The following is a 55147-nucleotide window of genomic DNA, read 5'->3' as shown; positions in this document are numbered from 1 at the left end:
ATCTCGGCTGCCGACTGTCCGTCGTGGGTCTGTTCAACGACTTCGTACACCCGCTCGAATGGCGTCGTGTCGTCTTTCCAGTCCGCCTTGACCTGCTCGTTGATGTCGTCCCACGTCTCGGTCATACTGGGTGCTACGCGGGCTAGAAACAAATAGTTTCCTGAGAAAACTATCTCTTTTTTGTTGTGTTCGTGCAGGAGCGTTCTCAGGCTACCTGCTCTTTTAGTGTCTCGTAATGCGCCCGGACAGTCGTCGGCGTGACGTTCCCGGACTCGGCGACAGCACACTGCGTCACCCACCACCCCTGTTCTTGGCCGGCCGTGTAGAGACAGGCCGCGGCGAAGCCGGCCGGGTGGACGCCGGTCGTCACGCCCGCCTCCTCGGCTGCTTCGGCAAGTACTCGCGCCCGGCGTCGGATCCGCTCCGGGCAGTCGAGATCGGATGCCAGCCGCGGAATGTACATCGTCGGCCTCACGGGTTTGGCTGGGAGTCCCAGCTCCTGGTTGAGTGTCTTGTACGCGTTCGTGACCCGCGATTCTGCGACCGTCGCCACCGTCATAATGTCGTCGAGGAGCTGCGACCGGCCGTTGCACCGGCAGGCCCCGTGGACGCTGGCCGCGGCGATCGCCTCGATAGACCTGCCACAAAGCAGATCCTCGTTTTGCGCGCTCTTGAAGAGCTGGCACGCCTGATCGCGAATCGACTCGGAAAGCTCGAGGGCACTCGCCAACCGGTGCACTTCGCCCAGCCCGTGTGCGAGGTTCCGTTCCGCTTTCGACTGAAACCGCCCACGGGTCTGCTCACGGCGCATCCGCGCGAGTCGCCGTCGCTTCTGCACTGAGAGTTCGTTCCCGTTCGCGTCGGTGCCGTGACCGATTTCCGTCGACAGGCCGCGATCGTGGCGGGCCGCAGTGAGTGGGGCACCCGTCCGGTCGCGCTCGTCTTCGTCGAACCCTCGCCACTCTGGCCCGTGGTCGAGACGTTGCTCCTTAATGACCAGGCCACAGTCCTCGCAGACGGTTTCGACTGCGTTTGTGGTGACCCGGCCGTCGCACTCGGGACACTGATTCGACTCCGCGTCGGTCTGGACGTCTTCGTCGAACGCTGTCTCGTAGATGTCTCTGGTTGCCATAGATACACACGAGGGAATACACGCGCATCGCGTCTCTCGGAGTGCCCTCATCCATCAGGGGGCACATACACACCACAGGGGACGGTGGTGACACCAATGGACTGCGGTGGCGAAAGCCCGGCCGCGCAACGGCGCCTTGGCGCCGTGAGCTGCCCGGACCGTGGAGGTGGTGGGAGGTGGCGGTGACCGCGTACACACCAGCAAAAAAGGGGAGCGATGACCGGCTATTCCCACCACCGACCGCGCTCTGGGCAATGAATCGTAGTCCACCCGGTAACGGCTAGTGAGACGCGCCCATCGTACCAGTTCCGGGCCGCCTTGTGAATACGCACCTGCTCACCCTCTTCAATCCACGGCGCATCTGATTTCTCCCAAATCGTCACCTTCGTTTTCCCACTGTCGTCCGCGATCAGCCCGACTTGAGCGATGGCCGGCGAGTCCGCATCCCAGAGTACCTCGACCCGACCCTCAACGCTCACCTCTTTGCGATTGATGTCCTCGATCTTTCCGATGGGAATCACCGTCCCAGGTGCTGTCTGCAACTCCTCGAACACCTCGACGACTGCACTCGTCAGGTCTTTCCCACCGACGACGGCTTCACCCAGCCGCCGGCCAATCGCTGCTCGCGACCAGCCATCCAACTTCTCGGCCAACCGCATCGACTGTTTGTTCACCGCTGCCAACTGCTCCTGCGTGAGCTCTGCACGGGGATCGTCTCGCTCCGGGTCCGCTATCGGATTCACGCTCGCCGCCCGCTTCTGAAACTCCACACGCCGCTCAGCGCTCCGCTTCGCTGCGATGTCTCGCGTCCGCTTCGCGCGTCCCTCCTGCGTTCCCAGTTCGGCTTGGGCACTGATGCGCTCCAGTTCTGCTTCCCGCGCCTGAATGCGCTCCTCCTGTTCGAGGGTGACGCCGTGAATCCGGTCCTCGCTCGTGTCCGCGATTCCGTCCGGGTGGTTCGCATCCACCTTCGCCTGCGTCTCTTGCTCGACCGTCGCCTCGAACTCCGGCGTCTCGTCGACGACCGGGAAGCCGTCTTCATCGACCGCCTGCTCGCCCGCGTTCTCGAATGCCTGGTCATCCACCGTAACGACCTTGCTACTAGAGCTGTTACTTGACATTGGTCTCACCAAAGACCGAAGGCGCTCACGCGCCGACACCGCGATGCTATAACATCGCGGTTTTCCGACGACAACGACTGACAGAACCATCTGCGCGCTCTCGCTCGCGCCTTCGCGAGCGCCCTACCGGGCGCGAGCGAGAGCGCGCCTGCATGAGGTGGCCCCGACCAGCACCGCGCGCCGACCCGCCCGGAGCGAGCGGCCAGCGGAGAAAGCGTGGGGGGTGAGCAGCCACGCCGCGCAATCCCCCGCGCTTTCCCGCTGGCGTCGAGGGCACATTCATTTTAGCCCGGCAGTCCGCCCGCTACTGCAGGCAGACCGCCCGGAATGGTCGGTCGCGAGCGACGCGGAGGGCGGCAGCGGCGAGCGGGGCGGGCCGGTACGTACGCACCTGTCCAGCCGACCTCGTCGGCCGGGGGAGCCATCTACCGTCCTGGCGGACTCAGAAAGGGCGAGGCCGCCTCGGCCGTCCCCCGACCCCGCAAGCACCGCAGGTACGAGGCGCGCAGCGGCGTCCTCGTGAGCAAAGCGAACGAGGGCCAGCGAGACGCAGTCTCGCGCGGTCGCGGGATGCCGAGCGGCCGAGGGCTTTCGGGTGTCGTCGCCGGCGCTGGGTGTTCGGCATCGCTACTCGGAGACCGGTTACTCTCCGAGACGGTGGAGCAATTGTGTGACGTACGGACTGTTTTCCCAACTGCGATGCGGGCTAATCGTCGTGATCAGCGTCCGAGCCTCTTCGGGGCTCAGATGCCCGTTCCGAGCGTAGTCGACGATGAGCCGCGGCGTCGGGACGATCCGCGGCCCCTGCAGTACGGCGTGGATGAGTGGGAAGTTCGTCCCGCCGAACTCGTCGGTGAGAAACCCATCGACCCCGAGCGCGTTCGCAAGGACGATCCCGTCGGTTTCGCCGTCGTCGAGCCCGAACGTCGGTCGAGAGTCCGGTGTATCCTCACGCTTGTAGGGGTCGTCAACCGTGTAGTGGCTACGGGCCGCGAGGACGTTGTTCGCAGCCCCGGCGTGGATGTCTTGATACTGCGTGATGTCACGGAGTTCGGCGACCACTTCTGACGGCACGAACACCTCACACGAGGTGAGCAGATACTGGAACGGGTCCAGAGTGTTAGTGTCGACGGCCGCGTCGGCTCGGGGAACCGCGAGACTGATGAGCGCACTAGTGTCGGCGACGACCGTTCGCAGTCGCCGGCCGCTCATCGCTCGTCGTCGCCTGCGGGCTCGACCGCCGTCGCGTCGCCATCGTAGACGTCGATGTCGTCGGGGGCAGCGAGATCGAGTGGTTCATCCTCGAGATCCGCTTTGAGAAGCCGGAGGCGCTGGGCAGTCTCGGCGCCGACTAGCTGTTTGACCGTCTCGAACTCAAGCTGGTCATCGTAGTACTTCGTCGCGACGAGTTCCTGGAACGTCTCGCTGTCGGCTGTGTCTTCGATGTACTCGCGAATCGCCTCGACAAGCAGATCCGTCCGATCCTTGTCGAAGAGCTCCGCGATCGCATCCAGCCGGTCGACGAGATACTCCGGCGACTGGAAATGGACCCGTCGCGGATCGTCGCTTGCGCTCATTCTATGTGCACGTTCTGCACATAGAGTGATAACCGTTTCGGCGTATGCACAGAGCTTGCACATCGATCCCCTGACGGGATTGTCCCGCCAGTCTCAGTCGGAGTCCTGTGCGTTCAGTTCCTCGAGGAACCAGCCGGCTGCGGTCCCGATCCGAACGCCGTCGACGTTGCGCATCTCAAGGCCGTTCGTGGCGGTCCGGAACGGCTCGTCGTCGACGAGGATGCGGTGGAGGACTGTCCGGACCGACTCCGGTCCGTACCTGTCGACGAGAGCCGCGACCGCCGTATCGAAATGGGCATCCTCGTGCTCGGTTCGCGGGTTCTGCGCTCGGTGGATCACGAGGTCAACCACATCGTCGACCGATGCGTGCTCGGGATTCCCGGTTTGCTCACGGACGTTATAGTGGGGCTCAGCATCAGGCATTGCGAGTCACTCCGTCGCGTCGTCCGTATCGGTCCTCGCCGGGTTGGTTGCTCGTTGCCGGCGGATCGCAGCCAGCATCTCCGCAAGCGTGTCCACACTCCCGATCGACGCGAGCTCATCGGTAATCTCGTCGATGAGTGCGGCTCGCTCGACGGCAGTCTTGTCGCCTGTGGTTGTGTCGATCGATGCGACGCGAAGCGTCCGCGTTTCGTGCCAGCCACAGTCCCAGCAGTCTCGGGTCACCTCGATATGCTCGTCCTCTTCGGCTGCGAGGATGGCGTCGGACAGCGACGTCGAAAGCGGCCGGTCCGGTCCGACCTCGAGGGTGACTGGGGACCCGCACGCGGGGCAGTCCATAGTCGGCGTACGCGTCGTGGTGGCGTAAGGATATGGGAGCAACGAGACTGGCTCACACTCGCGTCCAGATCGGTTAGAGACGGAGACAGAGGGTATCCAGAGAACGGCAGGCGACAGCGTCGGTGTCAGGACTCCTCGAACAACGAGCGGGCACGTTGCACGTAGCTGTTCGCGTCCCAGCTACGGGCGTCGCTGATCGCATCGAGGAGCAGCCGCGCATCGTCAGCTGAGAGCTGTTCGGTTCGAACGAGCACTGAGAGAAGCGTCGGCGTCGTGACGAGCCGCGTATCAGCGAGCGACGCGTGGAGCAAGCCAAGCTGGGTAAACTCATCGCAGAGAAAGAGCTCGGCATCGAGGTCATTGGCGAGCGTGACGGCCGCGTTCTCGCCATCGTCAAGCGGAAACTCGGCATCAAGGGCAACTGACCGTGTCTCGAGCGCGTCGGTTCGATCAAGGACAATGGATGCAGCACGACCGTGTGAGTCATCGTAGGAGGCAATATCTCGGAGTTCCTCGACGACTGCCGTTGGGACGACGACCTCGTATCGAGCGAGGCAGAGCGCGAGCGGATTGGGGTCGTCGTCAGCGACGATTCCGAGACTCACGAGGGCGGAGGCATCGGCGACGAGTGTCGGCATCTATGCGTCGGCGACCTCGTCGATGAAGTCCTCGTCCAGCTGCTGTTTCAACACCCGGAGATTCGCCGCCTCCTCGGCACCGACGAGAGTTTTGAGTTGCTCGAAGGTGATCTCGTCGTCGTAGTAGGCGGCCGCGATCTCCTGAGTCAGCGCATCGTCATGCGTGGCCTCCTGGAGATACTCCCGGAGCGCGGTCACCAGGATGTTCGTCCGGTCTTCGCCCAGCACCTCCGCGAGGGCGTCGGTCCGGTCGATGAGCCGGTGTGGCGCCCGGAACTGGACGCGTTTCTTATCGCTACTCATTATGTGTACATTGTGAGCTAGCCAACTTAGCCGTTTTCATGTGTACAGTGTGAGCCACGCTCGGCCGAGCAGCAGTCTGACACGAGATGCTCCTCGAGATCGCGCGTCCAGTACGTCGCGAGCCCGCCCGGACTGCAGCGGGCGCACAGCTGCAACGGGCCTTCCAGATGCCCCAGTTCGACCCGGAACCGGGTCAGTGCTGCGAGCGTGTCGACGACCAGTCTACAGCCGTCACAGGCGACGACGATCTGCTCGTCTTCGTCAGCAGCAAGCAGTGCATCCCCCACTGATGCTGAGAGCGGGTGGGTTGGCCCCACTTCCATCGTGACAGGGCCGCCAAACGCAGGGCACTCCATATCGATACCGAATACCGCCGTCGCTTTCAATATATGGCGTCCGAGTCATACAATCACATGGTCGTCGAGGAGGCGCTGCCGTGGCGAGATTGGGCGCTGTCAGGGAACGTGTTCGATGGTGATTTCAGGGAGTGAGTGCGCTGCTGGCTCCAGCTCGGCGAAGGATCCGTCGTTTGTGAGAATCGTCGGTTTGCGGTCACGGTGCTCAAACGCCAGCACGAGGATTGGAACGTCCTTCGGCTGGATCTCACAGACGCGAGCGAGCGTCTGCACGGTCGGAGCTGATCGCTGTTCTCGCAGGAGTGCGTCGCTCACATCGCGACTCGACGGCGCCTCGATGAGCCCTGTCATTCGCGTAAGTCGCGTCAGAAACCTCGTTTTGACGGTATCACGGTCCGCCGCAGAGAGACTCTGTGTCCGGTCGAATGCGGCCAGCGCTTCTTGGACCATGTACGCGTTGATAGCAGACGTTGTCTCACCGCGATCGATTTCAGCAAGCAATTCAGCGGCCTGCTCGTTGGTTCGCAGTGTCCCGAAGACCCACAGATTCGTATCGAGGATCTTCACGCGTCAGATCCGTACACCTGCTCGGACGTCTCTTTCTGTGCCTCTTCGACGGCCTGTTCGAGGTCATCCGGATCGACTTTCTCCCCGAGTGCCGCGAGCTCTGCGTCGATATCGCTATCGGACTGGCGGCTCTGTTCGGCCTGCGCCAACAGTTGCTCTAGCCGAAGCGCGGCGATCGCCGTGTCGTCATTGAGCTCTCGGAGATGGGACCGACATGCTTCCTTGATGAACTCGCTCTTATTCGTGTAGATCCCCGTTTCATCGAGGAATCGCTCGATTTCGGTGTCGAGTTCGACCGGGAACTTGACGCTGACACTCGCGTATTTCATGGTAGTACCATCGTGCTACAAATATTTAAATGACGGGCTCAGGCCTTGTTCCGGGGGTGACGTACGGACATCGCCTCTCCTCTTTATTTGCTGACCTCTTGGACAAGATGCTCCTCGAGATCGCGCGTCCAGTACGTCGCGAGCCCACCCGGGCTACAGCGGGCGCACAACTGCAACGGACCTTCCAGATGCCCCAGTTCGACCCGGAATCGCGTGAGCGCTGCGAGCGTGTCAACGACTAGCCCACAGCCGTCACAGGCGACGTGATCGCACACGTCGGGATCCGACTCCGTCTGAATCGCGCAGTCGACACAGATCGGGTGGGTGACCCGCTCGTCCTGTCCCCCGGTGTGGGCCTCGCCAGTCTCGGTACCGGGCGGCGCGTCGCAGAACGCACAGCCGACGAGGGTTTGCTGCATCACTCGCCCTGCGCGTCGGCGTCGCGGCCGGCCGTCCAGCCACGGTGGAAGACGGCCAGCTGCGTCGATGAGTCGAACGCGGTACCGCTTGGCTCGTGAACCAGAACTTGGTCCTCGGGAACCGCAGTGACGATGTCCGCGTCGACGAGGTCGTTGACCAAGCGTTGGGCCGTCGTGTCGTCGATGTCCGCCGTGTCGACGCTGATGGCGTCGCGGTCCTGGGCGAGCTGTTCCTTCTCGAACCGTTCGTAGTCGCTACTCGTGTCGTCGTGCAGATCGGGACCCGGCATGGTGAGTCACGCAGTGCACACTGCCGCGCGCTGCACGCCTTCTGGCGCAAATAAACAGTCAGGAGTGACAGCGTCAGTCAGGCCGCGGATCGCGATAGCCGATGACGGCGACGTCGTCGATGAACAGGACGCCCTTCATGAAGTCGAGCTTGGTCAGACTGTGCTGGTAGAGGTTATGCCGACCGAGATAGTTCACCGGCACCACCAGACAGCCGAACTCGATCTTCGGTCGGCCGTCCTTCTGGGTGCGATACCCCTTCTGGAACTTGAGGAGGTCGTCGCTGACGTTCTTCCGCTCGCTCTTCTCGACCTCGATGGCGATGCGGGCGTCGGCGTCGTAGAGGTCGACGCTGTAATTAAACCCCTGATGCGACCAGAGCTTACAGTTCGGGTTGTAGCCGCCCGCGGCGTCCCCCTCGTACTCGTACTGCGAGAGGCGGTCGGCGATCGCGGCATCGAACCCCCCGACCTCCCTGTGTTTCGTCGAGCCGTCGAAGACGCTTGCTGGGACGGCCTCGACGGCCGACTGAATCGACGCCAGCGTATCGTCCGGAAATGCCTCTGACGAGGTTTGGGCACGCCGCTCGCTCAGTTTGGTGACCTCTTCGACGACGACCATACTCGCTCTCGAGGAGTAGAGGCCCGATAAAACCCGTCGCGACCGCCGTTCGAGCCGACCGGTCGCCAGGATTCATTCACTCGAGGAGTCGGCGGTGGGTGGGTGCGAGGGTGTGGATCCAGCCCCAGTGTTAACCAACAGTGTGCCGGTATCGATTCGAAATGTTGGTTATGGCTCGCTGCTACGGCGTTCGGAGCTCTCGAACTGGCTTCACGACGAAGGTGTCTGCCTCGCTGGCTGCTCTCTCACCTGACCGCTCCGCCGGTGTCGAAGGCGACCGGGTGAGCTGGGTGATGAGCTCGTCGCGAACGGTTCGTCGAGGGACGGTGGTCTCGTGCCAGCCCAGCCGGTCGTCGAAGCGCCGTTTCTGGAACTGCTCGCCGACGTCGTCGCCGGCAACGTACTGCGTTCGCGACGACCGTCCGACCTGCCGGGAGACGAAGACGGCGCCCACGGCCTCGTGCGTGAGCTCGACGAGAGCACACTCCACGAGCGCGACGACCGACGCGTGATCCCGGTCGGTCGGAACCGTCATCTCGAGGTCCGCCCACGGCGCCTCACCATCAGGGGTAGTTTCTGCGTAATGCGCTGCTCGTGTTTCGCTGCGTCGTTCCGAAGCCATCGTCTATCGGGGGCACGTGATGTGCCCCGCCACCCCCTCGTGGGGGCGACAGACACCACCGAAACGCACCCGCCCAACCTATGCGCTAAATCTGACACGTCTGTGATTCCACTACCCCCGTTATGGCCCCTTGGCCTGAGAGAGCCGGCGGCCTTCGCACACTGCATATCGCCTCTTTCTTTGGACAAAACCGCGATATGCAAGCCGAAATAACGAACTCAAATTGCAGAAGAGTCCCGTCGGGCCGATTTGAGGGCGTAGAAAGTACCTCGACGAGTTCCGTGATAATACTGTAGTTTCAGAAATTGCTCGACGGCGGGGTAATGAAGGAGATATCGGCCGTGTCTGGATTCCTTAGGGTCGCTGCTTCACTTATTCTGAGTCCCTCGAGGTCCTCCGCCTCGGAACTTCGGGTCGTGGAATACCTCCGATTCTCTCGATTCTGGCTGTGTTAGGTGCTGAAAATTGCCCGACGCGGATTCAGAAGGGGTTGGTTTTGGTCTACAAAACAACTCTCGAAAATCTGAGGGAAGACTATGATTTAGAATTTCTTAGCGGGACCGGCGGACTGCTCGTCCACTTGCTCGTACATCTCATCGGGAAACGGGAGACTCCCCCAGATCGAGTAGGGACACTGGTCCTGGCCGATACAGTAGCGCTGTAGATCGTCGTTATCGCAGTTCATCGGCAACGGCGTGTCGCCGTCGATCGTGTTCGAGAACTCGTAGCGAACCTGGTACTCAGTCTCCTGCTCGTCGTACCACGGCCACCGGAAGAAGACGTCCTTGAGGTCCGCAACGATCTCGTCGAGGCTGCTGTCCTGATACTGCGGCAACCACATCACCATCCGCGCGAAGTTGTAGAGGTCCTTCCGCACCGGCTTCTTCTCGTGGAGCCGTTCCTCCATATTCGCCATACAGGGGAGTTCGAAGAGGTCTTCGATCTCTCGCACCTCGATCTGTTCGGCGCCGGTTCCGGCTCGCCCGATTCGGTACGTATTGACGCGCCCGTCGCGGTCGATCGTGACGGCCGAGTGGGACTCGTGGTCAGCCAGCGTCTTCGCGAGACTGCTCGGATTCGAGATCCAGTCCGTCACCGAGGATTCCCAGTCATCTTCAGCGTCGTACGCCGTAACCGCTCGATAGAGCTCTTTCGCCGTGTGGAACTCACCCGTTTGCGCCACGTCGTCGGGGGCGTCACTCAGGGCCCGTCGAAGGACGCGGATCGTCCGTTCCCCACGGTCCCAGTTCCGCCAGATCCGCTCGTGATGGCCGGTCTTGAGGAAGCGGTCAATCCGCTCCGTAATCGCCGACTCGTTCGTGGTCAGCCACGATAGCTGGTCGTCGGAGAGCCCGTCTTCTTGCACACGCAGGAGCTTCTTGAACGCCCGCTCAGCGTAGTCCCGATACTTGCTGTCGAAATCACCGACCGGGACGTACAGGTTGTTGTCCTTCACTCGCGTCAGTATCTCCCCGCCGTCACTCCCCGTCGACGACTCGCCCTCCGCTCGAACGAGGCATTTGCGTGACGCCGCCGCCATCGGTATTTCGAGGTACAGGCCATCCCCGAACTCCGGCATCTCCGTGATGCCCGTACAGACCCGACCCGGATGTGGGCCATCCTCCCCGGGTTCCTTGCTGTACAGCACGTCGGCGATGTCCTGCTGGAGTGACCCATCGCCGTGGGCGCGGATGAGAGAAGCAAGATTGTTGACGTACAGCTCCCGGATATCGTAGAGCACCTGGATGTTCCGTGGCGACGCGTGCTCGAACTTCGGGTGTTCTTTCACACAGATTGCACTCAGCGTCGCGAGCACGGCAAGCGTTCCTGGCTCGTCGACGAACGGTTCCTCGGCGGCGTCGGCACGAACCTGCTCTTTGAACGCCGCCGTCCCGAACCGCTCGACGTCGTTCACGAGGTCCTCGGGCTGGTCCTCGCCGTCGACGACGTATCGATTGTACCCACGCGTAAACAGCTGGTTGATGCGGGTCTCACCGTATTCCAGCGGGAGTGCCGCAACCCGATACGCCATGTCCTCGTCGTCGGTGGGGGTACCCGGACTCATTCGTCGATCACCTCGGGTGTCGCCGACCGAACGTCGAACGCCGAGCTCTCGATTGGTTGAACGATGCTACAGACGTCGGCGTGCAGCGAGTAGGGCAGGCGGGCGACACGCCGGCGGTCGGCCGTCACGACGGGGTCGATCGGGATGTCGTAGGTCTCGAGAAGGAGGTCGTTCAGCACCTCGCGACTCTGCTCGTCGTATCGGTGCGCCGGGTCGGTATCCAGTAGGTAGACGTGGATGCCTTGCCCGCTGTACACGACCATCGTCTCCTCGGCGTCGAAATCGTCCTCGAAGATATCGCGCACCTCGAACCCGTACTCGATGGCGCGGTCGATATCTTCGAAGGCGTACGGATATCCCTTGGGAGCGGCGTCGAGGATACCCGCAGCGTCGAGAAGCGCATCGCCGTCCCGGTCGTCGACGTCCGCCGACACCATCCCGTCCGCTCGGTCGCGGGCAATCTCTTTCGCGTCGATGTCGACGAGGAGGACCCACGGTCGTTCCCAGTGATCCAGCGCGTAGTAGACGGCGTCGGGCCGTGGGTCCGGTTTCTCCAGCACCTCCGGATCTGCCAGTGCGAACTCGCTCCGCCCCAATGGGTCGTTGCGAGCTGAGTGCCGAATGAACTCGACGACGTCCTCGAAGTCGTCGAACTCGGGCGTCGTTCGGTCTCCCGACGCATCTGTTTGCCACGTATCCCGCCGGATGAAGTCCTTCTCCGGCACCTCGTCTTTGCGAACCGGGTGGGACTCTCGGAAGGCGATGGCGTACTGTTTCGGGCCGGTCGCCGTGATGAATTCCGGCAGATCGTCCAGATAGCGGGGGAACTCCTCGGCGTAGTAGGCGTAAATCTCCTCGCGGGTCGCCTGTCGCCACGTCATTGATTGACCTCCTGATCGAGATTTGTGAACCCGCGAACGGTAGTCATTCCCGCAGCATCGAACTCGTCGACGGCGTCTCTGATGGTCGCGAACGACCGTGCCGCCCGCCCGCTGACCCGCTCGTCGATCCGATCCACGTCGGCAAGGCTATCCAGAACGTTGAGCGACGTCTCGCGATTGTTGAAGGCCCAGATCGCGTCGGCGTCCACCGCGCTGAGTTTGTCGTAATCCTCGACCGGGGCGTGCCGGTTGTTACTCGCGAGCTCTGCTTCGCCGGCCCAGACGAGATCGCCGTCCCCGTCGATGCCGGCCACGTCCAGTACCGTGCCGTCGTCAGTTTCGTAGTACGGTTCCACGCGACCGACGTCATCCCGCTGGTGGAGCCACAGCTCGAGGAGCCGGACGCCAACCTTGTGTGGCGTTTTCTCGCCGAGATCGCCCGCTCCTGGTCCCGCCTTCAATTCCTTCCGGAGGAGGTCTCGACCGTCCGGGAGGACGGTGTAGTACTTTCGCCCCGCCGCGGAGTCCGCTTCCAGTAGCTCCTGCTCCGTGAGCCGCTCCATATGGAGGTCATCGTATTCGTCTCGGAGCTGGCTCATCCTGTCCAGTAACGTGTACTCGTCGTCCTCTCGGTTCATCACGTTGAGGACCCGATTCAGGAACCGGACGTCGTCACGGCTGAGCCCGCGTTGTCGGAGCTCGTCATCGGGGACGGGCACGCTGCTTTCCTGGACGGGCGTTGCTCCGTTCTCCGGCTGCGCTGCTTGGTCATCTGCTGATTCCTCGTCGGTCTCGGTGGCCTGCCCGAACAGGGGGCTCATCTCTGCCCCGTCTGAACCTGGGTCGCTGTCCGTCTCGGGCTGGGTGGTCGACCCGTCCTCGGTCATCGATTCGCTGATGAACACGGATTGCGTCGGGTCGGTCGCTGCATCGCCGTCGGCAGCCGAGCCCATCCTCTCAGCCCCCGAACTCCCCCAGCTAGTCTCTTCCGGAGCAGTGGTCGACCCAGTCGGCTCTGTCAGCCCGTACTGGGCCTGTGTTTGCTCGACCATCCGTGGCCGGGACACGGACTCGAAATGGTCTTCCTGGGGCTCTGTGAGCGGCTGGTCGCTTTCTGGATGCCCCGCCGCAATCGGGAGCGGCTTCAGCGAAAACGGCGGCGGACCAGTCTCCCCGAACGACGGACTCGGGAGTTGGACGATCCACTCGCCACTTGGGAGCGTGTTGATTCGGTTACGGAGTTCGGTCGGGCTGAGATCCTCGTGGGCAAGCGACTCCGCGAGATCGCGCTCGATTGAGATGTTGCCGATGAGCTTCGTCTTGATGTTGTTCAGCACCTCGTCGTAGGCCCGCTCGTTCCGGTTCCGAACCTGTTCGGGGAACTGCATCACGAGCCCCATACTCAGGCCGAACGACCGGCCCTGCGGCAGAAGCTGCTCGGAGACCAGTTTTGTCGACGCGACCGGCGCCGCCTCTTCGATGATGAGGTTCGTGAGCTTCTCGTAGTCGGCTTGGCCGTCGCGCCGGCGCACCTGCACGGCGTCCCAGAGGTTGCTCAGCAGTAGGAGCGTGATAGCACGCTGAGCCTCTGGACGGAGGTCGCCGAGGTCGAAGATGATGGTGGCGTCTTCATCGAGGAACTCGCGGAAGTCGAAGCGGTTGTCGACGTATTCGCCGGTTTCGTTCTGTTCGGGGACATGGCTGAAGATTCGCCGGAGATGCGCGTCCTCTTTGAGCTTGTCGAGGCGGTTCCCGACGGCGTCCATCGACACCTGGAACTGGTGGTTGTCCTTCGCGAAGTGACGCGACAGCGATCCCTCGATGTTCTGGTTGTCCGCAGAGACCGGGGGAATCGTCTGGTCGCGCTGCATCCGGAGCGCGGCGGCGAAGAGGTCGTCCAAGCCGAACACGTCGCTCCCGTACTCCTCGTCGAACAGCGCCTTGATCAGATAGCTCAGAATCTCGTTCGCGACGAACGCCTGCCCGTACTGCTCGCGACCCATAATCATCCGAAGGATGTCGTGGAAGTGGTCGACCTTGTCTTGAATCGCGTCCTCACGGTTGCGGCCCGCTTCGAGCGCGGGGCGGATGTCGAAGAACGAGAACGCGGGGATGGTCTCCGGGACGCGGAAGTGGTAGACGTCGTCGAGGCCACCGAACCGCTCATAGTGGCAGCGCAGGTAGTTCTCACACATTCCGTCCCCCTTCGGGTCGACGAGGACGACGGGGCCACCCGTCGACTCGCGAAGCGAAAGGGCGTCGTTGATGATGGCCTTCGACTTCCCGCCGCCCGTCGAGGCGAACCGGCCGTAATGCGTCGGCAACAGGTCCGGCGGAATCCGGATGGGGTCCGGCCGTGGCTCACCGTTTTCGTCGAGCGCGTAGCCGATGGCCATCCCGTCCTGGAACTGCTGGATCAGATCCGGATTGGGCAACGGGAGCGGATTCCGACTCTGCTGTTCGGCCCTCGTTCCCCGCGTCCCTTCGACGGTCAACTGTTCGGAGGAGGGGACGAGGACGAAGTTCGCGAGCTCCGTCCCGCTGAGGACCAGCTCGGGGCGGGTCTTCCCTCGTCCCGTCGTCAACTCGCGATTGAGGAGGCGCTGGAGAGCGGCCCGTGCCTTCGTCTCCTTCGTTTTCTCACGGAAGCCGCTGTCCCGGAGGCGTTGCCCCTCGACCTCGTAGAACGGTCCATCAAGCGGGTCGAACACGGGGAGGAGCGAGTCCATCCGGCCATCGAGGTCGTCGTGGGTGTCGTCGGTGGGGACACCGACGGCCCGGATGTTGACCGTAAACGACCGTTTGGCGTTCTTCGCGTCGATGTACTCGATCCGCTTCTCGACGGCCTCGCTGAGCTTCCGGTCGTCCTGGTCGCTCCGCTGCTCCTCGACCTCGAGTAACGACCCGACGACCTCTTGGAAGAACGTATCCCGACCGTCGACAAGGTCCTCTTTCCGCACCTCCGCGTCGGACTGCCAGCTGGCACGCCGTTGGAAGACCACTTGGAACGCGGTCGGCGCTGTCGCCTCCATCAGGTGGTCGATCAGCGACGCCAGCGCGGCGCCCGGCTCGTCGACGGACGAGAGGCCGCCGTCAGTTTCCTCTGCTGTGAACGGCGTCAGCGAAGTCATCCAGTCCTGCTTCCGCGACGCGGAGCCACACCACCGAACACCGAGCGGCGAGACAGCGTCTTGGACCGGGCGGGCCAGGATCGTTCCTGCCGGTGTCATCGTTGGCTTCTCGATAGTCCGTCGCTCTTCCTCCTCGTCTGGAAGTGCATCGGGCGGCGCTAATTCAAGGGCTGAGTCCCCGACAGTAACGTAATGGTCGGGGATACTCGTGGCTGCCGTACCGCCGTCGACGACGGGGTCTGCTTCGGCTGACTCGGAGTCCCCTGATTCCTCGTCGACGATGTCGTACTGTTCTCCCGGGCCAAACTCGTACTGCAGCCGCCCGCCCTCGTAGTGGTCGACGAATTCCTGCGGTGTGAACTCGACTGGCTGAATGAGCCGAGCGGCGACGTCGACGTCGACGCGTTCGATGTCGAACGTGGCTGGATAGATGGATCGGAGGCGCTTCTCGAGCGTATCGAGGTGTGCATCGGCCCCGTAGAAGAACTCCACCGGGTCGTCCGGGCCATCACTGATTGCGAGGAACTCGAATCGGGGTGGTGTCTCACTGTGGAGCGGGTTCAGCTTCGCCCTGAGGCCCGACGAGCCGGGCGTGGTCAGTTTGTGGAGACTGTCGAGGACTCGGGGGATGCTCTCCGGGTCAAGTCGCTCGGATGTCGGCGTGACGCGCAGGTACTCAGCCATCGTTGGTCCCCTCCGTCGACCCACCGTCTGGCTCAGCTTCGACGGCGTCTGATCCCTCGTTCGGTTCGATCGTTTCGTTCGTTCCGTTCGTTTCTCGGTGTTTGAGCTCTTCCTGGAACTCCTTCATCTCGGTATCGACGGCCTCATCGCCGGCACCGGGCAGCGAAGACCGAACTTGGGAGGTCGGGTCGAAGTCGATGACCTGCTTCTCCTTGGGCATCGCTTTGACCTGGATGCCGCGCCACTTGCCGTCGACGCCTACCAGCGCCTCGGAGAAGCCGGCGTCCTCGTTGCCAGGCACAGCGTCCTGAACGAACCGCATCTGTGCGTAGTTCAGCCCGAACTCGTCGGCCCACTCCTCGTCCATCCCGTCGAGGCGGTGGAACTGCTTTACCGCACACTGGTCGAGGATCGCCTCGCTTTCGGCGTGCTCGAAGAACTCGTCGACGGTCTGTGTGACCAGCCGGATCGAGAGGTCGTGGTGGCGGTGATGACGGAAGACAGTCTCGAGGAACGCCAGACTGGCGGCGTCCTGCATGATGTAGCGAGCCTCGTCGATGTAGAACACGACCTCTTTCTCCGAGACTTTCGCCCGCTCGTACACCAGCGAGATGAGCAGCTGCATAGTCAGCGCCGTGCTGCTGTCAACGCTGCCCTCCTGCTGGGCGAGGTCGAGGTAGATGACTTTCTCGTCCCGGATGTCGAAGTCTGATTCTTGGCCGAGGTTGGCGTGCCGTCCTCCTTCCTCGAAGGGGCGTAGCTGGTCGAGGAGCCACGTCGCGTCCTCCTTGATCTTCCCCGCCTCCTCGTCGGACCGGACGACGAACTCCTCAGGGTCGTCAACCATGTCCTCGAAGACGTCCATCATATCCTGAATCGTCGGGCTCGGGTTGTCGTGCGTCGAGATGTCGTCGGTGACCCCGTTGCGCTTGTACGCCCGCTTGAGCCCGAGTTCGAGCGTCGTCCGGCGGTCGCCAAGCGAGATACCGCGGAGCGCGAAGAAGTTCGTCAGGAAGCTCATCGCGTCGTCGAGCTTCTCGTTAAACGGGCTGGCGTCCTCGCCCATCGCCCGCTGGACGTGCTTGGGCGTCTCCCGAATCTCCAAGGGGTTCAGTCCGAGCGTCCCACCGACCGTGATGCGTTTGGCATCGAGCGCTTCCGCGACGCCAGCCCAGTTGTTCAGCGGTTCGAGGATGATGCCGATACGGTCCTTGCTCTGCTCGATTGACCGGATGAAGTTCTGCTTCGAACTGAACGATTTCCCCGAACCGGTGTCGCCGACGGTGAACATCGCGTACCCGTTATCCCTTGCGAACGGGTCGATGACGACCGGGCTCTGGTTGTCCTTGTGAATCCCGAACTCCACGCCACCTTCCTCGAGAATCGTCGCGTTGTGCGGCGAGGACAGCAACGCGCCGACCGCGCCGCCGAGCGCAATCGACGTCCGCCCGAACTCGTTGTCGCCGATAGGCGCGGCGGACTGGAGGGCAAGATCCTGCCGACAGATTGCGCTCTTCGGCGTGAGGTTCGCCGGGTCGTCACGGAGCGCACTCTTGACTTTCTGGACGGCATCCCGGAGTGCCTCCTTCTCGTCGGCTCTGGCCGTGATCAACATCCCCTGGTCGAAGACGTTCGCGCCGTTCTCGACGGCTGTGTACGTCGCAGCGGCCTCGTTGGCACGCTCCTGCAGGTAGGCACTCCGCACGCTCTGTTCAAGATCAGCGTCCACCTGGAGGTCGTCAGCGATATCCTGTAGTTCGTTCCGGGCCCGCTCCTGGTTCTTCGGCGTGATGTGGGCCGTCAAATCGAACTGCACGTCGGTCATCTCGAAGAGGTCAGAAAGGTAGCCGTCGTTGGGGTAGTCCGGGTAGTCAGCGATGTACAGCGTCGTCGTCCACTGCTCGCCGACCCGTGCCGCGCGCGTCTCCCACTCGATTGCTGCCGGCGCCGTCACCGTCTTGTGTGACTCGGCGATGTCGTCGAGGAGTTGGCGTTCGGCCGCGCCCTGTTCGATGGTCTCCTTGTCGAGGAGGTCCGAGAACTCGACCTCTTCCTCGTTGTCGTCGGTGTACCAGTCCCAGAGGGATTTCCCGCCGATCCCGACCAGTACCGCGAGCAGAATGTAGAGAGCCGCACCTTCAGCTGAGGTCGGGTTCGTGAGCCACTCCGTGAGCTGGCCAACGGCTCCGCTGCCCGTCTGGAGGACGAGGTTACGCATCATGGGCATCCTCCCGGCGTGAGTGGCCGATGATGGGTTGGTCGCGAACGACGCGCTCTGCGTCCTCGTACTCGTGTTCGCGGCCGTTCCAGAAGTCCATATTCAACACGAAGAGCTCGACCGTGCTGAGCCGGCGTGCGGACCAGCCCGACGCCTGCTGGATGAACTCCGACCGCACGTCGTTGACCCGGCTGTCCAACTTCTCGAACATCTGTGCGCGGCGCTCGACGTCGGTGAGGTCCTCACGGCGGGTTACGAACGGGTTGAACAGGAACCCGATGACGGGGAACTGGGTCAGCTTCTCTGCCGGCGTCCCTTCGTCGCGGAAGCGGTCGTAGACTTCCAGCGGGGTGACCTCGACGCCGATGTAGTACCGCACCTGCTGGATGCCCCGTTCGCGCATCTCCTTCGGCCGCGTCTCCCGATACTCCTCAAGGAGTTTCCGGAAGATCGGGTTTGCTTTGACGTCCTCGTCGTTCAGGCGGTCTTCGATGTTCTCCGTAATCTGTTCGACTGGGAACGAGCGGGTGGTCGCGTGGAGTTTGAGCTTCGAGTCCAGTTCCTTGTTGGCGAACTCTTCACCGGCGTCCTGGAGCTGTGCCCAGTCGTCGGACATCGCGAAGTCCATGTTGCCGGGGTCGATCTCGATGAACGCCTCCATCGTGCCGTCGGCACGCTGGATCGCGCCAGCCCCCGGCCACGCCCGTTCGATGTTCGTGAGGTCCTGCGTCCGATCGTCGGGCTTGAACGGTGTGTAGTTCGCGAGCCCGCCCTCGTTCCGCTCAGTCTCGTTGGTACTACTGTCGGCTTCCTCCGGGGAGCTGAAGGTGATTTGGGGGCGCTTGACGTAGCGATAGACGTCCTTCGTCCACATCCACGCATTGAGGTGGTCGGGTGAGACGTAGACGATCGCGACGCCGAATCCGAAGCCACCCGCGACGAACGGCAGGGCGAGTGATTCGATGCCGGTGAAGCCGGCGATGAACAGGCCGAAGATTGGGAAGGCGATGAGGACGCCCACGTCGCCTTCCTCGATGTTGAGGTAGGGAATGCGACTCTCCTCACCGAATTGGTCCATGATGCGCCGTGCGGCTGCGTCTTTGTCGATCGACATCGTCAGTGGATCCCCCTATCAAAGTCCATTCCGCGTTCCTCACCCGCTGTATCCGACGTAGTACCCCCGGGGTCGTTCTCGGTGCGTCGGTATGAGGGCGTACTATCTCCACCCTCTCCATGACCGCCCCGAGCAGCAGCTTTTTGTGCGACAGCATGGCCGGCTGCGGCTTTCGGCCCCCACCGAGCAGCGGTCGTCGCGACGCCGGCGCCGCCGACGTAAGCTCCAGCAGCCACGCCGCCGATGAGGGCTGCCCCCTTTGTCGCACCGCCGAGGACTTTCGCCGTGAGTGGCGTCGCGTACTTGAACGTCTTCCAGGTCAGGTAGAGTGCGATTAGCGGGAGCGATGCCGCGACTAGATACCGCAAAAACGGACTACTCGGAGCGATGGCGTTCTGAGAGTACAGTAAGTCGTATCCTTTGAACACCACTGCTGCAGGCAGAGGCAGGACAGCTAACGGGACGAATTTCTTACTGAACCCCATCGCGATATCCGAAAGGACGGGGACGTTTCCGTAGGCCAACGCGAACGCAATCGGCATTCCATACACGTAGACGTAGAGCAAGACTTCGCGAATGTAGTAGAGTGCCTCTAAAGCCCACATTGAGACTCCTCCAATGAGCGCGAATATGAGTGAAAGTCCAGGATTTGTGATTGAGACTTCGAGCAAGTTGAGCATCGCATCGCCCAGAGAACCCAGACTCGGAATCAGAGCGATAGTGAACCCGTCCACGATGTAGAGTCCAAGAATACTGAGCCAGTACCAGCTGATGATCAGAAACGCACCGACCCACGCAGTTTTTTTGCTGCGCCTGGCCTCGTATGCACTTCCAATATTGAATATACGGATCGTGTGACGCCCCTGAACGCACATCACGAGGAGTAGCAGTGAGATCAACATGATCTCTCCACCTACAAGCGCGTCCTGAATTGACGGCCACGGGGCATTACTGGGCTCTCCGAAGACGAATGCACCGTCCGTCTCCGGTGTTGGTGTCCCGAACATCTCCTCGGTGAGGGTCTCATAGCCGGAACGCAGACCTTCCATGAAGAGGCCGACAATCCAATCGACGACCTCTTTGAATCCCTCAAGGACGACGTCGATTAGATCAACCATGGTCAACCCTCACTGATGGATATTTCGCAGTTATCGGTTTCTTGGGAGCCTGAATACTGGATACTGTACGTTTTGGTGACTCGGTCCCCGTCAACTCGCGTTTCAAGTATTAATTCAAACTCACCGGTTTTCGACTCCTCCGAACAGGACGTGCCTGCTCCAGGAACGAAAGCAAACGGCGAGCGTGAACTGTAGAGCGTAATTTGCTCCCCGGGCGCGATAATGATCTGCTCAACCTCGGAGTCGGATTCCGGGTCGTAAATCCCGCTTACGTCTTCATGATCGATATAGTTCGTCCCCTCTTCGTCGGACGGATAGGGGACATCACCGATGAAGAGTAATTTTGTAACCGCATCGGGGCCAGTCCCCTGGTTTTCGATAGTGACGAACGCTTCCTCTTCGATGTTGCTTTCTAATCCATCCCACATCTCTTCAGGCTGGTTTCTACCGACATCCATCTCGACAACCCCGAGGCTTGGCTGGACAGAAAGCGAGCTTTCACCAACCGTTTCTTCACCGCTGAGGGCTACTATTTCGTACTCGCCAGGAGCGTACGTTGTGCCGAGATCAAATGAGATTTGCTGGGAACCTGCAGCAACCTCCCGCTGTCCGAACAGTTCGCCGTTCGGTTGGATGAGGTTGATCTGGTCGAATTCCGAATCCGAATCGAACTGGACTATGAGTGCTGTCTCTTCAACAGTTACCTGCCGGAACACACTGGATCCGCCTTCTGGAGTTGCACTACCGTTAGGACCGGTGCTTCCGTTGCCATCCATACAACCGGCCACGCTCACGAGAGCGGCGCCGGAGACTGTTCGGAGGGCGGTTCGCCTACTGATGGGTGGGGTATCTCGTGTCATGAATTGCGTTGGAAGATGTCTTCTGGGCCGAGCATCCGCAGGAGGCGCTTGCCAGCGTAGAACATCACGAAAAACGGTAGAAGCTGCCAGCCGATCTCGAACACCAGCGCAAACCAGCCGTCGATCGTTCCAAGCGGATGCCACCGGACCGTCGCGGTATCGCTCACGTACGCAGGATCGTGACCGAGCCACGAACCCGGGTGGTAACGACCTTTGTAGATGCCCGGTTCGTTGATTGTCACAATCGCCACCCCCGAGGCGTTGGTCTCGAGGCGCTGGTCTGCGACCGTGATATACCCGTTTCGGGTGGTGCCGCCGATTGGATATTGACGGCTATCGTTGAGCCCGATCGGTGCGCCGGTCTGATTATCCAGGAGTTCAACCCTGAGCGTCGTTTGCGACTGATTCTGCTGGATAACTTCGACAGTGAGATTGCTGCGGCGGAGCTGCCGTTCGGACCCGGCGTCCGGCTCGACGATTGACGCATTCACGTCTCGGACGATTCCCGCAATATGGAGCGCCTCTCGATTGACGTTCTCTGCTCGAACGGCGACGCCGTACGTCGTCGTGTACGACTGGTTGACGATGTCTATATTGATGTTCTCACCAATGATCCCGACCGGAGACGGGCGGTCAGTCCCCCAGGTTTCGATGAGTTCCGGCCCGTTTCGAACTGGCTCGGCACGCGGCCCGATCCGCGAGGGATACGCGTTAACGTAGACCGGAATCGCGTCTGACTCGACTGTGGCGGTGTCCGTTCGATTCGACCGAACGAGCGTATCCCAGTTGGTGTTCCGAGCGGTGTAGAACCGCCAGATTCCACGGACACGTGCCTCACCGTCCTCCGTGAGCGTGTACCCCTGCCATGGCCGCGACTGGAAGATGGCCACGCCGGCGTCGCCATTCGGATACTCGGCGTAATACGGGTACGCTGAGAGGTCGTAAATCTCGACGGCGATCGAATCGGAGGCGTTCCGTGATTCCGTCCGATAGGTAACGTCGACGTCCGTCCGGTTACCCTGGTCGGTCCTGACGGTCTTCTTCAGTCGGACGCTAATTTCCGCTTCCAGCGTGAGATTCGCACTCCAGTCATCCTCGATCTGATAGTCGAGGGCAGGCGTATGGGACCCGTCACGCTCGGCGATGGTGTCGCCGTTCTTTTTCAACCGGACTTCTTCGATCTCGTGCTTCGTGAGCGACCATGAAATAGTCGTGTTGCCGGAGGAGCTCCCGTTGGGTACGCGAACGCGGTAATCAACGAACCCGCGCATCGTCCCATTCGGCGCGATGTAGAGTGGGGTTTCACCGGACTCAAGGTGTCCACGAGTAGAAGGCTGGACGGCGAAGATCGTTGCGTGAGCATCTTCGATGAAGACGCCGTCCTCGAGGTCCGCGTGTGGCGGATGCACGGACGTATCTGGGCCGCCGGCGTCGAGATTTTCGAAGTCGTTCCGCGTCCACGTCGCCGCAGTCGCGGGCGGCCGTTTGAACGTAATATCCGTCCCGTTGGCGACTTGATGGAAAGCGGAACGGTTCTCGCCGTAGCGCTGGCGGTACTCCTCTTGCGTGATGTAGTTGTCCGCATCCCGGGACCACAGCGTTGCCGACTCGTTCTCGGTGAGCCCGTTCCCCTCCGTACCCGGTCGCGGTGTGTCTGCGGCGACGATACCCGTGACTAGGCTCGTCGCGAGCAAGCCGGCGATAAGCACGGAGAGCTCTCGTTGTGTCATAGGGGCTCGCGACGTGGGCGGTTGTCGCCTACCAGGGGGCGAGATCGACGCACTCCGCCAGCGGGAGGCTCATCATCGACCCAGCTACGGTATAGAGTGGCCCGAGAGCGACGAGGACGACCGCGGATTTCATCGCGGAGCGTTTGTGACGCTTGAGCCCTTTCTTTTGCTCAGGGTTCAGGGTAAACATCTCGATGAGGGAATCAGCCTGCCAGACGATGGCGAGACCGACGATTCCCAGCGCTGTGGTCAGCTGGAAGAACCCCTCAATCATACTCGGGAGGTTGTCCGCGCTACAGACCGCGTTACTCTGTGCGGCGGCCGGCTGGACAGCGAACAGGCTCAGGATAATGACGGTGAACGCTGCCTGCCGAAGGAGTTTCCCGGTCAGCAATGACTCGTTTTTAATGCTACGCTCAGGGTCGGAAGGAGTCTGGTCCTGTGACATAACGAGTTAATCATCTACATCATCTCCAGCCGTTCGCTGGCTCTGCTGGGTTTCTACAAGCGACTGGAGATCAGCGAAGTGGTTGGTGTGTTCAGCGATCTCTTCGAGTGTGTAGCCCTGCTCGCGGGCCCGTTCGAGGAGCTCACGGAGTTCATTAGGGTCGACGCCGCGAACATCCATCTCCTCACGGAGGGCACGGCGATAGAGGGCAGAGGCGTTGATATGGTCGTTCCACATCAGGTACAAATCATCGATGTCCTCGATGGTGACTGACCTTGTAATCATGCGTGCATGTATTGGTAAGCACCGGCTTAGTCCGGGTACATGTTTACTAAACATCTTGATGGCTAATAAATATTTCCTGGTAACTAATTGATGATGCAGCCATTCTATACTATCAGCCATTCAGTATTCGGTGCGTCTGCTAAATTCAGAACAGAACCCTCAAAGGGACCCTTCGGGTGACGAGAAGCTCGTGATATCCAAACCCACACGCTGCGAGGTTGTACCATCTTCTGGTCGTTGACTTCCGCACAGCGGTGGAGTGTTTGAGTAATTCGTTAACTCCCCGGAGTGAGCGATCATTGATATTCATGGAGGCGTGGTGTATGACTGCATAGACGCCCCAACTACGGTGACACCTTGTGGAAGGTATTCCGTCAAGAGCTCTCGTGCCAATTGCTCAACGCGCTCCTCCAAACTATAGTCGCGAAGAAAGCTTACTGTCCCCGGTCAATATAAAATAGCTAACCCGACTGACCTGATCCCGGCATAGAGTCTAACTCTATCGCTGAGATCTTTTTTGTGGGATCAATTCATCAATGAATGTCGTGAGTAGGTCGTCTGGTTCATATTCAAAATCATCTGCTGGTGGTTCCCAGAGTTCGACAGTAAACGCCGTCGCGTTTGTGGCATGTCCTTCAGTGGCCCTCACAATGAGAACTGCGCTTCGATAGATTACGACCGTCTTATCATCATCGACATTGAGAAATTCGATTGCGGCTTCCTCAAGTGCCGCTCGGAGGTCTCCCGGTTCATTCAATGTACAGCGCTGGACCGGCTCATCCTCGCTCGTCATACCAACTACTACCGGGTGTTTGTACAAGTACCTCAGGATACCATGACCGACTGGTGGTCGATCACACCACCCTACAAGTGTTATCCATGACCACCTCGTTACCCCAAGAAGGCTTGAGCTGACCTTAGATAGTAGTAACCCGAGTTGCGTCGTTGTCAATCGCCTGTGGATCTTCAGGCAGTAAGGCAACCACGAGATACTCAGCGTGGTATTCAAAGTAATTGACAAGTTGGGCGATTCGGTCTGAGTCAATCGCTTCCAGTGAATCCAACAGCATGAATGGCACAGTCTCGTGAAGGTCGTGGACAAGATAGCCTGCCAGTGCGAAGATCAGTCCCGTCACCTCACGCTCACTCTCGCTCAGATGTTCAATCGTATCCTCGAACAATGTCTTCTCGACTTTCCGTCGCCCCTAACGCACTGTCTGCTCGACACGTTCGATCCAGATCCGGTCGAGGTTTTTGTAGTCCAGAATCTCCAGCATCGCCTCCATATGCTCGTTGAATTCTTCGATCGCCTCGGCTTCAATCTGGTCAATCTTTGTCCGTTCATCGGTCAACTGGTCAGCCAACTCCTCGCGTTCTTCTTGGAGGTCGTCGGCACGGTCCAGCATTTCCTCGAGTTCTTCGATATCCTCCTCTGTGTGGCTTACTATCCTGTGTGGCCGACCTGTCGCACTGGCGGAGTTCGTCGACGGGGACACGGAACGTTATGAGGTCCTCGGCTCGGCGTATGGCCGTCGTCAGCTCCTGCCGGCGCTGACGGTTGCCGGCCAAGACGTTGAGGCGCTGGATGGTCTCCTCGGCCAGGTCGGCCAGCAGGACGCCAGTGACCCCGTCGCCGGCTTCGTCGACGGCGGTGACGAGCAGGTGTGGCTCACTGTCGAGTCCGGTCAGGATGACAACGTCGCCGACGCTGGGGACGATTATGCCGACACACCCCTCGTGGCTGGGCGGCCACGGGTCTGAATACGCAAGCATTTTTAGAAACCGTCCCGCAGCGGTCGGATTGGTTCCGAACCCTGTCATCGAAGCACCACACACGCTCTTCGATTCCCCAATTAACCCCTCCGCGGGTCCGGACCCCCAATATTCGGGGTGCTGTGCGCTGTATTCCGCTCGAAACGGGAGACGAAAATTACAATTATAGTGACTAACTACACCAGTAGTACCAGAACAAAGTATTTCACTTTGTCCTGGGAAACTGTCAGAGGCACGCGATACAGTCCCCCGCCGGTTTCGGCGGGCGACTGTACTGTGAGCGACACCGAATTGAACGCCCCGACAGCAACGGTTATTTACAAGTTCTGTGTCTATTCCCGCAGGGTACCAGTCGGTCATCACCTGCCCAGTGATTACGTGCCTCTGACAGCATCGGCCGACTGTGTCCCCGTTTTTGCCCCCTGAGCGACGGTACTGCGTGGGTTGCTGGGGTATTACTGTGCACCTCCAGCGACGGGTTGGGGCAGACCACACAGGCCCGCAAGTGATTCCGCGTGGCGCTGGAGTAGCTGTCTGCCAGCGTCAGTCAGCGTATACACGTTAGCGCGGGCGTCGAGGTCGTCCCGGTTGATGTGGTCCTGGTCGGTGAGCTGGTTGAGGTTCTGGAAGAGGCGACTGTGGTTGATTGGGTCGGCGTAGCGTTCGTCAATTCCGTCCTTCGACGCCACACTCATCAGGGCGATGGAACCGAACGCCCCGCCACCGATGGCTCGCTGGCAGGCGTTAGACGAGCTGCAACAGGCCATTGTGTCGGTGTTCGTCTCGATGTCGCCCACATACCCGACGATGGGCGAAGACGACTTTAACGAGCTACTCAGCTACTTCAGAGCGCTCGGTGAGGTCGTCGTCTTCCACGAACCAATCAATCCCCACGGTGCGAATTTCCAGCAGTGTCTCACCGCCGTCAAGCAAGCCGGCTACGATGATGTCGTTGAGGAACTCGAGCAGGTGCAGGACAGTCACCAGTACTGGGTCGAGTACGCCCTCGAACAACTGAACATGGTCCAGCAAGTCGCATCGCGCTTCGACAGGCTCGAAGTCCATTCCTGGCCAGACGATGACCTGGTCCGCTCGATGAGTGGCCAACTTCGGTCTAAGCTCTAGGCGATTCAACAGGTCGTCTCATCGGAATCGTTTTCCGGGAAGCAACCAAGCACGTCACCAGAGCAGTCAAAGCTGGCTCTCTCGGACATCTCATCTAACGCACTCATTAGGGTACTGCGAGAGGGTTCACCAAATCGGGTACAAGTAACGCCACCGCAAATGGGTGTCAGCACGTCACGGCGACAGAGGGCCGTAGAACGCTAACCAACAAACGAGGGGTCTTGCCCACCACTGTTGGTTAGCCAACTCCCCTTTTGATTTTTGAGCATCGTTTGTTGCTCGAGTACCTGTATGAAACCACCGCTCAGTAAGCGTGCGAATTGACTAGTGAGATTTCTAGCAGCTTTGAGAGGTGTTCTGATAGCCGTGCAAGATAAAGGGCGCATAGATATCAACGGGCACTACGAGCAGTAATAGCTCACGACAAGAGACGAGGTGCGTTGCTTATCGGGAGCACACTTAACACTACTCTCTATAGAGTTTCGCTATGACCAAGCATTCGCTCATCGAATACCTGGAGGATCGAGCTGGTGAAAACTATCGTGCCACGGTTCGATACAATGGGGACGAGACAGAGATCCTGTACGTCCGAGAGGATTTAGAAGAGACACGTCTCACAAGTCAGACTGATCGAATTGTGCGCCGTCTTCGACCCGAGACTTCATCAAAAGAGGAGGCCTCCTTTCCGTTTGGGGACCTCGCTGCCACGGTGCGGGTTTTTCACGACGCAATTCTGCTCCACTTTCCACGTGGAAAGAATCGTGGAATCTTCGTCTCGCTTGAGCCGGAGACCGCCCGTAGCCTCACCACGTTTATCAGCGAATGTGAGAAGCGCCTCCAGAACTAAGCGACGCCCTTACTCTGTCTTCCCTTTTTTGACTAACATACATTGATTGTGTATACCCACTCTAATAGCCGATTCACGAGAACAGACCCAGAATAATCGGGCTTCCGCCCTGAATCCACCATCTGGATTCTGCACGCGATTCCTAACAGGAAAATGATGGTTCTCAGTAGGGGACCTCTTAGTGGGAGAATCGAAGGCTCATTGAGATATTGCCAGCAGTAGCGGTAACAGTGAGTGATGCATCAGATGTCTCGGGAACAGGGATTTCGATTCCACAGGCTTCACATCGGATGAGTGTCAGGGTCTCGCCCTTCCCAATTATCGAATACCCGTGTCGTGCCCCCGACTTATCGCGGGTAAATTGTTCCTGACACTGCGGACATTCTTCGGAAGGGTAGGACGACAGGTTAGGCACGAAGTTGTGATATCGTGTCATTGAGCTCTTCTATCGGACCACTCGTCCATGCGTCCCAATTGTCTTCAGCGACCCATTTCCAGCGGATACGGTGTTCCTCGTCGATGAGGAACATCGACCGTTGTGGGACACGTCGGAGTCCATCTTTCTCCTCGTGGATGACACCGAGTTCCTCAATTACTTCCTCTGCAGTGTCACACAATAACGGGTAGCTGATCCGATTGTCCTCAATAAATTGCTGGTGTGAGTAGGGTCCATCACCGGAGAGACCGACCACATTCACGTCGTCATTGATTGACAGCCATTCTAATTCACTGATATCACAAACCTGGTCCGTACACACGGGAGAATAATCGTACACGTACACGTTCAGGACTGCAACGGCACCGTCAGTCAGTTCTGACAGCGTATATGTACGTATCTCGCTATCTTCATCGACACCCTCAAGCTTGAAATCGGAGAGAGTATCGTTAGTACTTGGCATTATACTGGATACAGAGTTTGGCACTAATAAACTACATGGGCAATTGAATGATTTCTTCCATTAGGGGCAAAATGATTTTAGAATTTCCAACTATGTGTTAATTTATCAATAACTATTAACCGATATGTTCAGTGTTCACTCACACTGAGCAGATGCTTCAGTAGGATATCTCTGGAAGAAACGACGCTCCCTGTGCTGACTACACTCTCTATCTTGCACGACGTTTCTGATAGACTTCTGAGGAGTGTTCGCTGGGCATGGTAGGTGTGTTACCTGTACTGACCGCTTCAGTATCTGGGTGGTCGGTCAACGAAGTGGGTAATTGAATGCTGTGGCTGGTCCGCAGTGCGGCTCAACGAATCACTGGTCGACCAGGCTGTCCGGGTGCTGAACCAATGAGCGAGGTGTCGGTTGCTGACGCGAAGGGCTTCGTGTACGATACCTTCCAGAGTTCCAAGCAGAAATCGAGTTCGAATCTCGGAGTGGGAGCGGCTTTGAACGGGTTGAAGCCGTTTGGAACGGCAGTCAGTGACGGGACTGGGTGGGAAGTTGTGACGACGATACGACGGATTTGAGCACCGGCGTGAATTTTTCACCGAGAAAGGTCAGGAACGACTGCCCGTACGATTGTGGATTCAGCACTGCCAATTAATTCATGGCTGGTACGGAACTGAACGAGAAAATGCTAGCCAAGGAAGTATCGGGTCCACGGATACCGTTCAACAAGCGGTCGCCCTCCGATTTCGTATTGTTCGATATACTGGTCGAGACCGAGAATACGGCCAGCACCGAAGGCGGCGACTGAGAGGAAGACAAGCATATACGCAAAATCTCCGTTGATGTAGCCGTGGGCAATGTCCCAGTTCCCCAGATAGAACATTAGCATCATAAATGCGCCCCAGAAAGCAGCGAGGCGTGTCAGTACACCGAAGATGAGGCCGAGGCCGATAAGTACCTCTCCCCATGGTACGGCAACGTTAACGAAATCTACGAACCATGGCGTGCTTCCCATTGAAACGAAGAGGTCAGCCACGGGACTCCCATTCGACGGGGGTGCATTCTGTAGATACCCTGCTGCGCTGAAACTCCCTGACAACACTTTATCGAACCCACTCTGGAAGAACGCTATCCCCATCATCAGCCGTAACGCGACAATGAACCAAACGCTCAGTGTGTGGAGTTTCCCTTCCGCTGTGAATCCTGCGACTGTGCTCCGAAGTTGGACTTCCTGAGACGACATGATTTCATATCCTCTCAGATCAGCCATAACCGTTGGTGACTTTTCTCAAGTAGTTGGAATGAAACGGTACTATATCAGTGAAAAGTCTATAATTTGAACTCAGATTTGCTATTGGTTGGTCGCCGAATACGTTGTCAATGCAGGGGAGACAGCGACCAGCTATCTGTTTGCGAAATGCCGATATTCGCAGAATCAAAAAGCGCCATCAAATAGCCTGCCAATCAGGAAGATAACGACGAATGCACTGAACAAAATCAACACCGCCAGAAGGAAATCGATGGTACTTCCCGACCCCTTAAGACCAATTTGTAAGGCGGGATACATCGTGTTAGGAAAATCTGTTTAGAAGAGTAAATAGCCAGTGGGTGACGTTCTTAATACCCATAGCAGATTGAACAAAGTGTTTGCATAGGATTAGTCTGTAACTCCGTTATTAAAAAAATCAAAAACAGAGGGCCTGAAGTCGGTGCCCTTTCTTGAATAACCATGGTACAATTCGAACTCTTTGAATCTGAACCTCCGTCTGCAACTGAAGAAGTTGCGCGACTACGCCTGCGTATGAGACATCAATCACTTCGTGAATTGCAGAGGAAAGAGATAGTCACGTGGGACAAGGACAGAGACGTTGTACAAAAGGGAAACCTGTTTGATGAGACGTGGAAGAGAATCCGCTGAAGAGAGTAAATCGGTGACTTGAACTTCTATATCTACCGATTAGAATGGTCGGTCGAGATTGCGAGCAAGGCAGGCGATAGTGAGTTCTCGAAGCTGTTTCCACCAGTGCCGTGACCGGACGAACGCACCATACCTGCGTTTGAGTCGTGAGTTCACCGTCTCGTTTTGACTACGCTGACCATGGAGATCAGTATCCAGTCGAACATTCCACGCCTTGTGGAGCGACGAAAACTCGCGGTGCTTGATGAACGGTCGAACACCTGTCTCACGGGCTAATGCGCGAACCTTCTGGTCGTCATATCCCTTGTCGCCAAGGAGAACCGCTACTTCTCTGGTATTCCTGATGTTCGCCATCACAAACATAGAACCGCTCTGTGAGCCGCTCTAACTGTGACTCAGTATCTATTCAACAGAGCACTTATTACACGCCTGAATCACCTAGTCAATCCAGTGATTCGAGGATTGTTTTGAGTGCGTCGTGAGAGTGACCAGAATCGTGGAGCCTCTTCGCTTTATCTCTTACCTCAACAGGTATTCCATCCGAAGTAATGAGGTCCTCAACGAGATTGGCAATTTCTTGTTCATCGGAAGTCCATCCCTGTTCTGGCGTGTTGTCACCTGAAACCCGATTTCCAATCATGCTATCGGCTCATAGATGTCTGTCACTCATATCATGATAAATCCCCTCCATGATATGTATTCTAGCCGGTTCAACAGGCTGTGTGACTTCAATTGGTTCCGCATTCATTTCTAGCCCGAGTGTGAGTTTATCCAGAGACACAGCGGCCAGCGCCGGTCGCCCCACATAGCAATGCCACGAGCCATATCACCGGAATCATTCGGTTGCTACACTGGGCAGGGCAGTCAACAATCTCTGTAGTCCTCAGTAGACCGTCAGATGTGAGTGTCCCCGCAGAGCTTATTCAAGCAATGTCTCATTGACGTTAGCAGTTACTTCGGTTTCACTTTTGGAGATTTGGAGCGCTTCCCGGATGTGATACAGTGTCTCATCGTACTCGGCATGTTCATAGGCAGCGGTCAAGTGATTGAGGACTGGGTCCGGAATCGGGTGTTTTCGTTCAGACGAGGGGAAACCGAGAGTGCGTATTGAGTATGGGGGAACACTTTTTTGCAAGAGGTATGTCAGACTAGTGAATGGAAAACGTGTCTACTGAACGAGTGCTCGCCGATCTTGAACTCACTCGTGGGCTTACGATTCAGATGCTGGCCATCGGCACGCTGGGAATGCTTGTCGGGTGGACACTGTTCAGTGGCCTCTACCAGTTTGCAACCGGGAACGCGGTAACATTTCAATTCGCACCGAAGTCAGTCGGGTGGCTAGCAACCCCGGTGAACATACTCGTGCTCGTCTTTCTCGGAACTGCGATTCTCGTTCCCCATGAGTGGCTCCACGGGCTTGCAATCCGCTACTACGGTGGTGAGCCTCGCTACGGTGTCGGCGTCGCTCATTTCGTTCTCCCATATGCATATGCGACGACCGACCACGAATTCACGCGCAATCAGTTCATCGTGGTACTCTTGACGCCGCTCGTCGTGATGACGCTCGTCGGTGTTCCCCTAATGCTCCTCCTTGAGTGGGGGTGGCTGGCCATTCCACTGACGTTGAACGCCGCTGGTGCAGTCGCGGACATCTGGATGACACTCATGGTGGTGAGCTACCCGGCACACATTCGCATCGTTGATCATGAAAGCGGGGTCAGAATCCTCGGGCGAGACAGTGATCGACCGCGTTCGCTGTCGATTACGTCGCTCGTCTGGGATGCACTCTCCGGAGCAGCGGTAGCGTTGTTCGCCGTGGGAATTCTCCTAGCACTCGCCGGTCCGATACTCCTCTCGGCCCTCGGTATCGAGTCATTAACAGTCGGGAAGCCCGGAACTCTCACGTATCTCTTCGCGTTCGTCAACACCCCAGAGGAGATTTCGATCAGCCTCGGCCCGGGCGTCCTAAGTGTGGGTGGCCTGCTTGGATTGCTGTATGCGTTCGTCCGGAGCTATCGCCGAAACAAACTAGCACCCACAGATGCCGCATAGGTCTCCCTCCTTTGACATACACCGCCTCGCAGAACGAAGAAGATTTGATTGCTGCAGACACAGTGTATGCCTGTCTCAGTCGTCTCTCGACGTTCGGCAAGCCCAGTACTGAATAGCATTACTCGCGTATCACCGATTTATGGAAAAGGCACCACTGTTCCGTGAAGTACAGCGGTTTCGCCAGCCGTGGATCTGGGCACTCTTCGGTGGCGTTGCGCTCCTCATGCTCGTGTTGGGACCCATCTCGTGGGGTGGACTCGTTGTCGTCGGTGCGGTCGCTTGGCTCGTATACAGTCTTCGTCTCCGAACCGAAGTGAGAGCCGACGGCATCTACCTCAAAATGTGGCCGCTTCATCGCTCGTTCCGTCGAATACCGTGGTCAGAAATCGAATAGTACGAAGCCAGACAGTACAGGCCACTCCGAGAGTTCGGTGGCTGGGGGATTCGTTGGGCACCCGGGAAGATTGCCTACAACGTACGTGGCAATCAAGGAGTCTGGATCGAACAGACGAACGAGCGTGGCGTGCTTGTCGGGTCTCAACATCCCGAAAAGTTCGTCAATGCCATCGACAAGGCAGTACAGTAGCAACCTCGTTACCTCTCAACCGCCGACGAAACTGGGGCAATAAACCGTCATCCAAAACCGATGCTGTATCCATCCTCTGTTTCGGTTACGCCGGGACCGAGAGGCGAAGGGGAGTCCAAAAGGCTCTGCGGCAGACAGGGCGCATATCAGTCATATTGAGATTCGCTGATCACAAGTAGAAGCGTAACACGCGATACAGGTGCGATGGGCTGGGCTAAGGAGCAACAGGCTGGGTGCAGGTGGGAACTACTCTGTGCGATGTGCATCGAGTAATTCGAGTTCAGTGACGGAGCGATAGGCGAGACTCTATTGTAGCGCTATGAGTCTATCCCTGTACGCAGACCACCGGAGCTACCTTCAGAGGGACCCTCAAGCGAAGGATTTTCTATACTTGGCTGAGCAAATGGGTTATGGCCCTCCAAATTGGCCGTGCGATTAGCAACGGCATTCGCCGGAGTGTCTCTCCGGTTGGCATCGCCCTGATGGTACTGACTTTCCTTTATGTGGGGATATTCACCAGTTCGGTGAACACGATTGTCGCTGGAGCGCTCCCACCAGAGATTCGACAAGAAGCACAGATTGGGTTGACGCTACCCCTCTCCAGTGTCGTCGCGGCAGGACTCACGCTCGCTTCCCTGCTGTTTGGTATGGCGATCTATATCGCCGCTGCGCGGGCGCTCACTCGGCAGGGGTCAGACAGCGGAACCGTCACCGGCTCGCTATTCACCCGGCGGATCGGTCGGGCGCTACTGACAGCCGTTGGCGCGAACATCGTCATCGGGATTGCCACGTTCATCGGGTTCGTTCTGCTGGTGATCCCCGGCATTTTCCTCATGGTGAGCTTTGCGTTCGTCGTGTTCGCCATCGCAGTCGAAGACCGTCGTCTCATTGACTCGCTGCGACGCAGTTGGGCTCTTTCACGTGGGAATCGCTGGCGGCTTGCGGGGCTTCTGTTGCTCGTTGGGGTCGTGACTGGTCTCGTTAGCAGTATCGGGTCGCTTGCATCCTTCGTCAGCCCGGGTATAGGCCAACTCGTCACGTTCCTGGTGACTGCCCCGCTTACGATACTTGGGTATGGCATCATCGCCGATGCCTATCTCCAGATACGAGACGAGCAGTCGGGCGGGATTGAGGTGTGAGTCAGTCGGCGACGTAGGAGATATCGAGATCTCACACGGTAGTGGGTTCCAGTACCCTCCCTGTATAGAGGGTCGGATCCATAACCAGTTCGGAAATTGACCTGAGCGATTGAGATTGGTCAGGCTCTGTTGAACCCCTTGAGCCAGAGACAACCAGTGGGCTGCATACAGACAATGCCCTCCGTAGTTTGTCCTGTTTCAGTCTATGAGGAGCGAACCGAACGATTGAACTGGAGCGTACGGCGCATGAGTTCCAGTTCCTCCCTCAGAGACCGAATCCGTCCGAGAGCGTTGTTGTTTATGCTAGTATTTGTTGCGGGCGCTACATACGTTGAGTTCGCATATTCTGGGCCACCAACTCTGTGTTCAGTTGCTTTCTGGATTATTGTCGTTCCGCTGTTGTTCTCCACGACAGTGAACGGTGTTCGAAGTCAGCCTCTCTACCAACCACTCGTCTTTGGCGGATTCATTGCAATTGGTGTCCTCCAGTATCTTGACGGTGACTGGTTCCTTCTCGCGGGAGTTGTTCATTCTTACAGGGATTGTCGGACCGGTTTCTGAACTTCGCAATCAGTATCCCCTCACAGTTTCCAGACAGCAGCAATAGGTTCGTCCTTTGAATAAGGCAGCACAGTCGATCAGGTACTGAATCGTCCAAAAATGCCAAACCAGTCGAATTCGACCGTGGGTCACTGCTGAGCGAGACAATCGTCCAGTGCCGTTACAGCAGCATTGACGTCGTCAATGTCCGCTCGATCACATCGATGCGCCGGATGCCACCATTCGGCCGGTTGGAGAACGAGCGCCTCGTCGGTAAGTTCGTAGCTGGTGTAGCTGAGCCATGGTCGGAATTGCCGCTGGAGTGGGTGCTCTATTACGAGTCCAGCATCCGTCACACGGAACGTCCGCGGATTCAGTACGTTCATTAGAACGACACCGACGAACAACAGATTGTACAGCCACCATCCCCACTCGGAGTTGAACACGAACGCAAAGATGATTCCGAGTGTACTGGCGGTGAAAGCCACCAGAGAGATACCGCCAGCCACACGCCGCCAGTGCCGTGGCCAACGAGCCTCCCACTCAGCTAAATCAACGGCACCCGCTACCCCCGCGTTCGCATGCCGGGTCCGACTCATCGCCACTAGCATTATGCCGAGCAGCATCCCGCCAGCCGTCCCGATCACTGCTAATGGTACAGCGAGGTTGGGTGGTTCGAGGCCGACGGCCACAGCACCGAACACGCCGCCGAACCAGCAGAACGGAAGCACAGCGAGGAGCCAAACAGAGTCGTGGCGGCCGAGACTGACCGCGAGGCCAGGCGTCCGAGTGACGATCGAGCTGGCGACAGCAGCGACACCTGCCACAGCGACAAGGAAGCCGACGTAGAGAACGGCCGCGTCAGTGACGACCCGTGACAGTCCGAGGACGAGCGCCGGAGCCAGAAATGCTGCGACGTACAGACCGGCGACTAACACGTACAGACCGTCCGGCCGCTCGGCGCTCGACTGACCCAGTGTACGACGAGTGTGGGTCGCCATAGTAGACATTACAGCCCGGCCTGGAAAAGACTGACCTCCTGCCCAATTATCCCAACACGTAGATTGCGAGTAGACCGACACTCGTGAGATTGACGACCATGTGTACGACGGTACTCGCGGTCGTCCCCCAGCGGTGACGCACGATTCCAAGAACGAGCGCCAAGACGAGTATTGTCGGAACGCGGGCGAGGGAGACGTCCAAGAGCGCGTGTTTTGCCGTGAAAAGGACAGCAGTGATAACGATACCCGTCGTGAGTCCCTCCGCACGGACGAGCGCTGATTGAACGATGCCACGCCAAGCTAGTTCCTCGGTTACCGGTGCGACGAGACCATGCGCAAGCGCGAAGAGGACAGCGACCCAGAGACCAGCTTCGAGATCGGAGAGGAGAAATCCGAAGGCAGCAACCGAAGTCTCTGTCCCCCCAAGCGACGCGTTCACGAACCCGATGCCGTACACGATGAGTACCGTAAGGGCACCACCGAGGAATCCGAGTGAAATCGTCCGGCCGTCCGTCATATACCCCCAGTCTGAACAATCAATACCGACACGCTGGCCGTATCGAACTGTGAACAACGCGGCGACGGGAAAGCCAACGAGTGTCGCCACGAGGACGCCCACGAATGTGTTGCCGAGGAAGATTCCGACTGACGAACTTATTCCCAGTCCGAACAGGAGTTCAATCACTGTCCACCCACTGGCGATAATCAATCCTGCACGTGTGAGAGGAGACAATTCTGACGGTGAGAGACGGGATGAAACCGCTAATCGATTCCCGAGCCATCCACCACCAAGCATGAATACAACCGCGGCAGCCGTCCCGGGAAGTCCAAAGAGAAGCGGATACGAAATCGGGGTTCCTTCAGCAAGGAACAGTTGCCCTCGGAGGAACAGAAAAATGCCGGTCAGGCCACCGGCAATGAGCGTGGGGGTCAGCCACTGTGCCCGATATCGAATACCGATTCCCAGACCGATGAGAAGTGCAACGATAGCCACAGCGAGGAGAGTGCCGATGTCTTCGAGAGCGTCAGAGAGGATATTCACCGTGCTTGCGGCGACTAGAATCGTACACACGATGCTGAGAATCCCTGCTACAATCCCGGCACCTGTTCGGCTGACGAGGTCTGACCGCCGGTTGATATGAGAAATCATAGTTTGACCGTTCGAATGGTGTTATAGAGATTTTCGAGTTGAAGATTCTAGTACTATTCGGGCATCAATTCTGATAGGTCTCCTTGTGAGGCGCTGTCTAGTTCTGGATGACCTCAGCTGGCGTTTTGCCGTCGAGTGCTTGGTTTGGGCGTTCGTGGTTGTAGTGGTGTCTGAAGCGTCGTAACCACTCTTTCGCGCTGGATTGACTGCCCCTCCAGAAGGAGTGAAAGCGGTCGATTCGCATGGTCACAGTCTGGAACCACTTTTCGATGTGGTTCCGGATTCGGTAGTCGAGCCGACCGCTCAAATCCTGACGTGAGAGGGCAGTCAGGTAGCCGCCACCATCGACGAGAAACACTGTATCGGCGACATCGTGTTTCTGAGTGAGCCGGTGCAAGAACGCCGCCGCGGGGTCAGTCCCGCAGCGGCTGAACACGTCAACTTCGAGAAGCAGCTTTGATTCAGTGTCGACAGCGGCGTACAACCACTTCTTTTCTCCATCGATCTCGATTTGTTTCTCATCGACTGCGACCCGCGACGGCTCCGCCGTCGGCGGGTCGCTCTGTGTTTCAGACAGTGTATGCACCCAATTCCAGACTGCTCCGTGAGATCGGTCGACACCCAGCAAATCTAAGATAGCAACCGTCTCCCTAATCGACAGCCCCGCAGTATGGAGACGCACCCCAAACCGCCGGACGGGTGTCGGGGTGCGCTCATTCTCCCAAACGTCTTGACTGTCCGTTTCTAACGTTTCGCTGAGCAGGTCTGCGAGTGTCATGAACACCTCTCGCTACGGCCTGCTCACTTCTCAATCTATCAACTAGACAGTGCCCCTTGTGACCTATAGTTTTGAAAGTGAGAGGTGTGGTCGTTCCGATCGGAACCGACATTTGGCACAAGTATCGAGTTCTATTAATTAACCTGGAGATAGATAATGTGTTCAAATTATTTGGTTTGGATAACCAGCGTGCTCAATTCTTCCGTTGTATTCAGCAGGTAATCTGTGTCTCCTTCTGACAGATTCAACAGAGCCTTTACTCTGGGTCCAAGTAGTTAGCAGGCGATATCGCAGGAAAGCAGTGATATCGGGATGCAAGCCCGGCACTATGCCAAGCAACCAGGTATGGTGGCTCGGATAGGTCCCTAACGGGACGATTGTACAGATATGTGGTAGCGTAGTATGTTTTGTGATTATCCAACGACGAACTCCGGAGCGGCGAGAAGACACAGCAATACGGTGACCGCTGTCGGCCGAAGGATACCGGCCGTGAGTTGGTGTTCTTTCGGCAGCGATTCAGCAATTGCTGACAAGGCAGATCCGACCATCATTACAAGTAACCAACTGCTGGAGTCGCGGTTACCACCATTCCAAGCGTATAGGTACATCCCCAAGAAAACGAGTGGGGCTGTAAACTGGATTACTGAATTGGGCCGACCGGCGGGTTCACTGAACACAATCTGGTTGATGAAGGAGGGCACCAAATGCAATTCCTCCCAAGATGTGAAAAAAGCCCATCGAACCTATCTTGAGCAGTATGGTTGTAAATGGCTGTGGTGAATCGCCATAGGTTGGTGGGATACACGCTTTACCGCACACTTGGTGTTATAGATGACCTACATCCGTGTGATTTCTCGGAACTCACGGAACCAGGAACGCGTTCGGACGACGAAGTCGAGTGAGCGCTTTCGAGACAGGAAGAAGACCGATCGTCGCTCACCGGTCCCACCCCGGCGCTGCGTTATCGAAATTCGTCGGCTGTAATCGTCTCGAGATACTCAACACTGACGTACCGGAATTCGATACGGTCGTTGAACCCGTGTTGCGGGAGGAGCGTCTCGGCCGCCCGTCCCGCGGGTTTGTCGGTTGTAAGGAGAACAACGTGGTCTGCCTTTCCAGTATGAAGTACTTGAGCAGCAAGCCCCACGAGTGCCGTGTCTCCTTCTCGGTGATATCCTCATCGCGGTCGGTCTCGTTGGCTATAAACCGACGTGCTTCGTCCATTACCGTCGAGACAAGCGGATTGGTGTAGTCGAGTTCATCGGCGACGATGATCCACCCCTCGTTGAATCCATCGGGATTGGGAATATCTCTCGAAGGATACTCGTCCGCTGCCGGATCGCCACCGAGTTCTTCGTAGACGCGCTGGGGGATACACAACGAGAGATTTGCCTGTCGAAGTGCCCGACGAAGCCGTTGAAATTTGCCCTTGTCCGGCCCACCACACCGGACGAAAACGCCGGTATCGGCGATATAAGCCGTCGTCATGCAACCGCGTCGGCGTACTCGGTAGCAACCGGTTCCAGCGCCTGGAGAATAATCTCGGCTTCAAGCGGTGAAAGGTCAAGTTCCCGGGCCGCAATCCGATGGTTGACCACCCCGTCGACGTTCTCGTAGGCGTACTCGAGGGCGATAGCAAGACCGTCGAGGCCATGGCGCTCGATGTAGACGTCGATGTCCTCGTCCTGGTCGCGACGCGCCACAGCGGCGATAAGTGCCGGCGTGATTGTTTGGGTCTCACCATCCGTCGAGAGGGTGAGTCTAATCCACTCAGCGTCGTATCCATACGGGCGTTGATCACGGGTCTTTTCCACTAAGCCAGCCGTTTCGAGATTCTGCACATAGTCGTAAGCGGTCCCCTGTGGAATATCGAGTTCATCGACGATTTCGGACACGGAGACAGGACCGTGTTGCAAGATATGGGCGTACAGCCGAGCGAGTGCCGGCGTGTCGAGAAGGTTGGCCACCGTCTGAAGTTGCTGAATTGGTGGTCGGCCTGACCGGGAAGGTGATTGCGCCATCTCGATTACGAATTATATATAATTCGTGATAAGACTTCCGCCGAAGGATCGGAACTCGCAACTGTTCCCATACTCGCCGAGAGCTAGCCGCTGCCAGCGGCTTTCCCTCGAAGAAGCGGCTCTGTGAGGCAGTTGTAGCATTCGTGCTTACCCGACGACTTGGGTGTGGAAAAGTGGTCGTGATTATATAATCACTCCCAAGGTATGGATGCTCTGCTAATCTCTATGATTACTCGCTACCAAAGGCAGTGCTCAGTTTTTCTCGCATGAACTCGCGGCGGAGCTCTCGCTTTCGCTCGTCGGTCCAATAGTTGAGACTGAGCACCTCAATGCATAGAGCGCGAGCCAGTTGTCGATCTGACATCAAGCCGTATGATACTCAGGACAACCCGTACACGACTCCAGAAGTTACACTGAAGAGAAGTACGACTGACCGAAGCGAAGCAGGTCTCGGTCAAATTCATCCGGATCGTCGACTCGAAAGTGAAAGAGTTGATTTCGCATATCCCCGATTTCAAGCACTAGCTCGCGAATCACGTCCTGTTGATCATCGAAGAGCGATTCGAATTCCTCCCAGTGTATAGAGATGAACTGGGCATAGTGTCCGTAACTGCAATGCTCGATGGATGCCGGTGTTGGTAGTGGGTGTTCCTCGTCAAACGTTTCGGCCAACTGCTCCGATAGCGAATCCCCAAACACTCGCGTGAAAATATCACGCAACTGCATTTCGATCGACTCGATCAACAGAAACGGCTCGAGCAACCGTTTCAGCTGCGTGAGGAGATCGTAGTCGGTCAGAATCCGCCACTCGTCATCTCGATCCACTGCGATGTACGTGTACTCTGCGAGTGCATCGAATACGGCCAGAAGGTTCTCGTCCTCGCTGATGGTGTGTGCATCTTCGACTGCTGCGCCGACCGATATCTTATCGAGCGTTTTGTGTCCGCCCTCCAGTGGATGGAATGCAAGGAGTGTCCGGACGACTTTGACAGACGAGGGACCCTCTCATCAGCTTCCGGTGGTTCGTAAGAATATTTCTCTTGGCGTTCAATTCTGTATGGCGGACGAAGCGCAAACCAATACCATCCAGCGTGGAAATTCGATGATCGACTGAAACGAGACGATCGGTGCTTACTGACGGAGCCACCACCACCCGCTTACAATCACGACTGCCGCGAGTACGGCCACGCCGACGACGAGGGCAGTGTCGCCGCCCGGACCCGACGGTTCTGCGATGGTTACTGCTACGAGCGACGGTTCCATCCGGATCATGTCACCGTTGGTCGTCTCGGCGGTCGCGTTGAGCGCGACGGCGTGGGTGCTCTCGACCGCGTCCTCCGAGACCGTGAGTTCGAAGCCGAGCGTCGCAGTCTCGCCGGGGTCGAGCGCGCTGACGAACGCGCTGGGGGATTCGCTGGTGAACGGCGGGGCCGTCGCGAGGCTGACTCGCACGTCTACGAGGCGCGCGTCGCCGACGTTCGTGACGCGGACGCTGAGCCTGTTGCTCGTGTCGATGCCGTAGCTGGCGTTCACCCCCTCGAACGCGAGGCGGTCGGGCTGGGGCGCGACATCACCGCGGACGCGGAGCGGCGCGCTCTCTCTGGCATCGCCACTCGGTCCCTCGTAGCGGACGGTCACGTCGAGCGGCCGGGGACCGGCCTCAGCCGTCGGGGCGACTGCTGCGTCGAACGTGAAGTCGGCCGTGGCGCCCATCTCGATATCGCCGAGGGCGTACGTCGTCTCCGTGAACCGGACATTCGGCGATGGAGAGGAGATGACGACCACGGCATTGCGTGCCGGTGTGGGGCCACGGTTGACGACCGTCCCGCGCACCTGCCCCTCCTCACCGACAGCCAGCGAGACGTCGGGATTTCGGACGGCGAAGTCGGACTCGGGCGCGACGGCCACCCCGATGCTTGCGGGCCTGGCCGACGCATCGGCACCCCGGTCGGTCCGGTAGTCGACGGCCGCGTCAAGCGTGTAGGTCCCGCCATCCGTGCTGGGCGGCGCGGTCACGTCGAAGGTGAACGTCCGTTCGGCCTCAGACGGCCAGTCCCCGACGAACCGGGTGCTCGCATCCCCTCCGTCAACGGCGAGTGCCCAGCCAGCCGACCGGAGGGTGAGCGTGGCTTCATTCGTCCGCGCCCCGTCGTTCCGGAGCGTGACGCCGAGCGTTCCCGACCCGCCGGCTGCCACGTCGCTGTCCACGTCGGTGACGACGAACTGGCGGTCGGTCCGTGGCTCAACGCCGACGACGCTGGACTCATCGGTCTGCCGGACGCCGCGGTCGTCGTCAAACGCAGTGGTCACCCGAAATGGGTACGTCGCGTTCGTCGCTGTCTCGGTCGCTGCAACCACGTAGGTCAGCGTCCGTCGTTGCCCGGGATCCCACGCGCCGGCGTAGTGGCTCGACGTTCCTGACGACCCGACGCGGACATCGGGATCCAGCGAACCCAGTGAGACGGCCGTCTCGTTCGCCGCCTCGCTGCCGACGTTTTCGAGGGTCACAGAGACCGTGCCGACACTCGCCGGTCCCACGTCGGCCTCGGTGTCGACGACGGCGAACTGGGCTTGCTCAACGACCCGGACTGTCACGGACAGCGTCCTCTCGACTGTCCGCGATCGAGAGAAGCCGCCGCCCTCGTCGATTTCCGACGTGTGCGTGTACGCCACGCGCAAGGGGAGGCGATACGATCCGGGTGAGGCGTCTTCATCGACCGAGATACTGACTGGGACGACCCGCTCGCCACCGTCGGCAATGCTTCCGACGCTCTGCCGGCCAGTGGTGACGGAGATCGGCGCGTCGCCCGCCCGAAGCTGGGTGTTGACGCCGGTTGCCGTGAGAACCCGCTGATTCAACTCCGGGTTCGTCGTCGACATGGTCTCTAGTTCGCCCGCATTGGTGAGCGTTACCGCAAGTGTCGCCTCCTCGCCAGCGGCGACGCGGTTGTCGGCGAGCGAAGCGGAGAGCTCCGGTGCCCCCCTGACGAACCCCACGACAACGCCGGTAGCAAGCAACGAGCAGATGACCACGACGGTCAGCAGCTTCGTTGCGGTTGCGAGTCGGCTCATGATCTCTCCATTGATCGATCCGTCTCAGTGGCAATTCCGCCGTCGCGGAGTGTGGTAGGGTTGTACATTGGATATTGGTAGATCGGCGGTCGGTGGCATCGGTCACGCCATCAGATGTCCCGCCGTTGGAACAGGACGACGCTCACGCCGACGCAGGCGATGGCTCCCGCGAGCAGAAGCAGCGCGCCGGCCACGTCGTAGGTCCCCTCGCTGAGGATGTCTACAGGACTGAAGTACCGCGTCGGGCTGAGGGCCCCGAGCCATTCGAAGTCGGTGTCGGTGCTTACCGTATCCAGCAGGAACAGGCCGAACACCGCACCGATCCCGCCCCGCTGGGCGATGTCGGCGCGGTCCAGGCGGACAGACAGCAGCAGGCCGACGCCGGCACACATCAGCAAATACGGGATCGAAAGCAGGTGAAGCGCGAACAGCGACACCGGGTCGATTGTCTCGTCGATAGCGAGGAGGCCGACATAGACCACGAACGGCGTCACTAGGTTGACGCCGAGGACGGGGACCAGCAACGAGAGGTACTTCTCGACCACGACCCGCGAGCGCGAGATCGGCGTCGCGAGCAGCATGTCCAGTTGCCCGGTCTCGACATCCCCCGCAACGAGCGCGCCCCCGCTGTAGGCGACGTACAGCCCGAGCAACAGGAGCCAGAGGAACTGGTACATCTCGATCGAGAGGAACCCCTCGACAGTCGAGAAGTTCGCCGACCCGACGAATCCCTCCTGGAACGCCGGCGGGAGGCTCTCGACGTACTCCTCGAAGTCGACGCTCGACTCGGCGATGGACGGATACAGGAAGACGATGAGCAGCGCGTAGACCGCAAGCAGGACAGTGAGGACGGCCGTCCCTCGCATCCGTCGGCGGCCCTCGTAACGGGTCACTTCGAACATCAGTCCTCTCCATAGAAGTGCATGAACACATCTTCGAGCGGTGGTTCCTCGATTTCGAGATCGACGATGTCGTAGTCAGCAAGCAGCGACACGAGGGTGTTGTAATCGCCAGTGAACGTGAACTGGACGCCGTCATCGAACGTTTCTCGGTCGAGGATACCCTCACCGCTTAGCCTGGCGAGGTCGGCATCGGACCGCGTGTGGACCCGGACACGCTTCCCGCCGCGCCGGAGCAATGCATCAATCTCCTCGAGGGTCACGAGTTTTCCCTCGCGGATGATTCCGACCCTGTCACAGACTCGTCGGATCTCGCCGAGGACGTGTGAGGAAAAGAACACCGTCTTGCCCTTCGATCGCTCTCCCCGGATGAACTCGTTGAACGCCTCCTGTTTCAGCGGGTCCAGCCCGGAAGTCGGTTCGTCCATAATGACCAGTTCCGGGTCGTGCATGAACGCCTGAACGATACCGACCATCTGTTTGTTGCCCCGGGAGTACTCCCGAATCTTCCGGTTGAGTGGCGGGTCGAACAGCTCTAGCAACTCCTCACGCCGCTCGTCGCCTTTGAGCGACGATTGGTAGTCAAGGTACTCGCGGCCCGTGACCTGTTCGTCAAGGCCTGGATCGCCTGGCAGATACCCGATGTCAGCCTTCGCTTCGAGGAGTTCGTCTTCGTCGCGAACGTCATGGCCGAGCACCGTCGCGGTTCCCTCGGTCGGCGACTGGAAGCCGAGCAAACTGCGAATCGTCGTCGTCTTCCCCGCGCCGTTCGGCCCGAGGTAGCCGAAAATCTCGCCCTCTTGAACGGTGAACGTCAGGTCATCGTTGGCCCAAACGTCGCCGTACTGTTTGCTCAGCCCCGATACCTCAATCGCCGCCATGGGCGCAAATGACGGCAAGAGAACATAATATTTTGTACGCTTTTGGTGCTCAGATCAGCACCTCGTCTATGTAAGGCGAGGTGCCACAGACCAAAATCGGCCCGTCACACCCGTTATGAACCGGGTGGATCTCGGCAGGGACAGCCCCTACCAGATAGCGTACAGCATCGTCGCCGAGCTGTTAGCCGTCGCGAACGGCCGCGATCCTGGCCATCTTGCGGAGCGCGCAGGACCGATTCACGACCGAGTGGAGGTTCGGTCCTCGTGACAGCAGACGACTCGGGGGCCTCATCGATGCTCGCTCGGACCTGGGAGATTGCGGCGAACTACAAACGCCCAGAAGATTTCGACATCCCACACGCACCACGGTTCCTCTCAGAAACGACAGGCGAGGGAGCCACCAGACTGGTCAGCAGAGACGGCACTGTCATCCTGGAAGCGTCAGTCACGAGCTCCGTCCGACGGTAGTAGCCTTAGTGCCGGTACTCGACAGCCTACATCAATTAAATCTGTGACAACGGATTACGATAGTTCTACGTAGTGGGTGTCGGCTGTCGCCGTGCTGTTGACGGGTTCTATTCGCAAGCGGAGCCCCTGTCTATCGGCCGGGATATCGAAGATAACCACTCCGTCAATAGTCACGTCGGGGCTGGGTCTCCGGAGAACTAACGCTTCGTCGTGGAAGACCATCGCTTGACTATCCGTGGCGTACGTTTGTCCCTCACTATCGACGAGTGTGAACACGTCGCTGGTGAGGCGCGTCGCGTTCTCTCCGAGGTTCGTCACCTCGAGATTGATAACCACGAACCCCTCGTCGGCGCTGACGCCAAATTCCCCGCCGACCTGATCGGTTCGATTGAGCTCAGTGACAACGTAGCGGAGTTGAGAGGACCCGGTCCCGACGACGAACGACTCACTCGGAGTGTGTTCCGTGGATTGGGGGCGTGCTGTGTCGGTTGGTGTGGTCGTTGATGTCACGGCGGACGTTGCAGTTGGCGTCGAGACTGCGGTTGCAGTACTCTCTGTCTGACCGGTCGACCCGTCCGGTCCGCCACCGGGACACCCAGCGAGAAGGATGACAAACGCCATCACTAGAACTCGGTAATCCATACACCACACATTGAGCCATCCGATAGTAATGATTTTCACTTGACAGTTTCTGAGAACGCACCTCGCCACGGTTCACGATAGTCGAATCGCAATCAGGGACATGGTAACCGTAGCGGATGGGCGATTGTGTGGTATGTACGGGATGAGAAGCACCCGTCTGCTTCAGGGGCGCTGCCGGGAGAGGTTTGTTTTAAGAATCGTTATTGAGTGCGCTGTCCTTGTTCATTAGAGCGACGAAACGGCTGCTCGGGAACCATACGTTTTGTTCGATAGCCTTCGAAACCCGTCGGAAGGGATTAATTATTCGGCTGAGATGACCTCGGCATGAACGTGAACCCAAGTGTATTGAAGGCATATATTGACCATTTCCTCCCACGGGATGTCGTCGGTCCGGTCCTCATCGTCTTCTCATTGGAAGGCGTAATCGATGGGATCTTCAATCTATACGTCCCGGACGAGTATGCGACAATCGGATGGGGGCTCGTGTTTATCCTCGCTATCATCGTCGTCGCCTATTGGGGGACGGTCGATGAACAGGCGGTTGAAGAGCTACAAGAACGAATCGAAGAGATAGAAGAACAGGAATCAGCGGACAACGGAGCCCCCTGAACTACATACTGTATATTATAATTTGATTGACTCATCTCTCGTCCGTACTGCCCACTGCGGTCGTGAATAGATTCGCTGAGCCTTGTTTAGACGGTCCAGAAGGCGTCAGTTAGTGTCTATGTCGGGAAGGTAGAACCAATCCCTGAGTGCCTCTATGTCCGGTTTCGTTGGTCCGGTAAAGGCAGTAGAAGCCAATCTGCACCGCATCTAAACAAGGCCTATTCGCTGTATTCATAACAACGGATAACGGAGATGGTCGCGGTCGAAATGTGCGACAACGGAGATGGTCGCGGTCGAAATGTGCGACGGGCAGACAGTCAGCAAAAGGCATGGTTCCATTGGAACCAGTGGCGTTCATCATCGGTCTGCAGGGCCAATCATGGTGAGCCGCGGCCCATACCGCCCCCGCTCGACGGTCGCTTCGACACCGAACACGTCCGCGAGCAGGGCCGGTGTGAGCACCTCCTCGGGATCGCCTCGTGCGCGGATTCGACCATCCCCCAACACGACCATCTCGTCGGCGTACCGCGCGGCCTGTTCGATATCGTGTAAGACGAGTACGACCGTCGTCTCGTCGTCTTCACGGAGCGTTCGCACGACATCCATCACGGCGAGCTGGTGGCGGAGGTCGAGGAACGTCGTCGGCTCGTCAAGCAAGTGGATGTCGGCGTCCTGTGTGAGCACCATCGCAAGCCACGCCAGTCGCCGCTGACCACCGCTGAGGTCAGCCAGCGGTCGATTACGGAGGTGGTCGATGCCAACCGTCCCAAGCGCCCTGTTGACCGCGGCAATGTCTGCCTCTTCGACCGTATCGAGGAAGCCACGGTGGGGGTACCGGCCATGGTAGGCAAGCTCTTCGACCGTCAGGCCGTCCGGCCCGGACGGCTCCTGGGCGAGCCTGGCGAGTCGACGGGCGCGCTCACGATCACCATACTCGTCGAGGGACCGACCGTCGAGTGTCACTGACCCGGATACAGGGTCCAGCCGCCCGGAGAGTCCCCGAAGGAGTGTACTCTTCCCGCTGCCGTTCGGGCCGATGAGAGCTGTGACCTGTCCGCGTGGGACAGTGAATGTGACTTCGTCGACGACGGGTGCTTCGGAATCCGGATACTGCAGTGTCAGGTTCGTTGCTGTGAGCGTCGCGTCGATGTCGGGCCTTTCTGCAGTCGCCGCTCGATCTTTACCGTCGCTCATCGGAACCCTCCGAATCCACCGTGTTTTCGCATCAGATACAGGAAGTACGGGCCGCCGAGTAGGCCCGTGACGATACCGACCGGAACCTGCGCGGGGTTGAGTACCAGCCGGGCACCTGCATCGGAAGCGACGAGCAGCGCCGGGCCAGCGAACGCACAGCCAACCAGCAGTCGCTTGTGGTCAGTGCCGACGCTCCGACGGACAATGTGAGGGACGACCAGCCCGACGAACCCGACGATGCCTGCGGCGGCGACGCTGGTCGCTGCCGCGAGCACCGCGACCGCCGATAGCAGGAACCGCACCCGCTCGACCGACAGCCCCAGTGAGTCGGCAGTTTCCTCGCCGAGCGTGAGGACGTTCAGCTCTCTGGCACCCGCGAACGCGCTGCCGACGGCGATGACGGTCCACGGCAGGAGCATCCGCACCTGCGCCCAATCCGCCCCGACGAGAGACCCCGCTGTCCACGCGACGACGCCCTGCGCAACCCCGACGTCCTCGATGAGGAGGAACAGCCCAGTCTGTATCGACCCGAAGACGCTGGAGACGATTACCCCAGCCAGCACTAACCGGACGGGATTAGTTCCGCCCTGCCATGCAATCGCATAGACAAGCAGGAACGCGATACCGCCACCGAGTGCGGCAAATAGCGGAAGGAAGGGGAGCAGCCCTGCGAAGACGACGACAGTAAGCAGGACCGCCAGGCCAGCGCCGGACGACACCCCGAGGACGAACGGACTTGCAAGTTCGTTTCTGGTGATTGCCTGAAAGATCGCCCCCGAGACAGCGAGGTTCACCCCGACGAGCAACGCGACCAGCACCCGCGGGAGCCGGATCGTCCACACGACGAGCGTCCCAGTCTCGTACTCCGGCACTGTTCCACCGAGAAGGAACGCCCGCCACGCTGCCCCGTTAGCGAGGACAGCTGGATTCGCAAGCGTTCGCCATGCATCCAGCGGTGCGAGGGGGTAGGCACCGAAACTGAGTTGCAGCGTCATAGCGACGAGGACCACGCCAACACTCCCGGCAGCAATCATGACGAGTTCCCGGGAGACCCACGCGAGCCGCCGGGTTGCCGCCGGCCGCTCGCCGTCCCCAAGTTCACTTGCCATCGGTACCTCCAGAGACCGAACTACAGGACGACAGATTGGGCGTGGAGGTCCGGCTCATCCGCCCTCAGTAACCATCCGAGCGACGCGATCGCGGTCGAACAACTCCTCCTCACCAAACTCGTCGGGGTAGGCGATCCGAGCGGCCTGCTCCGTCTGGAACAGCGAGATGAGCGGTCCTTGGTAGTTGATACCGCCCGCATGGACTCGGTCGTTCTCGACTGCCGTGAGGTTCCGTGCAACCGAGTGCTCCCGCATGTGGCCGAGCACGAACTCCCTGAACGACTCTTCGAGAACGAAGTCGTCAGCGAACTGTGTCTCCATGACGATTACCTCCGGGTCAATCCGCGCAATCGTCTCGTAGTCAATTCGGGTCCCCCACTCGGGAATGCCACTCCCCTTGAGGGTATCATCAACCTCAACGACCTGCCACTGGAGATCAGAGACGGAGTCGCCGATGTACTGCGGGAAGAACGACCGCGGTGGGATGCCTTGTGGCCGCAACAGGAGCAACTCAACCCTGTCGTCGGGCAGGCGCGACTGGATGTCATCCGTGAGCTCTGATTGGATGGCCTTCCACTTCTCGTACCGGGACCGCCGACCGAAGAGGCCCGCGACCTTCCCGAACACCTCTGACAGCGAGTAATACCGGTATGTGTGCCAGACATCGTGTTGCTCGCGAATATAGTTTCCGAAGAACGGACCGACGTTCGTCGCAATCTCTTCGACATCAGTCTCCGTCCAGCCGAACGTATTCGTCAGCCAGGCAGGGTCTATGAGGTGGATATCAGCGTCGACTGCGTAGAACGGTTCCTTCGGCATCCGGGTGCCTCGCGAGAGGGCCGGATAATTGGTTTTATCCAGTGTAACGCCAGGAAGTTCCTCGTAATAGCCGGTGTAGTAGCGCCGTGGCGAGCCGATTCCTCCGAGCTGATCGGCCAATCCCAGCGCGACACCCATGTCGCAATAGATACCGTCGTTTGCGACCCACCGCTCCGGGGGTTCGTCGAACGTGAGGCAACCCACCGGCTCCATGCACGCCTCGTAGGACGTCGATGTCGTTGTCTCCGTTCTCGGCGACGGCGTCGCCGAGTCAGTCGGTCCGGCTGGATTGTCACTCGTTTCCGTGTCGATCGAGTCACCTTGGTCGCCCAGGCTGGTGAACCCACAACCCGCCAGACCGGCCGTGGCGGCGCTACCAATCGCCGCGAGTACCTGTCGACGCGACCGTGCATCTCGATTCATTGGTGGCTCACCTATCGATGAATCGGTGTGTTAATGGTTGTCCCATTCTAGAAACAACGAAGGGTCTGGCCAGTCATATTTTTGGGGGTCACTGACGAGAAATTCTGGAGATGGGAAACCGCATTTGCTATATATCGATCCCACTCAGGTCACAAGTCGGTTGACATCATATGAGGACAGGGGGATGTGCTCGGATTCTAAGTACTGTTCCATAGAGGGGCGATCCGGCAATTTGAACCTGAAGATCTCTGCGTCTCAGTGGTTCGAGGACAGTGAGAGCAGTCATCCGGAATCAGTTACCTTGTAACTTATTATGGTTACGTTCAGAAAGACAAATATGGAGCGAGACGAGGGGAAAAATTCTAGCGGAACCGACGGCGCCGAGCGGGTGGCGGTCATTGGGGACTTCGATGTTGAGGAATTCCTCGACACAGTCGGATTCGAGGAAAGATCAAACATCCTCACTCGCCGCCAAGTGGAGGTGCTGGCGCTGCGGGAACGGGGATTCAAGCAGGCGAGCATCGCCGACCAATTGGGAACCTCGCGAGCGAACGTCTCCGGAATCGAGGCCAGTGCCCGTGAGAACGTCGCCAAGGCCCGCGAAACAGTTCGGATTGCGGATCTGCTATCAGCGCCTGTCCGAGTCGAGATTGCCGCCAACAGCGATCTCTACAACGTTCCCTACCAGGTTTTTGATGCGTGTGACGACGCTGGCGTGAAGGTGAACGAGGACGCCCCCGAACTTATCAGGCGTATCAGCGACGCCGCTGATGACGTAATTGAGGGGCGGGAAATACGCGAGCGGCTCGTCGTAACCGTCACTGGCGACGGGGACGTGTGGGTCCACAGGATATGAGAGCGACTCGCCGAACGCTCCGGGAAGTTCCTGACTGAGCCCCATCGGTGAGCGCTGCCGGTAGTCAGGCACACAAGGGAAGCGCGCAGACGTGCCAGTGTTTCTGTCCACGTGTGCTCGGGTACAACAACTGAATCCCGTGGACGCCGATCACCACAGATCGTATCGACGGACGAATATGTGGGCAACGATGCCGACGACGAACGCAACTCCGAGATTCACGAGGAGTCCAAGGATTCCGATGCCGATCACCAAGGGGTACTCGTCAGCCTTCTCAATGCTGGTTCGCCCCAGTTGGAGCGCAATCAGGGCGAGTATTATGCCGAGCATTGCGACGGGATACGCGTTTACAATCTCGACCGCCAGAAGAGCCACGGTAACGTAACCGAGGCCGAGTATAACGTTCGCGCCGACTGTTCGGGCTCCGAAGGCGTACTTTCCTGCCACGCCACCACTGCCATGACACATTGGGAGGGCGCCGAACGGGATTGCAATCAGGTTCATGAAGCCCATGCTCGTCGAGAGGTCGTCGGCCGAGACATCACGGTCGAAGTAGTCCGCCAGCAGGACCGACGTTGCCAGTGCGGCGTTGCCAAGCGTCATCGCTAACTGGGCGACAGCTGCCTCAAGGGCGGAGAGTGTGAGGTTGCCCGAGCCAAATAGCGCCATGCTGTCCGTCGGCGGGAGCGACGGGGACGGGAGCCCGGTTGAGAGAACTGCCAACGCGCCACCCAACAGAAGGACGACGAATCCGCTCATGTTCCAGTACCCAAGCGCGATTAAGACAGCCGCGACCACAGCCGCCAACGCCGCTAGCTGGAGGTTCGTACTGCCGAGCCTGATACCGGTCTCAACGAGAACGAGTGCGACACCGAACTGGATACCTCGAACTACCGGGGAACCGATGTACTGGCCGAAGCGCTCCAGTGACCCTGTTGTCCCGATAGTCAGCAGTACTACGCCAAGCAACAAGCCAGCGACGAGTAACTCCCCCGTAGTTATCGAGCCAGCAATGACGAGCGCTGCGACTGCCTTCATCGGCTCGACGGATATCGGAGCCCTGTAATAGAACCCCCAGACGATTTGGAAGATGCCGAACCAGACGAGCATTAGGGCCAGTGAGAGGTCGGTGAGGACGGCGACGGAGACGACAATCGGGAGTACCGTAACTGAATCACCTATCGCGCCGGTGGCCTCCGACCAGGACAACGTGAACGCACGGTCGTCCCTGATCGTCACTGTAATCGCCATTGAACCGGTAAAAAGCGGCTATATACAAAATTCCCACGAGAAACCGTCTTTCATTACTACCGGTTTAAAGTAACTATATTAGATTACGCTTTCCGACAAATCCCTGATTCACTGACCGACAGCAGATTCTTACGTCAATAGAGCAAGATTCAGCTATGGGATTAAGTGCCCGAAATAACCTGACTGGAACCGTAGAATCGGTTAATAAAGGCGATGTAGTGGCGGAAGTCGTGGTTGAATTAGGTGACGGACAAAAAGTAACCTCAACAATCACGCGAGCCTCCGCTGAGCGGCTAGAACTCGAACAAGGCGACGAAGTCTCGGCAGTTATCAAAGCCAGCGAAGTGATGATCAGCACCGACTGAAATACTTCTCTTCGCTCATGGGTAGAGGATTGTTGGTGGCATCATAGCGCAGTTTCTAAGATGGTTTTGAGTGCTTCGTCACCGGGTTTGCGGCGGACGCGCCTCCGTAGTTGGAGGGCTCTGAGGTAGGGTGTGAGTTTGTCTTTGGAGATGCCTCGATGGGGTGAGAGCCACGCGTCGCTGGCGCGACGCGTGGCTCTCGCACGTGTTGACGTGCACGTCTCCATCATAGAGTGTTGATTGGAGTGAGTCGGCAGAAGCATTCCCGCAGTAGACCCACTGATTTACGATGCAAGGCCGCCGATTTCCCGTTACTCTCTCAGGCTGAAGCACATCCAGCGGTTGGGAAAACCATCATAAGGGAGGGCAGGCAGAGAACGACGTGTATGGTTCCGGAGCCAACGCTCGAAGGATTTCTGCGTGACCTGGCTCTACGAATCGGTGCTGGGATAGTCGTCATCGGGATATTCTTCGGCCTTGGCTACCTCAATCGAACCGACTTTTTCGGTCTTTCAGACCTCCTCGGGAACCAGTCGGTATTCTTCGGTAGCGCATTCTTATTGGTCGGTATTGCGTCACTCGGATGGATGATAATACAGCGGTACAGAGCATAACGATGCAGAGCTATCGACTGTCGTGCGTTGAAAAAAATGTGCGACCGCCTCATACTCTGCGTACAGCACGGCTTTCAGACCTCACTCGGGTTCTGTCAGTACTGGTGTGACTGATCCAGAGCGTGAATACAGCACAGAGCCTCCTCATTGCAACAAATCAGTATCAGTTACGGGCGCGTTCCGTCCTTCGCGTAGCAATTGAACCGCATACTCGCGGTTACGATTTGCTCGCCGTCCGAACTCATCAACGAGGCCGTCTACTCACCATGAACGGGTGGCGGACCCAACGGTACCGCGTATGGCTACTACAGGCGGTAGTTACTTTTGTCACGATTGAACACATCGAACTATGACAGACTTACAACAGTATGGACTCTCCGCAATTGATCTCGCTGGAAGCCAGTATACTGTCGAGCAGACTGGACGCGATAAGAACTTTCGCCCCGAATATGAAGCGAGGGATGTTACTGGTGATACGCTTTTTCGCACTACGTACCAGATGTACGAGGGAAAAGACGAGTTTCCATTCGTCGATGCCGATGGGACTGAGATCTGTCGTGTGAAAGCGGTCGATACGTGGGAAATTGCTGGCGATTATCTCCTCACGGACAGTCAGACTGACGAAGAACTCGTTATCCTCGAGAATGACCTTTCGTTTTTGCAAGACACGTGGCGACTCCGTGATGTCGACGATGAATCGCTGCTTGCTGAGATTAGCTCACGCGGTGTACTCATTACCCTCGCACGGAAATTCCTGCCAGCCGGCCAAGGGATCGCCCACCAGTACGAGATAACCGATTTAGAAGGTAATCCAGTCGGCTCAATTGAGGGCGAATTCGCGCTGTTTGACTTTGATCAGTACAAGATCAGTCTTACCGATACGAGTTCGATCCCGACAGAGCCGGTTGTGATTGCAGCGATCGTCATTGATGCGATTCAAGGAAATTGAATCCTCAGCACAATTCCGGATTCACGACACGACCCCTTGGACGTAGATGTGCGCGTACGCACTGGCCCACACAATCGAGAGGAGTTCACCGGCACTCGACGAAATCACATGTAACGCAGGATGTACCAACGTCACTCCCGTTTCGAGTCCGGGGAGAACTGTTGGTAAATATAGGTTGAGTGCACTTCCAATAGCGATGACGACGATGAGGACGAACTTTCGTCGGTAATTCGTTGTGATGCGCCAGCTAATTCGGAGTGATTTGAGAGGACCATACTGGCCGATGACGCACGCCTCGGGCGCGAACCAGAACTTGAACAAGAGAAACAAAAACGGCACGGCAAACATAACCCCGCCGACCGCTGCAGCGACGGGAAAACTGACCATCTCTACCGGCGTGATGGGGAGCACGCCGACCAGAAGGAAGAGTGGAAGCGACACGAAAAACGGGATCGTCATCACCGAAAACAGGATAAGGAGGATAACGCCGACTAACGCCGGTGTCCGGGCGATGCTTCGACGCAGTCCTTCGCGTATCGTGACGGGCTGGCCCGTTAGTTCGCCGGCGACGATCGTTCCTACGTATGCGCGAATCGAGATAATGAACGCAAAAGCAGTCACGGCCTCGGCCACGCCGATTGCGGGCATCGGAAGCAGCGCGATGCTATCCGTCTCAAGAAGGCGGTTGGCGAGGATAATGACGCCAGCGAAGGCGAGAATCGATGGGTAGGAACGAAACAAGCGAACGGACCAGACGAGCGCGTCGAGGACGGTCCGGTTGGTGGTGGTTGTCTTGATGTTGCGGCATTCGAGACAGCCACAGCCCTCAACATCGTCTCGGGCCTTGATCGTCGATGCCACGTCACGCGTGGTTGTGTCGGCGGCGGCAGAAATCCTTCGGCTCGGTGCGTCGGTATGTTCGCTCATTCGGCAGTAACGAACTGGGAGATGGATTCGCCGGCCGCGAGCAGAATCGATGGGGGGCCAAGCAGCGAGGCGAAGGACTTGAACGCGTGTTTGAGACTCGGCCGATCGTCCTCGGTGCCGAGAAAAAGGAGCGTGGGATCCTCGGACACGACGAATACGCTCATCTCACGGCCCTTCTCTGAATAGCAGGTGTCAGTGACTTCAATCACGCCGGCTGCTTCGAGATTCTCCAAGTGGTAATGGACGTTCTGCACGCTCTGGTCGAGTTGGTCAGCAATCCGCGACGGAGTCGCTGGTGTCTCGTTGAGCAGCTGAAATATCTCGTAGGCAGTCTCGGAAGACAACGCTTCGATCACATCTCGCGTCGTGTCGTCATCAAGACTCAGGACAGCTGGGGTATCGCTTCGTTCGACGGTGGCGTCCGTTTGTGTCGGGAGGAGTTGTGGCATAAGTGCAGTTAGGTTCTGTGAATGGCGGTCGTGGGGATCTGGTTCGATCGGTGGCTGGTCGAAACTATTGGTCGTGATTGTTGGTAGGTGTTTCTGTTGATTTCGGGGGGGTTGGTGAGACAGCGATTAGTTGCATATAGTAGGCCGTGTACACGGTATAGAAGTACGCGAAGCCGATCGCGGAAAGTGCAATCCCAATCGGGAGCAGGACAGCAAACGGAATCCCGAGGTCGACCGGTAATATGTCAGCTGGGCCAGCGTCCGTCATCGTCAACCGGAGCAGGTATTCGGGAATGAAGAAGACGTTCAGCAGGACGATCCACGCCAGCGAGAATCCTGTAACACTTTTCAGGTTCGAGCGAACGAGCCCAACGCTTCTCCGAAACGCATCAGTAACGCTCTGGTTTTCGATGACGATCGCAGCGTCGTAAAACTGCACGAACATAATGACAATGAGAATTGACACCAACCAGATGAGCATAGATCCGACGCCTGCGACGAGGGCAG

The 55147-nt window shown here is 58.6% G+C and carries 60 protein-coding genes and 5 pseudogenes (2 of these 65 only partly in view); 13 read left to right on the top strand and 52 right to left on the bottom strand.

Annotated elements, in window-relative coordinates; genetic code table 11:
* From KZ498_RS21500 to KZ498_RS21365, 28 genes and pseudogenes are all read right to left on the bottom strand, one after another.
* On the bottom strand, window positions 1-125 hold the start of the coding sequence (locus KZ498_RS21500) for a winged helix-turn-helix domain-containing protein (protein WP_312621493.1). The gene continues 388 nt to the left of window position 1, outside the view; only the first 125 of its 513 coding nucleotides appear in the window; its start codon is at window positions 123-125; its stop codon lies off the left edge, out of view.
* 80 nt (window positions 126-205) lie between these two features.
* Window positions 206-1132, bottom strand: coding sequence for a transcription initiation factor IIB family protein (locus KZ498_RS21495; protein ID WP_312621492.1), 927 nt, complete (start codon window positions 1130-1132; stop codon window positions 206-208).
* Between the two features lie 224 nt (window positions 1133-1356).
* On the bottom strand, window positions 1357-2253 hold the full coding sequence (locus KZ498_RS21490; RefSeq protein ID WP_312621491.1) for a DNA-binding protein: 897 nt from the start codon (window positions 2251-2253) through the stop codon (window positions 1357-1359).
* 642 nt (window positions 2254-2895) lie between these two features.
* Window positions 2896-3465 (bottom strand): hypothetical protein, encoded by a 570-nt coding sequence (locus KZ498_RS21485; RefSeq protein ID WP_312621490.1) that lies wholly within the window; start codon window positions 3463-3465, stop codon window positions 2896-2898.
* Window positions 3462-3830: a hypothetical protein gene (locus KZ498_RS21480; protein ID WP_312621489.1), complete on the bottom strand. Its 369-nt coding sequence runs from the start codon at window positions 3828-3830 to the stop codon at window positions 3462-3464. The genes KZ498_RS21485 and KZ498_RS21480 overlap by 4 nt, the downstream gene beginning before the upstream one ends.
* 93 nt (window positions 3831-3923) lie before the next feature.
* Entirely contained in the window at window positions 3924-4253 is a 330-nt protein-coding gene (locus KZ498_RS21475) for a hypothetical protein (protein ID WP_312621488.1), read from the bottom strand.
* A gap of 6 nt (window positions 4254-4259) precedes the next feature.
* Entirely contained in the window at window positions 4260-4610 is a 351-nt protein-coding gene (locus KZ498_RS21470; protein ID WP_312621487.1) for a hypothetical protein, read from the bottom strand.
* 125 nt (window positions 4611-4735) lie between these two features.
* Window positions 4736-5248 carry a hypothetical protein gene (locus tag KZ498_RS21465; protein ID WP_312621486.1) on the bottom strand — a complete coding sequence of 171 codons (513 nt, stop codon included), beginning with the start codon at window positions 5246-5248 and terminating at the stop codon, window positions 4736-4738.
* Window positions 5249-5551, bottom strand: a complete 303-nt coding sequence (locus KZ498_RS21460) for a hypothetical protein (protein WP_312621485.1) — start codon at window positions 5549-5551, stop codon at window positions 5249-5251. It lies immediately after the preceding gene.
* Between the two features lie 26 nt (window positions 5552-5577).
* Window positions 5578-5907, bottom strand: a complete 330-nt coding sequence (locus KZ498_RS21455; RefSeq protein ID WP_312621484.1) for a hypothetical protein — start codon at window positions 5905-5907, stop codon at window positions 5578-5580.
* A 99-nt stretch (window positions 5908-6006) separates the two neighbouring features.
* Entirely contained in the window at window positions 6007-6474 is a 468-nt protein-coding gene (locus tag KZ498_RS21450) for a hypothetical protein (RefSeq protein ID WP_312621483.1), read from the bottom strand.
* Complete coding sequence (locus tag KZ498_RS21445; protein ID WP_312621482.1) at window positions 6471-6803, bottom strand: hypothetical protein; 333 nt, start codon at window positions 6801-6803, stop codon at window positions 6471-6473. Before KZ498_RS21445 ends, KZ498_RS21450 begins: the two co-directional genes overlap by 4 nt.
* An 83-nt stretch (window positions 6804-6886) precedes the next feature.
* Complete coding sequence (locus tag KZ498_RS21440) at window positions 6887-7222, bottom strand: hypothetical protein (protein WP_312621481.1); 336 nt, start codon at window positions 7220-7222, stop codon at window positions 6887-6889.
* Complete coding sequence (locus KZ498_RS21435; RefSeq protein WP_312621480.1) at window positions 7222-7512, bottom strand: hypothetical protein; 291 nt, start codon at window positions 7510-7512, stop codon at window positions 7222-7224. Before KZ498_RS21435 ends, KZ498_RS21440 begins: the two co-directional genes overlap by 1 nt.
* A 73-nt stretch (window positions 7513-7585) precedes the next feature.
* Window positions 7586-8131, bottom strand: coding sequence for a hypothetical protein (locus tag KZ498_RS21430; protein ID WP_312621479.1), 546 nt, complete (start codon window positions 8129-8131; stop codon window positions 7586-7588).
* 181 nt (window positions 8132-8312) lie between these two features.
* Window positions 8313-8753 carry a hypothetical protein gene (locus tag KZ498_RS21425; RefSeq protein WP_396276165.1) on the bottom strand — a complete coding sequence of 147 codons (441 nt, stop codon included), beginning with the start codon at window positions 8751-8753 and terminating at the stop codon, window positions 8313-8315.
* Window positions 8754-9294: 541 nt separating this feature from the next.
* The gene (locus KZ498_RS21420) at window positions 9295-10818 is read right to left on the bottom strand and encodes a primase-associated protein (RefSeq protein WP_312621476.1); all 1524 of its coding nucleotides are present in this window, start codon (window positions 10816-10818) and stop codon (window positions 9295-9297) included.
* The gene (locus tag KZ498_RS21415) at window positions 10815-11699 is read right to left on the bottom strand and encodes a DNA primase (protein ID WP_312621475.1); all 885 of its coding nucleotides are present in this window, start codon (window positions 11697-11699) and stop codon (window positions 10815-10817) included. Before KZ498_RS21415 ends, KZ498_RS21420 begins: the two co-directional genes overlap by 4 nt.
* The gene (locus KZ498_RS21410) at window positions 11696-15514 is read right to left on the bottom strand and encodes an ATP-binding protein (RefSeq protein WP_312621474.1); all 3819 of its coding nucleotides are present in this window, start codon (window positions 15512-15514) and stop codon (window positions 11696-11698) included. The genes KZ498_RS21415 and KZ498_RS21410 overlap by 4 nt, the downstream gene beginning before the upstream one ends.
* On the bottom strand, window positions 15507-17741 hold the full coding sequence (locus KZ498_RS21405) for a VirB4 family type IV secretion system protein (protein WP_312621473.1): 2235 nt from the start codon (window positions 17739-17741) through the stop codon (window positions 15507-15509). The genes KZ498_RS21410 and KZ498_RS21405 overlap by 8 nt, the downstream gene beginning before the upstream one ends.
* On the bottom strand, window positions 17725-18846 hold the full coding sequence (locus KZ498_RS21400; protein WP_312621472.1) for a hypothetical protein: 1122 nt from the start codon (window positions 18844-18846) through the stop codon (window positions 17725-17727). The genes KZ498_RS21405 and KZ498_RS21400 overlap by 17 nt, the downstream gene beginning before the upstream one ends.
* Before the next feature lie 2 nt (window positions 18847-18848).
* Window positions 18849-19964 (bottom strand): hypothetical protein, encoded by a 1116-nt coding sequence (locus KZ498_RS21395; protein ID WP_312621471.1) that lies wholly within the window; start codon window positions 19962-19964, stop codon window positions 18849-18851.
* Window positions 19965-19966: 2 nt separating this feature from the next.
* On the bottom strand, window positions 19967-20824 hold the full coding sequence (locus tag KZ498_RS21390) for a hypothetical protein (RefSeq protein WP_396276163.1): 858 nt from the start codon (window positions 20822-20824) through the stop codon (window positions 19967-19969).
* The gene (locus KZ498_RS21385) at window positions 20821-22554 is read right to left on the bottom strand and encodes a hypothetical protein (protein ID WP_312621468.1); all 1734 of its coding nucleotides are present in this window, start codon (window positions 22552-22554) and stop codon (window positions 20821-20823) included. Before KZ498_RS21385 ends, KZ498_RS21390 begins: the two co-directional genes overlap by 4 nt.
* Before the next feature lie 28 nt (window positions 22555-22582).
* Entirely contained in the window at window positions 22583-23002 is a 420-nt protein-coding gene (locus KZ498_RS21380) for a hypothetical protein (protein ID WP_312621467.1), read from the bottom strand.
* Between the two features lie 6 nt (window positions 23003-23008).
* The gene (locus tag KZ498_RS21375; RefSeq protein WP_312621466.1) at window positions 23009-23287 is read right to left on the bottom strand and encodes a hypothetical protein; all 279 of its coding nucleotides are present in this window, start codon (window positions 23285-23287) and stop codon (window positions 23009-23011) included.
* A 499-nt stretch (window positions 23288-23786) separates the two neighbouring features.
* Window positions 23787-24080, bottom strand: coding sequence for a hypothetical protein (locus KZ498_RS21370; RefSeq protein WP_312621465.1), 294 nt, complete (start codon window positions 24078-24080; stop codon window positions 23787-23789).
* A 124-nt stretch (window positions 24081-24204) separates the two neighbouring features.
* Window positions 24205-24714: pseudogene (locus KZ498_RS21365) on the bottom strand (chromosome segregation protein SMC); the annotation flags it as partial.
* 7 nt (window positions 24715-24721) lie between these two features.
* On the opposite strand from KZ498_RS21365, the gene KZ498_RS21360 reads away from it, so the two are divergent.
* Window positions 24722-25048: a hypothetical protein gene (locus KZ498_RS21360; protein ID WP_312621464.1), complete on the top strand. Its 327-nt coding sequence runs from the start codon at window positions 24722-24724 to the stop codon at window positions 25046-25048.
* 467 nt (window positions 25049-25515) lie between these two features.
* Here the strand turns inward: KZ498_RS21360 and KZ498_RS21355 are convergent, their stop codons facing one another.
* Window positions 25516-25857 carry a MarR family winged helix-turn-helix transcriptional regulator gene (locus KZ498_RS21355; protein ID WP_312621463.1) on the bottom strand — a complete coding sequence of 114 codons (342 nt, stop codon included), beginning with the start codon at window positions 25855-25857 and terminating at the stop codon, window positions 25516-25518.
* On the opposite strand from KZ498_RS21355, the gene KZ498_RS21350 reads away from it, so the two are divergent.
* Together KZ498_RS21350 and KZ498_RS21345 are read left to right on the top strand one after the other, a co-directional pair.
* Complete coding sequence (locus tag KZ498_RS21350; protein ID WP_396276162.1) at window positions 25847-26185, top strand: radical SAM domain-containing protein; 339 nt, start codon at window positions 25847-25849, stop codon at window positions 26183-26185. The two genes, KZ498_RS21355 and KZ498_RS21350, sit on opposite strands and share 11 nt — an antisense overlap.
* 487 nt (window positions 26186-26672) lie before the next feature.
* A complete protein-coding gene (locus KZ498_RS21345) occupies window positions 26673-27032 on the top strand; it encodes a hypothetical protein (RefSeq protein WP_312621462.1) in 360 nt (119 codons plus the stop codon).
* 407 nt (window positions 27033-27439) lie between these two features.
* Here KZ498_RS21345 and KZ498_RS21340 read toward each other — a convergent pair whose 3' ends face one another.
* Window positions 27440-27931 carry a redoxin domain-containing protein gene (locus tag KZ498_RS21340; protein WP_312621461.1) on the bottom strand — a complete coding sequence of 164 codons (492 nt, stop codon included), beginning with the start codon at window positions 27929-27931 and terminating at the stop codon, window positions 27440-27442.
* Between the two features lie 395 nt (window positions 27932-28326).
* On the opposite strand from KZ498_RS21340, the gene KZ498_RS21335 reads away from it, so the two are divergent.
* Window positions 28327-28506 (top strand): hypothetical protein, encoded by a 180-nt coding sequence (locus KZ498_RS21335; protein ID WP_312621460.1) that lies wholly within the window; start codon window positions 28327-28329, stop codon window positions 28504-28506.
* A 110-nt stretch (window positions 28507-28616) separates the two neighbouring features.
* Here the strand turns inward: KZ498_RS21335 and KZ498_RS21330 are convergent, their stop codons facing one another.
* From KZ498_RS21330 to KZ498_RS21320, 3 genes and pseudogenes are all read right to left on the bottom strand, one after another.
* Window positions 28617-29171: a DoxX family protein gene (locus KZ498_RS21330; RefSeq protein ID WP_312621458.1), complete on the bottom strand. Its 555-nt coding sequence runs from the start codon at window positions 29169-29171 to the stop codon at window positions 28617-28619.
* Between the two features lie 714 nt (window positions 29172-29885).
* Window positions 29886-30170: pseudogene (locus tag KZ498_RS21325) on the bottom strand (IS5/IS1182 family transposase); the annotation flags it as partial.
* Window positions 30171-30288: 118 nt separating this feature from the next.
* A complete protein-coding gene (locus KZ498_RS21320; protein WP_312621457.1) occupies window positions 30289-30486 on the bottom strand; it encodes a hypothetical protein in 198 nt (65 codons plus the stop codon).
* 515 nt (window positions 30487-31001) lie between these two features.
* On the opposite strand from KZ498_RS21320, the gene KZ498_RS21315 reads away from it, so the two are divergent.
* Entirely contained in the window at window positions 31002-31898 is an 897-nt protein-coding gene (locus KZ498_RS21315; RefSeq protein ID WP_312621456.1) for a DUF3267 domain-containing protein, read from the top strand.
* Window positions 31899-32016: 118 nt separating this feature from the next.
* On the opposite strand, the gene KZ498_RS21310 is transcribed toward KZ498_RS21315, so the two are convergent.
* Window positions 32017-32253 carry a hypothetical protein gene (locus KZ498_RS21310; RefSeq protein WP_312621455.1) on the bottom strand — a complete coding sequence of 79 codons (237 nt, stop codon included), beginning with the start codon at window positions 32251-32253 and terminating at the stop codon, window positions 32017-32019.
* A 641-nt stretch (window positions 32254-32894) separates the two neighbouring features.
* On the opposite strand from KZ498_RS21310, the gene KZ498_RS21305 reads away from it, so the two are divergent.
* Window positions 32895-33623 (top strand): hypothetical protein, encoded by a 729-nt coding sequence (locus tag KZ498_RS21305; protein WP_312621453.1) that lies wholly within the window; start codon window positions 32895-32897, stop codon window positions 33621-33623.
* 689 nt (window positions 33624-34312) lie between these two features.
* On the opposite strand, the gene KZ498_RS21300 is transcribed toward KZ498_RS21305, so the two are convergent.
* From KZ498_RS21300 to KZ498_RS21260, 9 genes and pseudogenes are all read right to left on the bottom strand, one after another.
* Entirely contained in the window at window positions 34313-35164 is an 852-nt protein-coding gene (locus KZ498_RS21300; RefSeq protein WP_312621451.1) for a hypothetical protein, read from the bottom strand.
* Window positions 35165-35210: 46 nt separating this feature from the next.
* Window positions 35211-35849: a type II CAAX endopeptidase family protein gene (locus KZ498_RS21295; protein ID WP_312621449.1), complete on the bottom strand. Its 639-nt coding sequence runs from the start codon at window positions 35847-35849 to the stop codon at window positions 35211-35213.
* 562 nt (window positions 35850-36411) lie between these two features.
* On the bottom strand, window positions 36412-37092 hold the full coding sequence (locus KZ498_RS21290; protein ID WP_312621447.1) for an IS6 family transposase: 681 nt from the start codon (window positions 37090-37092) through the stop codon (window positions 36412-36414).
* A gap of 961 nt (window positions 37093-38053) precedes the next feature.
* A pseudogene (locus KZ498_RS21285) lies at window positions 38054-38580 on the bottom strand (hypothetical protein).
* Window positions 38577-39113 carry a helix-turn-helix domain-containing protein gene (locus tag KZ498_RS21280; protein ID WP_312621442.1) on the bottom strand — a complete coding sequence of 179 codons (537 nt, stop codon included), beginning with the start codon at window positions 39111-39113 and terminating at the stop codon, window positions 38577-38579. Before KZ498_RS21280 ends, KZ498_RS21285 begins: the two are co-directional and overlap by 4 nt.
* Window positions 39114-39521: 408 nt before the next feature.
* Window positions 39522-39938 carry a hypothetical protein gene (locus KZ498_RS21275; protein ID WP_312621440.1) on the bottom strand — a complete coding sequence of 139 codons (417 nt, stop codon included), beginning with the start codon at window positions 39936-39938 and terminating at the stop codon, window positions 39522-39524.
* 306 nt (window positions 39939-40244) lie between these two features.
* On the bottom strand, window positions 40245-42185 hold the full coding sequence (locus tag KZ498_RS21270; protein WP_312621438.1) for a hypothetical protein: 1941 nt from the start codon (window positions 42183-42185) through the stop codon (window positions 40245-40247).
* Window positions 42186-42295: 110 nt separating this feature from the next.
* Window positions 42296-43087, bottom strand: a complete 792-nt coding sequence (locus KZ498_RS21265) for an ABC transporter permease subunit (protein ID WP_312621436.1) — start codon at window positions 43085-43087, stop codon at window positions 42296-42298.
* A complete protein-coding gene (locus KZ498_RS21260) occupies window positions 43087-43965 on the bottom strand; it encodes an ABC transporter ATP-binding protein (protein WP_312621434.1) in 879 nt (292 codons plus the stop codon). The genes KZ498_RS21265 and KZ498_RS21260 overlap by 1 nt, the downstream gene beginning before the upstream one ends.
* Before the next feature lie 94 nt (window positions 43966-44059).
* Here KZ498_RS21260 and KZ498_RS24780 point away from each other — a divergent pair.
* Window positions 44060-44233 (top strand): annotated as a pseudogene (locus KZ498_RS24780) (XdhC/CoxI family protein); the annotation flags it as partial.
* Window positions 44230-44433 carry a hypothetical protein gene (locus KZ498_RS21255; protein WP_312621433.1) on the top strand — a complete coding sequence of 68 codons (204 nt, stop codon included), beginning with the start codon at window positions 44230-44232 and terminating at the stop codon, window positions 44431-44433. The pseudogene KZ498_RS24780 and the gene KZ498_RS21255, both read left to right, overlap by 4 nt.
* A 54-nt stretch (window positions 44434-44487) precedes the next feature.
* Here KZ498_RS21255 and KZ498_RS21250 read toward each other — a convergent pair whose 3' ends face one another.
* Window positions 44488-45054, bottom strand: a complete 567-nt coding sequence (locus tag KZ498_RS21250; RefSeq protein WP_312621432.1) for a DUF4352 domain-containing protein — start codon at window positions 45052-45054, stop codon at window positions 44488-44490.
* A 345-nt stretch (window positions 45055-45399) separates the two neighbouring features.
* Between KZ498_RS21250 and KZ498_RS21245 the strand changes: the two genes are divergently transcribed.
* Entirely contained in the window at window positions 45400-45684 is a 285-nt protein-coding gene (locus tag KZ498_RS21245) for a hypothetical protein (RefSeq protein WP_312621431.1), read from the top strand.
* A gap of 357 nt (window positions 45685-46041) precedes the next feature.
* Here KZ498_RS21245 and KZ498_RS21240 read toward each other — a convergent pair whose 3' ends face one another.
* From KZ498_RS21240 to KZ498_RS21230, 3 genes are read right to left on the bottom strand one after another with little or no spacing between them, the layout of a single operon-like run.
* Complete coding sequence (locus tag KZ498_RS21240) at window positions 46042-46878, bottom strand: ABC transporter ATP-binding protein (protein WP_312621430.1); 837 nt, start codon at window positions 46876-46878, stop codon at window positions 46042-46044.
* Window positions 46875-47987, bottom strand: a complete 1113-nt coding sequence (locus KZ498_RS21235) for an iron ABC transporter permease (RefSeq protein ID WP_312621428.1) — start codon at window positions 47985-47987, stop codon at window positions 46875-46877. The genes KZ498_RS21240 and KZ498_RS21235 overlap by 4 nt, the downstream gene beginning before the upstream one ends.
* A 54-nt stretch (window positions 47988-48041) precedes the next feature.
* A complete protein-coding gene (locus KZ498_RS21230; protein ID WP_312621427.1) occupies window positions 48042-49229 on the bottom strand; it encodes a Fe3+-hydroxamate ABC transporter substrate-binding protein in 1188 nt (395 codons plus the stop codon).
* A gap of 337 nt (window positions 49230-49566) precedes the next feature.
* On the opposite strand from KZ498_RS21230, the gene KZ498_RS21225 reads away from it, so the two are divergent.
* A complete protein-coding gene (locus tag KZ498_RS21225) occupies window positions 49567-50085 on the top strand; it encodes a Tfx family DNA-binding protein (protein ID WP_312621426.1) in 519 nt (172 codons plus the stop codon).
* A gap of 150 nt (window positions 50086-50235) precedes the next feature.
* Here KZ498_RS21225 and KZ498_RS21220 read toward each other — a convergent pair whose 3' ends face one another.
* The gene (locus KZ498_RS21220; RefSeq protein WP_312621424.1) at window positions 50236-51336 is read right to left on the bottom strand and encodes a putative sulfate/molybdate transporter; all 1101 of its coding nucleotides are present in this window, start codon (window positions 51334-51336) and stop codon (window positions 50236-50238) included.
* Between the two features lie 155 nt (window positions 51337-51491).
* Between KZ498_RS21220 and KZ498_RS21215 the strand changes: the two genes are divergently transcribed.
* Entirely contained in the window at window positions 51492-51701 is a 210-nt protein-coding gene (locus KZ498_RS21215; protein WP_312621423.1) for a TOBE domain-containing protein, read from the top strand.
* A gap of 41 nt (window positions 51702-51742) precedes the next feature.
* Here KZ498_RS21215 and KZ498_RS21210 read toward each other — a convergent pair.
* Window positions 51743-51929: pseudogene (locus tag KZ498_RS21210) on the bottom strand (IS1595 family transposase); the annotation flags it as partial.
* A 158-nt stretch (window positions 51930-52087) separates the two neighbouring features.
* On the opposite strand from KZ498_RS21210, the gene KZ498_RS21205 reads away from it, so the two are divergent.
* Together KZ498_RS21205 and KZ498_RS21200 are read left to right on the top strand one after the other, a co-directional pair.
* A complete protein-coding gene (locus KZ498_RS21205; protein ID WP_312621422.1) occupies window positions 52088-52315 on the top strand; it encodes a hypothetical protein in 228 nt (75 codons plus the stop codon).
* A gap of 349 nt (window positions 52316-52664) precedes the next feature.
* Window positions 52665-53264 (top strand): hypothetical protein, encoded by a 600-nt coding sequence (locus KZ498_RS21200; protein WP_312621420.1) that lies wholly within the window; start codon window positions 52665-52667, stop codon window positions 53262-53264.
* Window positions 53265-53285: 21 nt separating this feature from the next.
* Here the strand turns inward: KZ498_RS21200 and KZ498_RS21195 are convergent, their stop codons facing one another.
* The 3 genes from KZ498_RS21195 to KZ498_RS21185 all read right to left on the bottom strand — a co-directional run.
* Window positions 53286-54191 carry a hypothetical protein gene (locus tag KZ498_RS21195; RefSeq protein ID WP_312621419.1) on the bottom strand — a complete coding sequence of 302 codons (906 nt, stop codon included), beginning with the start codon at window positions 54189-54191 and terminating at the stop codon, window positions 53286-53288.
* Window positions 54188-54640 carry a helix-turn-helix domain-containing protein gene (locus tag KZ498_RS21190; protein ID WP_312621418.1) on the bottom strand — a complete coding sequence of 151 codons (453 nt, stop codon included), beginning with the start codon at window positions 54638-54640 and terminating at the stop codon, window positions 54188-54190. The genes KZ498_RS21195 and KZ498_RS21190 overlap by 4 nt, the downstream gene beginning before the upstream one ends.
* A 64-nt stretch (window positions 54641-54704) precedes the next feature.
* Window positions 54705-55147, bottom strand: the 3' portion of a protein-coding gene (locus KZ498_RS21185; RefSeq protein ID WP_312621417.1) for a hypothetical protein. It continues 394 nt past the right edge of the window; 443 of the gene's 837 nt are visible here — the last part of the coding sequence; its start codon lies off the right edge, out of view; its stop codon occupies window positions 54705-54707.

The sequence above is a fragment of the Haloarcula sp. 1CSR25-25 genome, assembly GCF_032027985.1.
GTDB lineage: Archaea > Halobacteriota > Halobacteria > Halobacteriales > Haloarculaceae > Haloarcula.
This window is presented reverse-complemented; position numbering and strand designations above follow the sequence as displayed.

What these genes read in the sequence shown, in the direction of transcription:
- KZ498_RS21495 (WP_312621492.1), bottom strand. Translation starts at nt 1,132, where the DNA reads ATGGCAACCAGAGACATCTACGAGACAGCGTTCGACGAAGACGTCCAG.
- KZ498_RS21490 (WP_312621491.1), bottom strand. Translation starts at nt 2,253, where the DNA reads ATGTCAAGTAACAGCTCTAGTAGCAAGGTCGTTACGGTGGATGACCAG.
- KZ498_RS21485 (WP_312621490.1), bottom strand. Translation starts at nt 3,465, where the DNA reads ATGAGCGGCCGGCGACTGCGAACGGTCGTCGCCGACACTAGTGCGCTC.
- KZ498_RS21480 (WP_312621489.1), bottom strand. Translation starts at nt 3,830, where the DNA reads ATGAGCGCAAGCGACGATCCGCGACGGGTCCATTTCCAGTCGCCGGAG.
- KZ498_RS21475 (WP_312621488.1), bottom strand. Translation starts at nt 4,253, where the DNA reads ATGCCTGATGCTGAGCCCCACTATAACGTCCGTGAGCAAACCGGGAAT.
- KZ498_RS21470 (WP_312621487.1), bottom strand. Translation starts at nt 4,610, where the DNA reads ATGGACTGCCCCGCGTGCGGGTCCCCAGTCACCCTCGAGGTCGGACCG.
- KZ498_RS21465 (WP_312621486.1), bottom strand. Translation starts at nt 5,248, where the DNA reads ATGCCGACACTCGTCGCCGATGCCTCCGCCCTCGTGAGTCTCGGAATC.
- KZ498_RS21460 (WP_312621485.1), bottom strand. Translation starts at nt 5,551, where the DNA reads ATGAGTAGCGATAAGAAACGCGTCCAGTTCCGGGCGCCACACCGGCTC.
- KZ498_RS21455 (WP_312621484.1), bottom strand. Translation starts at nt 5,907, where the DNA reads ATGGAGTGCCCTGCGTTTGGCGGCCCTGTCACGATGGAAGTGGGGCCA.
- KZ498_RS21445 (WP_312621482.1), bottom strand. Translation starts at nt 6,803, where the DNA reads ATGAAATACGCGAGTGTCAGCGTCAAGTTCCCGGTCGAACTCGACACC.
- KZ498_RS21440 (WP_312621481.1), bottom strand. Translation starts at nt 7,222, where the DNA reads ATGCAGCAAACCCTCGTCGGCTGTGCGTTCTGCGACGCGCCGCCCGGT.
- KZ498_RS21435 (WP_312621480.1), bottom strand. Translation starts at nt 7,512, where the DNA reads ATGCCGGGTCCCGATCTGCACGACGACACGAGTAGCGACTACGAACGG.
- KZ498_RS21430 (WP_312621479.1), bottom strand. Translation starts at nt 8,131, where the DNA reads ATGGTCGTCGTCGAAGAGGTCACCAAACTGAGCGAGCGGCGTGCCCAA.
- KZ498_RS21425 (WP_396276165.1), bottom strand. Translation starts at nt 8,753, where the DNA reads ATGGCTTCGGAACGACGCAGCGAAACACGAGCAGCGCATTACGCAGAA.
- KZ498_RS21420 (WP_312621476.1), bottom strand. Translation starts at nt 10,818, where the DNA reads ATGAGTCCGGGTACCCCCACCGACGACGAGGACATGGCGTATCGGGTT.
- KZ498_RS21415 (WP_312621475.1), bottom strand. Translation starts at nt 11,699, where the DNA reads ATGACGTGGCGACAGGCGACCCGCGAGGAGATTTACGCCTACTACGCC.
- KZ498_RS21410 (WP_312621474.1), bottom strand. Translation starts at nt 15,514, where the DNA reads ATGGCTGAGTACCTGCGCGTCACGCCGACATCCGAGCGACTTGACCCG.
- KZ498_RS21405 (WP_312621473.1), bottom strand. Translation starts at nt 17,741, where the DNA reads ATGCCCATGATGCGTAACCTCGTCCTCCAGACGGGCAGCGGAGCCGTT.
- KZ498_RS21400 (WP_312621472.1), bottom strand. Translation starts at nt 18,846, where the DNA reads ATGTCGATCGACAAAGACGCAGCCGCACGGCGCATCATGGACCAATTC.
- KZ498_RS21395 (WP_312621471.1), bottom strand. Translation starts at nt 19,964, where the DNA reads ATGGTTGATCTAATCGACGTCGTCCTTGAGGGATTCAAAGAGGTCGTC.
- KZ498_RS21390 (WP_396276163.1), bottom strand. Translation starts at nt 20,824, where the DNA reads ATGACACGAGATACCCCACCCATCAGTAGGCGAACCGCCCTCCGAACA.
- KZ498_RS21385 (WP_312621468.1), bottom strand. Translation starts at nt 22,554, where the DNA reads ATGACACAACGAGAGCTCTCCGTGCTTATCGCCGGCTTGCTCGCGACG.
- KZ498_RS21380 (WP_312621467.1), bottom strand. Translation starts at nt 23,002, where the DNA reads ATGTCACAGGACCAGACTCCTTCCGACCCTGAGCGTAGCATTAAAAAC.
- KZ498_RS21375 (WP_312621466.1), bottom strand. Translation starts at nt 23,287, where the DNA reads ATGATTACAAGGTCAGTCACCATCGAGGACATCGATGATTTGTACCTG.
- KZ498_RS21370 (WP_312621465.1), bottom strand. Translation starts at nt 24,080, where the DNA reads ATGACGAGCGAGGATGAGCCGGTCCAGCGCTGTACATTGAATGAACCG.
- KZ498_RS21350 (WP_396276162.1), top strand. Translation starts at nt 25,847, where the DNA reads ATGTCGCCCACATACCCGACGATGGGCGAAGACGACTTTAACGAGCTA.
- KZ498_RS21345 (WP_312621462.1), top strand. Translation starts at nt 26,673, where the DNA reads ATGACCAAGCATTCGCTCATCGAATACCTGGAGGATCGAGCTGGTGAA.
- KZ498_RS21340 (WP_312621461.1), bottom strand. Translation starts at nt 27,931, where the DNA reads ATGCCAAGTACTAACGATACTCTCTCCGATTTCAAGCTTGAGGGTGTC.
- KZ498_RS21335 (WP_312621460.1), top strand. Translation starts at nt 28,327, where the DNA reads ATGAGCGAGGTGTCGGTTGCTGACGCGAAGGGCTTCGTGTACGATACC.
- KZ498_RS21330 (WP_312621458.1), bottom strand. Translation starts at nt 29,171, where the DNA reads ATGTCGTCTCAGGAAGTCCAACTTCGGAGCACAGTCGCAGGATTCACA.
- KZ498_RS21320 (WP_312621457.1), bottom strand. Translation starts at nt 30,486, where the DNA reads ATGATTGGAAATCGGGTTTCAGGTGACAACACGCCAGAACAGGGATGG.
- KZ498_RS21315 (WP_312621456.1), top strand. Translation starts at nt 31,002, where the DNA reads ATGGAAAACGTGTCTACTGAACGAGTGCTCGCCGATCTTGAACTCACT.
- KZ498_RS21310 (WP_312621455.1), bottom strand. Translation starts at nt 32,253, where the DNA reads ATGAAGCGGCCACATTTTGAGGTAGATGCCGTCGGCTCTCACTTCGGT.
- KZ498_RS21305 (WP_312621453.1), top strand. Translation starts at nt 32,895, where the DNA reads ATGGCCCTCCAAATTGGCCGTGCGATTAGCAACGGCATTCGCCGGAGT.
- KZ498_RS21300 (WP_312621451.1), bottom strand. Translation starts at nt 35,164, where the DNA reads ATGGCGACCCACACTCGTCGTACACTGGGTCAGTCGAGCGCCGAGCGG.
- KZ498_RS21290 (WP_312621447.1), bottom strand. Translation starts at nt 37,092, where the DNA reads ATGACACTCGCAGACCTGCTCAGCGAAACGTTAGAAACGGACAGTCAA.
- KZ498_RS21280 (WP_312621442.1), bottom strand. Translation starts at nt 39,113, where the DNA reads ATGGCGCAATCACCTTCCCGGTCAGGCCGACCACCAATTCAGCAACTT.
- KZ498_RS21270 (WP_312621438.1), bottom strand. Translation starts at nt 42,185, where the DNA reads ATGAGCCGACTCGCAACCGCAACGAAGCTGCTGACCGTCGTGGTCATC.
- KZ498_RS21265 (WP_312621436.1), bottom strand. Translation starts at nt 43,087, where the DNA reads ATGTTCGAAGTGACCCGTTACGAGGGCCGCCGACGGATGCGAGGGACG.
- KZ498_RS21260 (WP_312621434.1), bottom strand. Translation starts at nt 43,965, where the DNA reads ATGGCGGCGATTGAGGTATCGGGGCTGAGCAAACAGTACGGCGACGTT.
- KZ498_RS21250 (WP_312621432.1), bottom strand. Translation starts at nt 45,054, where the DNA reads ATGGCGTTTGTCATCCTTCTCGCTGGGTGTCCCGGTGGCGGACCGGAC.
- KZ498_RS21245 (WP_312621431.1), top strand. Translation starts at nt 45,400, where the DNA reads ATGAACGTGAACCCAAGTGTATTGAAGGCATATATTGACCATTTCCTC.
- KZ498_RS21240 (WP_312621430.1), bottom strand. Translation starts at nt 46,878, where the DNA reads ATGAGCGACGGTAAAGATCGAGCGGCGACTGCAGAAAGGCCCGACATC.
- KZ498_RS21235 (WP_312621428.1), bottom strand. Translation starts at nt 47,987, where the DNA reads ATGGCAAGTGAACTTGGGGACGGCGAGCGGCCGGCGGCAACCCGGCGG.
- KZ498_RS21230 (WP_312621427.1), bottom strand. Translation starts at nt 49,229, where the DNA reads ATGAATCGAGATGCACGGTCGCGTCGACAGGTACTCGCGGCGATTGGT.
- KZ498_RS21225 (WP_312621426.1), top strand. Translation starts at nt 49,567, where the DNA reads ATGGAGCGAGACGAGGGGAAAAATTCTAGCGGAACCGACGGCGCCGAG.
- KZ498_RS21220 (WP_312621424.1), bottom strand. Translation starts at nt 51,336, where the DNA reads ATGGCGATTACAGTGACGATCAGGGACGACCGTGCGTTCACGTTGTCC.
- KZ498_RS21215 (WP_312621423.1), top strand. Translation starts at nt 51,492, where the DNA reads ATGGGATTAAGTGCCCGAAATAACCTGACTGGAACCGTAGAATCGGTT.
- KZ498_RS21205 (WP_312621422.1), top strand. Translation starts at nt 52,088, where the DNA reads ATGGTTCCGGAGCCAACGCTCGAAGGATTTCTGCGTGACCTGGCTCTA.
- KZ498_RS21200 (WP_312621420.1), top strand. Translation starts at nt 52,665, where the DNA reads ATGACAGACTTACAACAGTATGGACTCTCCGCAATTGATCTCGCTGGA.
- KZ498_RS21195 (WP_312621419.1), bottom strand. Translation starts at nt 54,191, where the DNA reads ATGAGCGAACATACCGACGCACCGAGCCGAAGGATTTCTGCCGCCGCC.
- KZ498_RS21190 (WP_312621418.1), bottom strand. Translation starts at nt 54,640, where the DNA reads ATGCCACAACTCCTCCCGACACAAACGGACGCCACCGTCGAACGAAGC.